The organism is Cyanobium sp. PCC 7001 (genome assembly GCF_000155635.1).
In the GTDB taxonomy this organism is placed as follows: domain Bacteria; phylum Cyanobacteriota; class Cyanobacteriia; order PCC-6307; family Cyanobiaceae; genus NIES-981.
In genome coordinates this window covers 216986-273776 of record NZ_DS990556.1, presented here as the reverse complement: position 1 = coordinate 273776, position 56791 = coordinate 216986, and the positions used below count along the sequence as shown (strand labels likewise).

At 65.8% G+C, this 56791-nt stretch carries 53 protein-coding genes, 1 pseudogene and 1 riboswitch (2 of these 55 cut by a window edge); of the genes and pseudogenes, 36 read left to right on the top strand and 18 right to left on the bottom strand.

Going from position 1 to position 56791, the window contains the following annotated elements; translation table 11 throughout:
- Window positions 1–533: the end of a diguanylate cyclase gene (locus CPCC7001_RS01375; RefSeq protein WP_006910221.1), read on the top strand. It extends 1441 nt beyond the left edge of the window; 533 of the gene's 1974 nt are visible here — the last part of the coding sequence; its start codon lies off the left edge, out of view; its stop codon occupies window positions 531–533.
- Window positions 534–674: 141 nt separating this feature from the next.
- Window positions 675–1070, top strand: coding sequence for a gamma-glutamylcyclotransferase (locus CPCC7001_RS01370; RefSeq protein WP_006909827.1), 396 nt, complete (start codon window positions 675–677; stop codon window positions 1068–1070).
- Window positions 1071–1078: 8 nt separating this feature from the next.
- On the opposite strand, the gene CPCC7001_RS01365 is transcribed toward CPCC7001_RS01370, so the two are convergent.
- Window positions 1079–3223 (bottom strand): 4Fe-4S binding protein, encoded by a 2145-nt coding sequence (locus tag CPCC7001_RS01365; protein ID WP_043368453.1) that lies wholly within the window; start codon window positions 3221–3223, stop codon window positions 1079–1081.
- Between the two features lie 261 nt (window positions 3224–3484).
- On the opposite strand from CPCC7001_RS01365, the gene pdeM reads away from it, so the two are divergent.
- Window positions 3485–4132 (top strand): ligase-associated DNA damage response endonuclease PdeM, encoded by a 648-nt coding sequence (pdeM, locus tag CPCC7001_RS01360; RefSeq protein WP_006909423.1) that lies wholly within the window; start codon window positions 3485–3487, stop codon window positions 4130–4132.
- Window positions 4133–4164: 32 nt separating this feature from the next.
- Here pdeM and CPCC7001_RS01355 read toward each other — a convergent pair whose 3' ends face one another.
- Window positions 4165–4602: a CBS domain-containing protein gene (locus CPCC7001_RS01355; protein ID WP_006910400.1), complete on the bottom strand. Its 438-nt coding sequence runs from the start codon at window positions 4600–4602 to the stop codon at window positions 4165–4167.
- A 91-nt stretch (window positions 4603–4693) separates the two neighbouring features.
- Here CPCC7001_RS01355 and CPCC7001_RS01350 point away from each other — a divergent pair, with 91 nt between their 5' ends.
- On the top strand, window positions 4694–5194 hold the full coding sequence (locus CPCC7001_RS01350; protein WP_006910435.1) for a CDP-alcohol phosphatidyltransferase family protein: 501 nt from the start codon (window positions 4694–4696) through the stop codon (window positions 5192–5194).
- A 17-nt stretch (window positions 5195–5211) separates the two neighbouring features.
- Here the strand turns inward: CPCC7001_RS01350 and CPCC7001_RS01345 are convergent, their stop codons facing one another.
- From CPCC7001_RS01345 to CPCC7001_RS01335, 3 genes are all read right to left on the bottom strand, one after another.
- A complete protein-coding gene (locus tag CPCC7001_RS01345) occupies window positions 5212–6138 on the bottom strand; it encodes an NAD-dependent epimerase/dehydratase family protein (RefSeq protein ID WP_006910886.1) in 927 nt (308 codons plus the stop codon).
- 77 nt (window positions 6139–6215) lie between these two features.
- A complete protein-coding gene (locus tag CPCC7001_RS01340; protein WP_198006436.1) occupies window positions 6216–7088 on the bottom strand; it encodes an EAL domain-containing protein in 873 nt (290 codons plus the stop codon).
- A gap of 147 nt (window positions 7089–7235) precedes the next feature.
- Window positions 7236–8144 (bottom strand): AEC family transporter, encoded by a 909-nt coding sequence (locus CPCC7001_RS01335; RefSeq protein ID WP_006911626.1) that lies wholly within the window; start codon window positions 8142–8144, stop codon window positions 7236–7238.
- Here CPCC7001_RS01335 and CPCC7001_RS15670 point away from each other — a divergent pair.
- The 15 genes and pseudogenes from CPCC7001_RS15670 to CPCC7001_RS01265 all read left to right on the top strand — a co-directional run.
- Window positions 8143–8394, top strand: a pseudogene (locus CPCC7001_RS15670) (TIGR02450 family Trp-rich protein); the annotation flags it as partial. The gene CPCC7001_RS01335 and the pseudogene CPCC7001_RS15670 overlap by 2 nt on opposite strands.
- A gap of 27 nt (window positions 8395–8421) precedes the next feature.
- Entirely contained in the window at window positions 8422–9195 is a 774-nt protein-coding gene (hisA, locus tag CPCC7001_RS01330) for a 1-(5-phosphoribosyl)-5-[(5-phosphoribosylamino)methylideneamino]imidazole-4-carboxamide isomerase (RefSeq protein ID WP_043369288.1), read from the top strand.
- Window positions 9196–9387: 192 nt separating this feature from the next.
- Window positions 9388–9771 carry a Fur family transcriptional regulator gene (locus CPCC7001_RS01325; RefSeq protein WP_156796812.1) on the top strand — a complete coding sequence of 128 codons (384 nt, stop codon included), beginning with the start codon at window positions 9388–9390 and terminating at the stop codon, window positions 9769–9771.
- A 36-nt stretch (window positions 9772–9807) separates the two neighbouring features.
- On the top strand, window positions 9808–11448 hold the full coding sequence (locus CPCC7001_RS01320) for a DUF3685 domain-containing protein (RefSeq protein ID WP_006910923.1): 1641 nt from the start codon (window positions 9808–9810) through the stop codon (window positions 11446–11448).
- A 118-nt stretch (window positions 11449–11566) separates the two neighbouring features.
- Entirely contained in the window at window positions 11567–12109 is a 543-nt protein-coding gene (locus CPCC7001_RS01315; protein ID WP_043369286.1) for a thylakoid membrane photosystem I accumulation factor, read from the top strand.
- Complete coding sequence (gene fumC, locus CPCC7001_RS01310) at window positions 12106–13515, top strand: class II fumarate hydratase (RefSeq protein ID WP_006909173.1); 1410 nt, start codon at window positions 12106–12108, stop codon at window positions 13513–13515. The genes CPCC7001_RS01315 and fumC overlap by 4 nt, the downstream gene beginning before the upstream one ends.
- Before the next feature lie 128 nt (window positions 13516–13643).
- A complete protein-coding gene (locus tag CPCC7001_RS14910) occupies window positions 13644–13829 on the top strand; it encodes a hypothetical protein (protein ID WP_043368451.1) in 186 nt (61 codons plus the stop codon).
- Window positions 13830–14008: 179 nt separating this feature from the next.
- Window positions 14009–14130: riboswitch (guanidine-I (ykkC/yxkD leader) on the top strand.
- A gap of 27 nt (window positions 14131–14157) precedes the next feature.
- Complete coding sequence (gene speB / locus CPCC7001_RS01300) at window positions 14158–15348, top strand: agmatinase (RefSeq protein WP_006911756.1); 1191 nt, start codon at window positions 14158–14160, stop codon at window positions 15346–15348.
- 4 nt (window positions 15349–15352) lie between these two features.
- Entirely contained in the window at window positions 15353–15751 is a 399-nt protein-coding gene (locus tag CPCC7001_RS01295; RefSeq protein WP_006909462.1) for a hydrogenase maturation nickel metallochaperone HypA, read from the top strand.
- Between the two features lie 5 nt (window positions 15752–15756).
- Window positions 15757–16470 (top strand): hydrogenase nickel incorporation protein HypB, encoded by a 714-nt coding sequence (gene hypB, locus CPCC7001_RS01290; RefSeq protein ID WP_050757022.1) that lies wholly within the window; start codon window positions 15757–15759, stop codon window positions 16468–16470.
- Complete coding sequence (gene glnT, locus CPCC7001_RS01285) at window positions 16467–17852, top strand: type III glutamate--ammonia ligase (RefSeq protein ID WP_006911610.1); 1386 nt, start codon at window positions 16467–16469, stop codon at window positions 17850–17852. The genes hypB and glnT (CPCC7001_RS01285) overlap by 4 nt, the downstream gene beginning before the upstream one ends.
- A gap of 112 nt (window positions 17853–17964) precedes the next feature.
- Window positions 17965–18984 carry an ABC transporter substrate-binding protein gene (locus CPCC7001_RS01280; RefSeq protein WP_006911723.1) on the top strand — a complete coding sequence of 340 codons (1020 nt, stop codon included), beginning with the start codon at window positions 17965–17967 and terminating at the stop codon, window positions 18982–18984.
- Window positions 18985–19004: 20 nt separating this feature from the next.
- Window positions 19005–19832 carry an ABC transporter permease gene (locus tag CPCC7001_RS01275; RefSeq protein WP_006910530.1) on the top strand — a complete coding sequence of 276 codons (828 nt, stop codon included), beginning with the start codon at window positions 19005–19007 and terminating at the stop codon, window positions 19830–19832.
- A 12-nt stretch (window positions 19833–19844) separates the two neighbouring features.
- On the top strand, window positions 19845–20615 hold the full coding sequence (locus tag CPCC7001_RS01270) for an ABC transporter ATP-binding protein (protein ID WP_006911140.1): 771 nt from the start codon (window positions 19845–19847) through the stop codon (window positions 20613–20615).
- Entirely contained in the window at window positions 20612–21700 is a 1089-nt protein-coding gene (locus CPCC7001_RS01265) for an aromatic ring-hydroxylating dioxygenase subunit alpha (RefSeq protein ID WP_006911500.1), read from the top strand. Before CPCC7001_RS01270 ends, CPCC7001_RS01265 begins: the two co-directional genes overlap by 4 nt.
- Here the strand turns inward: CPCC7001_RS01265 and CPCC7001_RS01260 are convergent.
- Window positions 21633–22481 (bottom strand): sugar phosphate isomerase/epimerase, encoded by an 849-nt coding sequence (locus CPCC7001_RS01260; RefSeq protein ID WP_043368450.1) that lies wholly within the window; start codon window positions 22479–22481, stop codon window positions 21633–21635. The genes CPCC7001_RS01265 and CPCC7001_RS01260 overlap by 68 nt on opposite strands.
- Window positions 22482–22578: 97 nt before the next feature.
- Complete coding sequence (locus CPCC7001_RS01255) at window positions 22579–22779, bottom strand: hypothetical protein (protein ID WP_006910531.1); 201 nt, start codon at window positions 22777–22779, stop codon at window positions 22579–22581.
- Between the two features lie 123 nt (window positions 22780–22902).
- Here CPCC7001_RS01255 and CPCC7001_RS01250 point away from each other — a divergent pair, with 123 nt between their 5' ends.
- From CPCC7001_RS01250 to CPCC7001_RS14905, 6 genes are all read left to right on the top strand, one after another.
- Window positions 22903–23820, top strand: coding sequence for a fatty acid desaturase (locus tag CPCC7001_RS01250; protein ID WP_006909652.1), 918 nt, complete (start codon window positions 22903–22905; stop codon window positions 23818–23820).
- Window positions 23817–24806, top strand: coding sequence for an alpha/beta fold hydrolase (locus CPCC7001_RS01245; protein WP_006909900.1), 990 nt, complete (start codon window positions 23817–23819; stop codon window positions 24804–24806). Before CPCC7001_RS01250 ends, CPCC7001_RS01245 begins: the two co-directional genes overlap by 4 nt.
- A 35-nt stretch (window positions 24807–24841) precedes the next feature.
- Window positions 24842–26158 carry a type III glutamate--ammonia ligase gene (gene glnT, locus CPCC7001_RS01240; RefSeq protein WP_006911483.1) on the top strand — a complete coding sequence of 439 codons (1317 nt, stop codon included), beginning with the start codon at window positions 24842–24844 and terminating at the stop codon, window positions 26156–26158.
- Between the two features lie 68 nt (window positions 26159–26226).
- Window positions 26227–27198, top strand: coding sequence for an integron integrase (locus tag CPCC7001_RS01235; RefSeq protein WP_006909952.1), 972 nt, complete (start codon window positions 26227–26229; stop codon window positions 27196–27198).
- Window positions 27199–27541: 343 nt separating this feature from the next.
- The gene (locus tag CPCC7001_RS14220) at window positions 27542–28285 is read left to right on the top strand and encodes an SDR family NAD(P)-dependent oxidoreductase (RefSeq protein WP_071778243.1); all 744 of its coding nucleotides are present in this window, start codon (window positions 27542–27544) and stop codon (window positions 28283–28285) included.
- A gap of 297 nt (window positions 28286–28582) precedes the next feature.
- Window positions 28583–29449 (top strand): hypothetical protein, encoded by an 867-nt coding sequence (locus tag CPCC7001_RS14905; RefSeq protein WP_156796632.1) that lies wholly within the window; start codon window positions 28583–28585, stop codon window positions 29447–29449.
- Between the two features lie 549 nt (window positions 29450–29998).
- Here the strand turns inward: CPCC7001_RS14905 and CPCC7001_RS01230 are convergent.
- The 7 genes from CPCC7001_RS01230 to CPCC7001_RS15665 form a co-directional block, all read right to left on the bottom strand.
- Window positions 29999–31567 carry an arylsulfatase gene (locus tag CPCC7001_RS01230; RefSeq protein WP_006910720.1) on the bottom strand — a complete coding sequence of 523 codons (1569 nt, stop codon included), beginning with the start codon at window positions 31565–31567 and terminating at the stop codon, window positions 29999–30001.
- Between the two features lie 557 nt (window positions 31568–32124).
- On the bottom strand, window positions 32125–32856 hold the full coding sequence (locus tag CPCC7001_RS01225) for an AraC family transcriptional regulator (RefSeq protein WP_225867134.1): 732 nt from the start codon (window positions 32854–32856) through the stop codon (window positions 32125–32127).
- Between the two features lie 379 nt (window positions 32857–33235).
- Complete coding sequence (locus tag CPCC7001_RS01220; RefSeq protein ID WP_225867133.1) at window positions 33236–34306, bottom strand: HAD family phosphatase; 1071 nt, start codon at window positions 34304–34306, stop codon at window positions 33236–33238.
- Window positions 34307–34352: 46 nt separating this feature from the next.
- Window positions 34353–34928, bottom strand: coding sequence for an HdeD family acid-resistance protein (locus CPCC7001_RS01215; RefSeq protein ID WP_006910575.1), 576 nt, complete (start codon window positions 34926–34928; stop codon window positions 34353–34355).
- A 16-nt stretch (window positions 34929–34944) separates the two neighbouring features.
- A complete protein-coding gene (locus CPCC7001_RS01210) occupies window positions 34945–36750 on the bottom strand; it encodes an arylsulfatase (RefSeq protein ID WP_006909431.1) in 1806 nt (601 codons plus the stop codon).
- Between the two features lie 141 nt (window positions 36751–36891).
- Window positions 36892–37893 (bottom strand): formylglycine-generating enzyme family protein, encoded by a 1002-nt coding sequence (locus tag CPCC7001_RS01205; RefSeq protein ID WP_043369274.1) that lies wholly within the window; start codon window positions 37891–37893, stop codon window positions 36892–36894.
- 712 nt (window positions 37894–38605) lie between these two features.
- Entirely contained in the window at window positions 38606–38872 is a 267-nt protein-coding gene (locus tag CPCC7001_RS15665) for a hypothetical protein (protein WP_006911261.1), read from the bottom strand.
- A gap of 337 nt (window positions 38873–39209) precedes the next feature.
- On the opposite strand from CPCC7001_RS15665, the gene CPCC7001_RS15660 reads away from it, so the two are divergent.
- The 5 genes from CPCC7001_RS15660 (at window position 39210) to CPCC7001_RS01190 (ending at window position 43637) form a co-directional block, all read left to right on the top strand.
- Window positions 39210–39461: an integrase core domain-containing protein gene (locus tag CPCC7001_RS15660; RefSeq protein WP_369699352.1), complete on the top strand. Its 252-nt coding sequence runs from the start codon at window positions 39210–39212 to the stop codon at window positions 39459–39461.
- 758 nt (window positions 39462–40219) lie between these two features.
- Window positions 40220–40510: a type II toxin-antitoxin system RelE/ParE family toxin gene (locus CPCC7001_RS14210; protein WP_071778242.1), complete on the top strand. Its 291-nt coding sequence runs from the start codon at window positions 40220–40222 to the stop codon at window positions 40508–40510.
- Between the two features lie 9 nt (window positions 40511–40519).
- A complete protein-coding gene (locus tag CPCC7001_RS14205; protein ID WP_071778241.1) occupies window positions 40520–40828 on the top strand; it encodes an addiction module antidote protein in 309 nt (102 codons plus the stop codon).
- A gap of 197 nt (window positions 40829–41025) precedes the next feature.
- The gene (locus tag CPCC7001_RS14200; protein ID WP_043368447.1) at window positions 41026–41805 is read left to right on the top strand and encodes an alpha/beta hydrolase; all 780 of its coding nucleotides are present in this window, start codon (window positions 41026–41028) and stop codon (window positions 41803–41805) included.
- 263 nt (window positions 41806–42068) lie between these two features.
- On the top strand, window positions 42069–43637 hold the full coding sequence (locus tag CPCC7001_RS01190) for an amidase (RefSeq protein ID WP_198006435.1): 1569 nt from the start codon (window positions 42069–42071) through the stop codon (window positions 43635–43637).
- On the opposite strand, the gene CPCC7001_RS01185 is transcribed toward CPCC7001_RS01190, so the two are convergent.
- A complete protein-coding gene (locus CPCC7001_RS01185) occupies window positions 43619–44650 on the bottom strand; it encodes a methyltransferase (RefSeq protein WP_043369271.1) in 1032 nt (343 codons plus the stop codon). The two genes, CPCC7001_RS01190 and CPCC7001_RS01185, sit on opposite strands and share 19 nt — an antisense overlap.
- A 248-nt stretch (window positions 44651–44898) precedes the next feature.
- Between CPCC7001_RS01185 and CPCC7001_RS01180 the strand changes: the two genes are divergently transcribed.
- Entirely contained in the window at window positions 44899–46179 is a 1281-nt protein-coding gene (locus CPCC7001_RS01180; RefSeq protein WP_156796631.1) for an MFS transporter, read from the top strand.
- Between the two features lie 679 nt (window positions 46180–46858).
- On the top strand, window positions 46859–47251 hold the full coding sequence (locus CPCC7001_RS14195; RefSeq protein WP_071778240.1) for a VOC family protein: 393 nt from the start codon (window positions 46859–46861) through the stop codon (window positions 47249–47251).
- 376 nt (window positions 47252–47627) lie between these two features.
- Here CPCC7001_RS14195 and CPCC7001_RS01175 read toward each other — a convergent pair whose 3' ends face one another.
- A complete protein-coding gene (locus CPCC7001_RS01175) occupies window positions 47628–48698 on the bottom strand; it encodes a carbohydrate porin (RefSeq protein ID WP_071778239.1) in 1071 nt (356 codons plus the stop codon).
- 936 nt (window positions 48699–49634) lie between these two features.
- Between CPCC7001_RS01175 and CPCC7001_RS01170 the strand changes: the two genes are divergently transcribed.
- Both CPCC7001_RS01170 and CPCC7001_RS01165 read left to right on the top strand, forming a co-directional pair.
- Entirely contained in the window at window positions 49635–51470 is a 1836-nt protein-coding gene (locus tag CPCC7001_RS01170; protein WP_006910470.1) for an amidohydrolase, read from the top strand.
- A gap of 53 nt (window positions 51471–51523) precedes the next feature.
- Window positions 51524–52651 carry a serine hydrolase gene (locus CPCC7001_RS01165; RefSeq protein WP_083782533.1) on the top strand — a complete coding sequence of 376 codons (1128 nt, stop codon included), beginning with the start codon at window positions 51524–51526 and terminating at the stop codon, window positions 52649–52651.
- Window positions 52652–52721: 70 nt separating this feature from the next.
- Here the strand turns inward: CPCC7001_RS01165 and CPCC7001_RS01160 are convergent, their stop codons facing one another.
- Complete coding sequence (locus tag CPCC7001_RS01160; protein WP_006909312.1) at window positions 52722–52943, bottom strand: hypothetical protein; 222 nt, start codon at window positions 52941–52943, stop codon at window positions 52722–52724.
- 14 nt (window positions 52944–52957) lie between these two features.
- Window positions 52958–54364: a PhoH family protein gene (locus CPCC7001_RS01155; RefSeq protein WP_006911011.1), complete on the bottom strand. Its 1407-nt coding sequence runs from the start codon at window positions 54362–54364 to the stop codon at window positions 52958–52960.
- 66 nt (window positions 54365–54430) lie between these two features.
- Here CPCC7001_RS01155 and CPCC7001_RS01150 point away from each other — a divergent pair, with 66 nt between their 5' ends.
- Window positions 54431–55654: a hypothetical protein gene (locus CPCC7001_RS01150; protein ID WP_006909296.1), complete on the top strand. Its 1224-nt coding sequence runs from the start codon at window positions 54431–54433 to the stop codon at window positions 55652–55654.
- A 111-nt stretch (window positions 55655–55765) separates the two neighbouring features.
- Window positions 55766–56791, top strand: partial view of a hypothetical protein gene (locus CPCC7001_RS01145; protein ID WP_006911233.1) — the 5' portion only. Its footprint extends 189 nt past the window's final position; 1026 of the gene's 1215 nt are visible here — the first part of the coding sequence; it begins with the start codon at window positions 55766–55768; the stop codon falls past the right edge of the window.

Below are 56791 nucleotides of genomic sequence, written 5' to 3'. Positions count from 1 at the left end.
AGGAGATGGTGCGGCACCAGGCGCTGCATGACCCCCTAACCGGCCTGGCCAACCGGGCCCAGTTGATGCAGCAGCTGGAGCGGGATCTGGCGCTGGCCAAACGCTACGGACGCGCCATCGGCCTGCTCTACCTCGATCTCGATGGGTTCAAGGAGGTGAACGACCGCTACGGCCATGCCGTGGGCGACCGGGTGCTGCAGCTGGTGGGGCAGCGGCTGCAGGAGGTGTTGCGCCAGAGCGACCTGCTCTGCCGCCAGGGGGGCGATGAGTTCGTGGTGCTGGTGCCCGATGCCGGCAGCCTGAATGAACTGGTCACCCTCGCCACCAAGCTGGCGGAGGTGTGCGGCAGCTCCCTCGGGGATCTGGGCTCGGGGATCGCGCTCTCGGCGAGTGTGGGCATCGCCCGTTTCCCCGATCACGGTCACACCATCGATGCCCTGCTGGTGGCCGCCGACAACGCCATGTACGTGGCCAAACGCACCCCCGGTGAGCAGGTGCACCTGGCGGAGCCCAGCCCACGCAGCTCCAGCTGAGCGGGTCCTCGGCGCCGCTCAGGCCTTCTCCAGCCTCCGCACGATGTAGGCCATCAGCCCGAGCGATCCGGCCAGCGCCAGCAACAGGGCCAGGGTCATCACAGCGCAAGCACACTGGAGCCATTATCGAGGCAGGGTGGCGTGAACGGGCAGCCGGTGTTCGTCTACGGCACCCTCAAGCGGGGCATGGCCAACCACAGCTGGCTGCGGGAGGAGCGCTACCTGGCCGATACGGCGCTGCCCGGGGCCTGCCTCTACGACCTGGGCCCCTTCCCCATGGCGGTGCTGGCGCCCCTCCCCACAGACCCATCGCTCGTCCACGGCGAGCTGTTCACGGTGCGGGCCGCCACGCTGGAAGCTCTGGACCGCCTGGAGGGCGCCCCCCGGCTGTTCGAACGTCACTGGCTGCCCCTCCGCTGCGGCGGTCGGGCCTGGGTGTACCTCGGCAGGCCCCATCAGGTGCGCCACTCGCCCCGCATTGCCAGCGGCCGCTGGCAGCGACCGGGCAGGGCCGAGCCAAAGCGGGCCAACGCCTGACACCGGGCCTACGCCGCCACCAGCCAACGGCCCAGGCCGGCCAGCGCCAGCACCAGGCCGGTTCCGAGCAGCAGGCGCGGCCCGCGATCGAGCAGAACGCGCAGCAGCAGCACCAGCGATCCCAGAGCGCCCAGGCCCACCGCCGCGCTCTGGCAGAACGCCACCACATGGCCGTCGGCGCTCCAGCTGGGCAGCGGCAGGGCGAAGGTCCCGTCCACGCCGCCCAGGCTCACGGGCAGCAGCAGGCCCGCTTCCTCCATGCCCACGGGGAGATGACGGGCCAGCAGCACCCCCCAGAGCAGGGGCAGCAGGGCGTAGAGCAGCAGCCGCGCCTGGTGCCGCGGCAGCCAGGGCCGCAGGCCGAGGAAGAGCAGGGATGGCACGGCCAGGGCCAGGCCGCCGAAGGCCAGCCGGGGCAGCAGGGGGCCGGCCTGCAGCGACGCCGGCGCCAGGCTCCACCAGCCCAGCAGCCGCTGCCAGTTGTGCAGGCACACGCCGCCGGCCAGCACGAGGATCAGGCCGGTCTCGCCCCAGGGCGGGGCCATGTCGCGCTGGAGATCGGCGGCGGGGGGCCGCAGCCGCAGCTGCACCGAGCGGTGGGGACAGGCCTGGGCGCAGGTGAGGCAGAGCACGCAGTTGCGGTTGTCCTCCAGATGGGCGGGGTGGGTGCCGAGCGGGCAGCCCGCCGTGGCCAGGCCTTCCCCCTCGGCAGGGCCTCCCTTGAAGCAGGCGTAGCTGCTGCAGCTGCCGCTGCAGGTGCCCCCCTGGGCCCGCAGTTCGAGGATCGAGAGCTTGGCGAACAGGCCGTTCATGCCGCCCACCGGACAGAGGTAGCGGCACCAGAACCGCTTCTCGAAGGCCAGTGACCCAACCACGGCGCCCGCGGTAATCAGCAACAGCAGACAGCTGCTGAGCCAGGCCGTGTTCTCCAGATCGGCCAGTTCCTCCCAGAGCAGGATCGCCGCGAATCCAGCGGCCAGGGCGGGCGCCCCCCAGCGGTCGGTGTCGCCGCGGGGCCAGGGCCGCGGCCGCCAGCCCAGGGTGCGGGCCAGGCGCTGGACGATCTCCCCCCACACCATGAAGGGACAGAACGAACACCACAGGCGGCCCACCAGGGGATAGCCCAGCAGGATCAGGGGCCACCACCAGGCCCAGAACAGGTTGAGGCCCCCGTTGTGGGCCCGGTCCTGGGGGCCCTGCCAGAGCCACAGGTTCACCAGCACGAACAGCCAGCTCACCAGGCCGAACAGCAGGGTGTTCCACAGCTCCGGCGCGCGCATCCGGTACCGGAGCCCCGGTTTCCAGCGCCAGAGATCGAACCGCAACCGGGCCGGTCGCGATGGGGTCCAGAACACGTCGTCGGGCAGCACCTGGGAAGCGCCATGCCCCTGCATGGCCTGCTCGGTGCCCTCGCGGCGGCACTGCTGCAGGGCACGGTTCACCAGTTCATCGAGTTCCCGCAGGTTGTTGGGGAAGTCGTAGTTCTGCAGGCGCTTCACGGCCGCCTCGCTCACCGTCGGAGCCGGCGACCAGCCCAGTTTGCGGGCCCGCAGGCGCACCACGTACCGCAGCCATTCCCCCAGGTCCTGGCGCCGCACCCGCAGCGGCGGCACCCGGATCAGGGTGCAGACACGGTCGAACCGGGGCAGGGCCCGCTCGGCCGTGAAGAACACCCGGCCCGGGAAGCGGCGCTCGCTGCTGTCGGGTCCAGGGGCGCGCCATTGGCCGGTGGCGGCCAGCTCCAGCAGCGCCGGCAGCAACACCTCGGGCGCCTGATCCACCTTGTCGATCAACAGAGACCCCGAACCGAGGCAATCCAGCAGCGAGTCGACACCATCGGATCCGCTGCTGCCGAACAGGGTCGAGCCGTCGGCCTTGAGGGTGGCACCGTCCAGCCTCAGCATCAGCTCACGCCGCTGGCGGGAGCCGAAATGGATCAGGGCGGCGATGTTGTCCTTCTCGAGGCCGGGCTCGCCGCTGATCAACAGGGGGCTCTGCTCCGGATCAGCCGCCGCCGTGCGGATCCTGTCCCGTAGGCGGCGGGCATAGCGGCTGCTGCCGACGACACCTCTGCGGGAGCGCCCCACCAGGTGGGGCGCCAGACGCAGGAGACGGTCGTTGGGTTCAGACGACACTGCGTTGGGGCCAGCCATGGCCAGTCAGTCTGGGAGACAGCCACCGGAGCGGTCCCGGGACAGGACCGGTGACGGCAGATCCGCGATGACGGCAGAGCCGACTGACGGACTGGATGCCCCCTCGGCAGGAAGACGTCCCTGCCGCGTCAGCCCCGCCGTTCCGTTTCCTCCTCCGATCTGGCCCTGGATCGGCCGCACGGGCACACAGCTCCGCGGTTCCGCGGCGGAGGGCCTCCAGGGCTCAGGATCGGGGCTTCCTCCCCATGTCCTCGCCAGCCCTTGGCCACCGGTGCCGCATCCGCCACCTTCCTGTGGCGCGACCATCCCCTCACCCTGCTGGCTGATCGTGCCATCTGGGATCCCGTGCACGGCGCCCTGCTGGTGGCCGACCTGCACCTGGGCAAGGCCGAAACGTTCCAGAGCCATGGGATTCCCCTGCCCAGCGACGGCGATGCCGCCACCCTCAATGCCCTTCTGGACCTGGCCCATCGCCTGCAGCCCCGACAGGTGGTGGTGCTGGGCGACCTGATCCACAGCCGCCTGGGTCTCACCCAGGAGCTGCGGAGCAAGCTGGCGGCCCTGCCGGGGCTGCTGGGCTGTCCCCTGCGCCTGATCGGTGGCAACCACGAGCGGGGCAGCTGGATCGCGGCCCTGCCCCAGGAACCGTCCCACGCCCTCGGGCCCTGGTGGCTGAGCCATGAACCGGAGCCCCGGCAGGGCCTGCTCAACCTCTGCGGCCATCTCCATCCGGTGGCCCTGGTGGGGCGGGGACATGACCGGCTGCGGCTGCCCTGCTTCAGCTACAGCCCGCAGCAGCAACGGCTGGCCCTGCCGGCGTTCGGAGCCCTCACCGGCGGCCATCCGCTTGGGAGTGGAGAACGGCAGTGGCTGGTGGTGGAAGGAACCGTGCAGGCCTGGGGGGACTGAAATCCCAGCGAGGCCACTCAGCCCAGGTGCGCTCAGCTCTCGCTGGCCAGGGCCCGCACCACATCCCCCCGGGTCAGCACCCCGACAGGACGCCCGTCGCCATCCACCACGAACAGGCGCTGGGTGGCGCTCTCGTGCAGCTGGCGGGCCGCCGCCGGCAGGGGCAGGTCAGCGCTGCAGGTGTGGGACCCCTTGCGCATCACCTCACCCACGGTGCTGCCCAGCACCTGGTGCACCTGCCTGTCCCACTGCAGGGGGTTGCGCAGGTAGATCACCGCATCGAGCAGCATCACGTAGGGGCCGGCGTCGAAGCCGCTCTCGCGCACCATCAGGTCCTGCTCGGTGAGTTCACCCACCAGGGAGCCCGCTTGGTCCAGCACTGGCATGCCGCCGATGTGGTGCTCGCTCATCAGCTTCACCGCCTCCTGCAGGGGGGTGTCCACGCCCACGCTCAGCACCGGGCTGGTCATCACGGCAGAGACGGACTGGGCAACCACGGCATCGGGAACGGCTTGCAGGCATTCTGAGCCCGTGGGTGGAAGGTCGATGGGGGGCCACACGATGCGACGCCTGGCCGACGGGCTCACCGTGCTGCGGGCCCTTCTGGGGCTGCCCCTGCTGCTGGCCCTGGTCACCGATCAGCGGGGGCTGGCCTGGGTGCTGCTCCTGGTCGGTGGCCTCAGCGACTGGGCCGATGGGGTGCTGGCCCGGCGCGCCGGCGGGGGCACGAGCTGGGGCGCCCGGCTGGATCCCCTCACCGACAAGATCCTGATCAGCGCGCCGCTGCTCTGGCTGGGGGCCCGGGGGATCCTGCCGCTGCTGGCGGTGTGGCTGCTGCTGGCCCGGGAGCTGCTGATCTCCGGCTGGCGGGCCGGCCAGGGCAGCGGTGGACCGGCCTCTCCGGCAGGAAAGCTCAAGACGGTGCTGCAGTTCGTCAGCCTGCTGCTGCTGCTCTGGCCCTGGGGGGGAGCAGGGCTGCTAGCGAGCGTGGGCTGGTGGCTGTTCTGGCCCTCCCTGCTGCTGGCCCTCAGTTCCGCCTGGGGCTACCTGCGCTCCACCTGAGCGTTGCCAGGGCGCCGTCAGGCTCCTGCGGCCAGCAGAGCGTCATCGGTGGAGAAGTCCGGCGTCACCGGGGCGCGCAGGGCGTAGTCATGCACGTAGCTGTCCCGCAGGATGGCATCGAGATCGAAGGCCGGCTCCCACGCCAGCTCCCGCCGCACCCGCGTGGTGTCGGTGAGGAAGTGGGCCAGCCGCAGCGGGAAGGCCTTGCGGGCCTTCTTGTCGAGGCCGCCCGGGTCGAAGCTGCGCACCTCCACCGCCGCCGGATCCTGGCCACAGGCCCGGGCAGCCGCCTCCACCAGGCCACGGAAGGTGACGCCCTTGGTTCCAGTACAGTTGTAGATGCGGTTCGCGGAGGCCTCCACCTCGATGCAGCGGGCCATGGCGGTGGCCAGGTCCCTCACATGCCCCAGCTGGGTGATGGTGCTGCCGTCGCCGGGAAGCGGCACGGGGCGGCCATGCAGGATCCGGTCGAAGAACCAGCGTTCCACCGGGTTGTAGTTGCCGGGCCCCACGATGTAGGTAGGCCGGAAACTGGTGAAGGGGATGCCCTGCTGGCGCAGCCAGGTTTCGGTTTCGGCCTTGCCCGCATGGCGGCTGGCCGGATCGGTGGGGCTGTCCTCGTCGAGGGGCCACAGCTCCGAATCGGCGTACACCCCGGCGGAGCTCACGTAGACGAACCGGTGCTCCGGCGCGCCGGTGCGCTCCAGCACGGCCCGCGAGTCCGCCAGGGTGCGCCCGGAGCTGTCCACGATCACGGCGAAGCGGCGACCGGCGAGCGGCGCCAGATCCTCTGGGGCGGAGCGATCGCCCACCAGGTGCTCCACACCGGCGGGCACGGGGTTGCGGCCGCGGGTGAACAGCGTCAGCCCATGCCCCGCCGCCAGCAGCTGCTCCACCAGGGGCTTGCCCACGAAGCGGGTTCCACCCATCACGAGGATCTGCATGGCTCGGCGGCGCAGGGGCGCGGCCATTCTCCCGGTTGACCCGTCGCCCGGATGCCACCGGGCGGCTCCGGCGGAACTCAGAGGGCCAGCGGCGCGGTCAGGAGCAGCTCGACGTCAGCCGCCGGGCTGGGACGGCCGAAGAGATAGCCCTGGAGCCGCGAGAAGCCCATCGCCTGGAGCAGGGCGAGCTGCTCGGCCGTCTCCACCCCCTCGGCAGTCACGGTGAGGCCGCAGGCTTCACCCATCTGCAGCATCACCTGGCAGAGGGCTCTGGAGCGGGAGGAGTGGGGCAGATCCGCCACGAAGGAGCGATCCACCTTCACATGGGAGAAGGGAAAGCTGCGGAGCACCGCCAGGGAGGCGTAGCCGGTGCCGAAGTCATCGAGGGCCAGATTGAAACCACAGGCAGCCAGGCGGTCCAGCCGCTGAAGCAGCTCCGGATCGTCGCCCAGCTGGTGGCTCTCGGTGAGTTCCAGGCAGATGGCCGCGCAGTCGACAGCGGAGGCCTCGGCCAGACCACGCAGCTGATCCAGCAGCTGGGGGGAGCGCAGCTGCAGCACCGAGAGATTCACATTCACCCCGATGGGGCAGCGGCGCAGGGCGGGTTGCGCCAGCAGCTCGCAGCCGGCCCGAAACATCGCCAGACCGATGGACTCGATGCAGCCCTCCTCCTCCGCCAGGGCGATCCAGTGCTCGGGGGGAAGGTCCGGCAGGCCAGCCCCGCCGCGAACCCGCAGCAGCACCTCCAGGGCCGCGATCTCCCCGGTGTGGAGATCCACGATGGGCTGCACATGGGGTTCGAGCAGGCCCTCGGGCACCAGCCGGTGCAGACAACGCAGGGCATGGAGCCGCCGCAGCGAGGCCGGCACCGAGGCCAGGGCGACAACCCCGGCCTGAGCGAAAGGGCGCCGATCCCGCGGTGTTGCTCCGGACGACGTGGAGAGGCTCAAGGCACGCAAGTCAAGGCAGACAGGGCGACGTGGGGTTCATGCACCACCTGCCCAAGGAAACCCCAGGAAACGGCACCTCGCCAGCCACCCTTCGCCAGCGGACCGACTGCCCCACCAGCCACGGCCGGAATCCGGCCTGTACGGCCCTCAGGCCATCAGCAGCCTGGCCCAGACGGGCACCGTGGCCAGCCCCAGCAGGGTGCTCCACAGCACCAGGGACGCCGCCTGCTCGCCATCGGCATGCCCCACCCCGGCCTCGGGAACGGCCGCCTGCAAGGGCCGCACCTCCGCCAGCAGCAGCACCGACACGGCGGTGGGCGTGGCCGCCTGGAGCACCAGGGCGGCCCGCACCAGGGCCGGCAGGGCCAGCAGGCTCGTGAGCAGCAGCATGCCGGCGGGGAAGATCAGCAGCTTGATCCCCAGCGGCCACCACAGCCGCCGGGGCAGAGGTTCCCCCAGGGCCCCGCCCATGCGCATGCCCACCACCAGCAACGACAACAGCAGCACCAGCCGGGCCGGCCACCACAGCGCCCCGGCCAGCGTCTCCCGCCAGGGCGTCAGTTGAACCAGCAGGGCCGCCCCCACGCCGCGCAGAGCCGGACTGCCCGCCAGGCCCAGCAGCAGGGCCCGGGGCGCGGCCCGCTGGCCCGTGAACAGCAGGGGCCCCAGGCTCCAGGTGAAGAGGGTGGCGGCGAGGTCGTAACTCACGCTGTAGGCCACCGCCTCCGGCGGCAGCAGGGCCAGGGCGGCGGGGATGCCGAAGTAGGCCGTGTTCCCCACCACGGCCCCCCACTGCTCCACGGGCCCGGGCAGCCGTCGCCGCAGCGCCGGCAGCCCGCGCACCAGCAGCAGGGTCGAGGCCACCGCCACCAGGGTGATCAGCAGCACGTCCAGGAAGCGGGCGTCCACGCCGGTGCGCAGCAGCAGCCCCATCACGCTGAACGGCACGCCCCAGTGCACCAGCAAGGGCGCCAGGCGGGTGGAGAGATGGGGCCAGCGGCGCGCCAGCCCCAGGCCGACCAGCAGCGCAGGCACCAGCTCCAGCAGAAACGCCATGCCGGCTCCGCGCCACCGGCCCACGATGACGCTTCAGGATGACGCCAGTCAGTCCGGCCCCATGCGTCTGAGTCCGGCCTACACGGCCCAGGCCGGCGTGCTGGAACGCACCCGGGGGCATCGCCACTTCACGCTCGTGGGGGAGCGCGGGGGGCGGCGCGACCGGGCCGCCGAACTGGCCGCCGTGCTGGATCCGAGCCTGCGGCTGCTGGTGCCCCTGCCCGAGCTGCGGGACAGGAGGCTCTGGCAGCCTGGCTGGCAGCCACTGCGCCGCTCCATGCAGATCATCCCCGCCATCGACCTGCTGGAGGGGCAGTGCGTGCGACTGCATCAGGGCGACTACGGCCAGGTGACCCGCTTCTCCGAGGATCCCGTGGCCCAGGCCCTGGCCTGGCAGGCCCAGGGGGCCACCCGCTTGCACCTGGTGGACCTCGATGGCGCCCGCACCGGACTGCCGGTGAACGATGCCGTGGTGAAGGCGATCACGGCGGCGCTCTCCATTCCGGTGCAGCTGGGCGGCGGCGTGCGCAGTGAGGAGCGGGCCGAGGAGCTGCTGGCCTGCGGGCTCGATCGGGTGATCCTCGGCACCGTGGCGGTGGAGCAACCGGAGCTGGTGGACACCCTGGCCGCCCGCCACCCCGGCCGCATCGTGGTGGGCATCGACGCCCGCGACGGCATGGTGGCCACCCGGGGCTGGGTGAGCGCCAGCAGCACCGAAGCCACAGCCCTGGCCGGCCGTTTCAGCCGCAGCGGCGTGGCCGCCATCATCAGCACCGACATCGCCACCGACGGCACCCTCGCCGGCCCCAACCTCGAAGCACTGCGGGCGATGGCCACGGCCAGCGCGGTGCCGGTGATCGCCTCCGGGGGCGTGGGCTGCCTCGAACACCTGCTCTCGCTGCTGAGCCTCGCGCCCCTCGGGGTGGAAGGGGTGATCGTGGGACGGGCCCTCTACGACGGCTCCGTGGACCTGGCCGAAGCCATCGAAGCCGTGGGTGAGGGGCGGCTGCAGGACTGCGGCGACCCGCCGGGGAGCGCCGCCATCGCCTGAAGAGCCGGGCCCAAGCTGCCCGCCCCAGGAGCCGGCCTCGGCGACCGGTCCTGGCAACCCGTACACGGAACGCTTGTGGCCTGCTCTATAACAGAAAAAGTCCTGCTGTGATGATCCGGATTGACCACGTCGGCCCCCGCGACCCTCCCCACCAGTGTGGAAGCGGTCTACCGACGCTGCCGTGATCTCGGCATGCGCCTGAGCCGTCAGCGGCGCATGGTGCTCGATCTGCTCTGGGCCGAGAAAAGCCACCTCAGCGCTCGCGACATCTTCGAGAAGCTGAACGACCTGGGCCGCAACATCGGCCACACCTCCGTGTACCAGAACCTGGAGGCGCTCCAGTCCGCCGGGGTGATCGAATGCCTCGACCGGGCCAACGGCAGGCTCTACGGCTACCGCAGCGATCCCCACAGCCACATCACCTGCCTCGAATCCGGAGCGATCGAGGATCTCGATGTGGAACTCCCGCCCGACCTGCTGCGCCAGATCGAGGAGCGCACGGGCTTCCGCATCGAGTCGTACACCCTCAACCTCACCGGCAGGCGCTGCCGGCGGCCGCTGGAGAAACAGCCCTGAGCTCGTTACCTTGGGCCATCAACTCGGCCCTGGTGCGTGAGTCCGCAGCTCCTGCTGTTCGCTGAACCCCTGGTGGCATCGGGGCTGCTGCGGCTGCTGGCCGAGCACTTCGACGATCTGGAGACGGTCGACGACCCCTCCCTGCTGAAGGGGGCTCCGACCCTGGTGCTATGGCGGCCCGCCGCCGGCACCACGGGCGAAAGTCTGCGGCGCGAAACCCTGCTGCTGCGGGAGCGCTGGCGCCCGGCGCCCCTGCTGGTGCTGCTGCCGCCGGGCCACGGCGTGGCGGCCTCCACCCTGCTGGAGCTCTCCGCCCATGGCCTGCTGGAAGCGCCAAGCCCGGAGGAGCTGCTGGAGGCCATCCGCACCCTGCGGGCCGGCGGGCGGGTGCTGCAGCTCCAGACCGGCGCAGCGCTGCGGCCGGAGGGGGAGGCCCCCCAGCCGCTTGGGCTGGGCCAGCATCTGCTGGTGAGCGGGCTGGAGCAGATCGAGGCCACCCGTGCCCTCTGCCAGCGGCTGCTGGATCCCCCGCCCAGCCAGCCCCTGCAGCGCTGGGCCCTGGAGGGCCGCCTGCGGGAGCTGGCCTGCGCCAGGCAGCTGCTGCTGCTGCTGTGGGGCCCCCTGAGCCTGGCCTGGGAGCTGCCGGAGTCCGGGGCTCCCGCTTCGGCTTCAGCTTCGGTGACCCCCGGACCCGGGGCCGAGAGCCGTGGCGGCATCCTCACCCTCCAGCAGCGCAATGCGGCCGGCATCTGGCAGGCCGTGCGTCAGCGGCTGGAGGCGGCCATCGCCACCGGGCTCGAGAACCGGAGCGGGCAGCTGCTCGCCATCGAGGGCCTCCATCCGGAGCGCTGCCGCGACCTGCTGCTGGCGCTGCTGGACCAGCTGGAGAGCCTGCGGGGCCAGCTGGCCGCCGACGCGGAAGGAGCCGATGCGCTGCTGGAACGGTGGCTGGCCTGCCAGCCCCAGCTGCGTGAACAGGCGCTGCGGGCCATGGCCAGCCCTTACGTGCAGCTGCCGCGCCAGGGGATGCTGGAGCCGGTGTCTCGCACCCTGATCGCCTCCAGCGACCTCACGGTGATCGACCCGGAACTGCCCGATCTGCAGCCGATGCTGGCGACGCTGGTGCTGGCCCAGCCGCTGCTGGTGGATGGCCAGCTGGTGCCCGCCGATGAACTGCGGGCCGTACTGCACCTGGAGCGCCTGGTGGCCAACTGGCTGGTGCGCACCGCCGAACTGCTCGCGGCCGATGTGCTGGCCTGCTGCGGCAGCTGGCCCGAGCTGCGGCGCTACCTGCTGCGCTCCGACCTGCTGGCCACCCGCAATCTCGAGCGGCTGCGGAACCAGCTCAACGCGCAGCAGCGCTGGGGCGACCTGTTCGAGCGGCCGATCGCCATCTACGAAAGCCGGCGCCAGCTGCTGTGCGTGGACAGCGGACGCATCGGCGCCGTGAACCTGCTGGAGCCCAGGGACGGTGAGCTGCAGCGCCTGGGCCCGCTCCAGCAGCTGGTGACCCTGGCCCTGGAAACCCGCGATGCGGTGGCGCCCCAGCTGCGGCAGCTGGTGCAGAGTCTCGGCAACCTGGTGGTGGTGCTGCTCACCGAGGTGGTGGGCCGGGCGATCGGTCTGGTGGGACGGGGCATCGTGCAGGGCATGGGCCGGCGCACCGGCCGCCCCTAGGGGGAGGGCCAACCCTCCACAATGGCCCCATTCCATGGGGACCAGGGCGTTGCGGAAGCCGGAGCACGACACGAGGCCGTGGAGTCAGGGCCTGCTGGAGAACGGGCTGGCGGCCGTGATGGGGGCGGTGCTGGCGCCGCTGCTGACCCTGGCCGTGATCCTCTGCGGGGTCAACCCTGCCCTCGCTTCCCTCACCAACAACACCTACGACGGCAACATCTACGCCCTCTACGCCGGCAACGGTTCCCTGGTGCCGCCGCGCAGCAGCCTGGCCCAGACCCTGCAGGAGCACCGGCCGGCGGTGCTGGTCTTCTATCTCGACGATGATGCCGCCAGCAAGCAGTTCTCGCCGGTGGTATCGGAGCTGCAACGGCTCTGGGGCAACAGCATCGAGCTGATTCCCCTGGTGACCGATCCCCTCCAGAACCGGCCCGAGACCGGCGCCGGCGACCCGGCCCACTACTGGCACGGCCACATCCCCCAGGTGGTGGTGCTCGATGGCGAAGGCCGGGTGCTGCTCGATGCCGAGGGCCCCGTGTCGGTGGATCGCATCAACCCCGCCGTGAGTCAGGCCACCGGCATCCCCCTGCCGGACTCCTTCCAGAGCAGCGGCAGCATGAGCTTCAACGAGCTGAACACCGAGGTGATCGGCAGCCGATGACCGCCGCCAGCCCCCCGACCCGGATCGAGACCGACAGCATGGGCCCGATCGCGGTGCCCGCCAACCGCTACTGGGGCGCCCAGACCCAGCGCTCGCTGCGGTTCTTCCCGTTCGGTCAGCCGATGCCGCTGCCCGTGGTGCGGGCCTTCGGCCAGCTCAAGGCGGCCTGCGCCGAGGTGAACCGGGACAAGGGCAGGCTCGATCCCCAGCTGGCGGAGCTGGTCGTGGCGGCGGCCGAGGAGGTGGCCAGAGGGGAGCTGGACGCGGAATTCCCCCTGAAGGTGTGGCAGACGGGCTCCGGCACCCAGACCAACATGAACGTGAACGAGGTGATCGCCAACCGCGCCATCGAGGCGGCGGGAGGGGTGCTGGGCTCGAAGCAGCCGGTGCACCCCAACGACCACGTCAACCTCAGCCAGTCGAGCAACGACACCTTTCCAGCCGCCCTGCATGTCGCGGTGGCCCTGGAGCTGCACCACCAGCTGGTTCCATCCGTGGAAGCGCTCAAGGCGGCCCTGGAGGTCAAGGCCACGGCCTACAGCCGTGTGGTGAAGATCGGCCGCACCCACCTGCAGGACGCGGTGCCCCTCAGCCTGGGGCAGGAATTTAGCGGCTACGGGGCTCAGCTCCAGCTGGGGCTGGACACCCTGAGGGCCGCCCTGCCCCAGCTGCACCAGCTGGCGATCGGCGGCACCGCCGTGGGCACGGGCCTGAATGCACCCCAGGGGTTCGGCGAGGCCGTGGCCACGCGGCTGTCGGAGCGCCTGGGCCTGCCGTTCACCAGCGCCCCCAACAAGTTCCAGGCCCTGGCCGGCCATGAACCCCTGGCGGCGGTGCACGGGGCGCTCACGGTGCTGGCGGGCTCGCTGATGAAGATCGGCAACGACATCCGCTGGCTGGCCAGCGGCCCCCGCTGCGGCCTGGGCGAACTGGTGCTGCCGGAGAACGAACCGGGCTCCTCGATCATGCCCGGCAAGGTGAATCCCACCCAGTGCGAGAGCCTCACCATGGTGGCCGTGCAGGTGATGGGCAACAACGCGGCGGTGCAGATGGCCGCCAGCCAGGGCAACTTCGAACTCAACGTGTTCAAGCCCCTGCTCGCCCACAACGTGCTGGAGAGCATCGCGCTGCTGGCCGGGGCCTGTGAGGGCTTCCGCGCCCACTGCATCGAGGGTCTGGTGGCCGACGAGGCCCGGATCGCCACCCTGCTCGACCAGAGCCTGATGCTGGTCACGGCCCTCACGCCGGCCATCGGCTACGACCGGGCCTGCGCCATCGCCAAGCACGCCCACCAGCACAAGCTCAGCCTGCGGGAAGCGGCGCTGGTGCTGGGCGAACTGAGTGCCGAGGAGTTCGACCAGTGGGTACAGCCGGAGCAGATGCTGGCGGCCGGGGGCCGGCCCTGAGCCCCCGCCAGGGCTCCTGCACCGGGTCTCCCGCGATGCAGGTCCCTGGGGCGGGATTGGTGTCGTCCGTTACCGGCCTGCGCCCTGCCGCTGGATACGGTCCGCCCATCTCCTTCTGCAGCTTCTCGATGACGCGGTTCTCCCTGATGCCCCTGGCCCAGCGGGGAGCCCGTGTTCTGGCGGCGGGATCGCTGCTGCTGCTCGGCCTGCCTTCCCTGGCCCACCCGGACCACCACCAGCCCACCCAGCAGGGCAGCAACGCCGGCGGACAGCAGCATGGGCAGCCTCACCACCAACACGACCACAGCCACTGAACACACCTGCAGAACACAGCCGCAGAGCACAGCCGCAGAACACAGCCACGGCCCCCAGCGACCGAACAACCCTCACCGGGATCCGCCCCGCGGGATCGGAGCAACGGGATCAGCCCATGATCAGCCCATTGGTAGTGATCGGTACTGAGCCGACCCTGCGCTTCCCCCAGACTCCACTGGCGGACAGGTTCTAGGGTTCCGGCTGCGTTGGTTCCTGATCTTCAGGGCCCCTCAGCAGCGTCTGGTCCGAGAGAACTACACCGGCGGCGCCGGTGCACGGAGGGACAAAAGCCCGGGAGACCGCCCCATTCCCCTCTCCCGTCCCCCCATGGTTTCACCGTCAGGCGCTGAAGGCGCCTTTGACCGGCAGCATCCCGGCGAAGGCTTCCGCGCCCTCGAGAAGGAACGCCAGCTTCCCCTCACCGGCTGGCAGCAGGAGGTGGACCAGGCCCATCGCTTCGGCCTGGAGGCCGCCGAAAGCATCATCGATCGGCGCATCTCCACCTTCTCCCGCGGTGAACTGCCCCACTACGCGGGCATCAACACCTTCATGAAGGCCCCGTACATCGAGGATGTGAACCGCGTCGGTGAGTTCGACGTGGCCGTCCTCGGCGTGCCCCACGATTCCGGCACCACCTACCGGCCCGGCACCCGCTTCGGCCCCCAGGGCATCCGCCGCATCTCGGCGCTCTACACCCCCTACAACTACGAGATGGGGGTGGATCTGCGCGAACAGATCAAGCTCTGCGATGTGGGGGACATCTTCACCATTCCCGCCAACAACGAAAAGAGCTTCGACCAGATCTCCAAGGGTGTGGCTCATGTGTTCAGCAGCGGAGCCTTCCCGATCATCCTGGGCGGCGATCACTCGATCGGCTTCCCCACCGTGCGCGGCGTCTGCCGCCATCTGGGTGACAAGAAGGTGGGGATCATCCACTTCGATCGCCATGTGGACACCCAGGAGATCGATCTGGACGAGCGGATGCACACCTGCCCGTGGTTCCATGCCACGAACATGGCCAATGCACCAGCGCAGAACCTGGTGCAGCTCGGCATCGGCGGCTGGCAGGTGCCGCGCGAGGGGGTGAAGGTGTGCCGGGAGCGGGGCACCAACGTGCTCACCGTCACCGACATCTGCGAGATGGGCCTGGAGGCGGCGGCGAAGTTCGCGATCGAACGCGCCACCGACGGCACCGACTGCGTGTACATCTCCTTCGACATCGACTGCATCGACGCCGGCTTCGTGCCCGGCACCGGCTGGCCCGAGCCGGGCGGCCTGCTGCCGCGGGAGGCCCTCAAGCTGCTGGAACTGATCGTGCGCAATGTGCCGGTCTGCGGCCTCGAGGTGGTGGAGGTGTCCCCTCCCTACGACATCAGTGACATGACCTCCCTGATGGCCACCCGGGTGATCTGCGACACGATGGCCCACCTGGTGGTGAGCGGCCAGCTGCCGAGGAAGGCGAAGCCGGGCTGGATCAGCGACATCTGCAACATGCACGTCGATCAGGCCTGGAGGTGAGCGGATGCATGAAGTCGACATGACCAAGTGCCTGCTGCTGGCCATGCAGGAGTGGAAGCAGCAGCACGCTCCCGCCGAACCCCGGGTGTCCACGGTGCATCTGCTGGTGGGGGACTTCACCTGCGTGGAACCGGATCAGCTGGTGTTCACCTGGAACGCCGCCGTGACCGGCAGCTGGCTCGAGGGCACCGCGCTGGCGATCGAAACCGTGCCCCTCCAGGGCCGCTGCGTTCGCTGCAACGGCACCTACACCCCCTCACCAGAGGAGGGCTACCGGTCCCCCTGCTGCCAGCACCCGATGGAGGAGATCGTGAGCGGCCGCGAACTCAAGATCCGCTCGGTGGATTACACCTTCCAGCCGCCTGTGGCCAGCGCTTCGCCATCCCTGCTCACCACCGCCTGATCGCCATGCACATGCCTCTGGAAGACACCCTCGGTCTCAATCTGCTGGCGGCCAACCAGCACCAGGCCGAGCACAACCGCGAGCACTTCGATGGCTGGAACCTGCTCTGTCTGAACGTGATGAGCAGCCCGGGAGCGGGCAAGACCTCCCTGCTCGAGCGGTCCCTCGCCCAGCTCGCCGGCCGCCATGCCATGGCGGTGCTGGAAGGGGACATGACCACCCACCTCGATGCCCAGCGGCTGGAAGCCGTGGGCGTGCCCGTGGTGCCGATCACCACCGGCCGCGCCTGTCATCTCGATGCGGCCATGGTGGCGGGGGGCCTGAAGCTGCTGCGTCAGCGGCTGGATCCCTCCAGCCTCGACATTCTCTGGGTGGAGAACGTGGGCAACCTGGTGTGCCCCGCCGAATTCGAGGTGGGCGAACACCGCAAGGTGGCCCTGCTGAGTGTCACCGAAGGCGACGACAAGCCGCTCAAGTACCCGGTGATGTTCCGTGAAGCCGACTGCGTGCTGATCACCAAGACGGATCTGCTGCCCCACCTGGCGGTGGATGTGGAGCGCATCGAAGCCCACATCCGCCAGGTGAATCCCCGTTGTGCCGTGATCCGGGTGTCCGCCAGCAGCGGCGAGGGTCTGGATGCCTGGCACGCTTGGGTGAGTCAGCAACGGGCCCTGCAGCATCAGGCCGTGGCAGCCACTCCTGCCCTGGTGAGCCCATGAGCGCCAGCGGCTTGACCGCCGGCGGTGTGAGCGCCAGCGGAGTGACTGCTGAGGACGCCCGCACCGGGCTGGAAGAGCAGGGCGTGCATTACGCCCTGGCCAGCTTCGTGGACCTGCATGGGGTGTGCAAGGCCAAGGCCGTGCCCCTGCACCACCTGCCGGCGATGCTGGCGGGATCGGAGCTGTTCACCGGCGCCGCCCTCGACGGCGTGCCCCAGGACGTGAGCGACGACGAGGTGGCCGCCGTGCCGGACCTGAGCTCCGCCACCGTGCTGCCCTGGCGGCCCGACACGGTGTGGATGGCCAGCACCCTGCACCTCCATGGCCAGCCCTTCGAGGCCTGTAGCCGCGCCATCCTCTGCCGCGTGCGGGAGCAGGCGGCCCGGATGGGTCTGCGCTTCAACCTCGGCGTGGAAACCGAGTTCTTCGTGCTGCGGCGCGGCGCCGACGGTTCCCTCGGTCCGGCCAGCAGCGCCGACACCCTGGGCAAGCCCTGCTACGACCTGCGCGGGCTGCTGGACAACCTCGACTGGCTCGATGAGCTGGTGCAGGCCATGAACGCCCTGGGCTGGGGCGTGTACTCCTTCGACCACGAGGACGGCAACGGCCAGTTCGAAACTGACTTCGGCTACGCCGATGCCCTGATCACGGCGGACCGGGTCACGTTCTTCCGGCTGATGGCCCGGGAGATCACCCGCAAGCACGGGCTGATCGCCAGCTTCATGCCCAAGCCATTCGCCGATCGCACCGGGAGCGGCGCCCACTTCAACATGTCGCTGGCCGATCTGGAGAGCGGCACCAATCTGTTCACCCCGCCGGATGGCACCGGCAGCTGGGTGAGCCCGCTGGGGCGCCAGTTCATCGCCGGCATCCTGCGCCATGCCCCGGCGATCTGCGCCGTGATCGCCCCCACTGTGAACAGCTACAAGCGGCTGGTGGTGCAGGGAAGCATGAGCGGCTTCACCTGGGCGCCGGTGTTCATCTGCTACGGCAACAACAACCGCACCAACATGCTGCGCATCCCCGGTGCCGGCAGCCGGGTGGAGTGCCGCGCCACGGACAGTGCCTGCAACCCCTACCTGGCCGCGGCGCTGTTGCTCGCCGCCGGTCTCGAGGGGATCCGCGAGGGCCTCGACCCCGGCGAGCCCAACCTGGTGAATGCCTACCGGCTCAGCCCCGAGGAGCGGGCCCGGCGCGGGCTCACCACCCTGCCGCGCACCCTCGGCGAAGCGATCGAGGCCTTCGCGGCCGATCCCCTCGGCCGGGAGGTGTTCGGCGAGGCCATGGCCGACGCCTTCATCAGCTTCAAGCGGGAGGAGTGGGCCAGCTACCACAGCGCCATCTCCAGCTGGGAGACCGAGCGCTACCTGGAGCTGTTCTGAACCATGGACCACCCCATCCGGCGCTCCATCCCCCCCTGAGCCCCCTGCGGCTGCGCCGGCCCCCCCGGCGTGGCCGGATCGCCATCCACCTCTTCACCCACCGAACCCTTCCATGACCACACCCCGAACCACTCCCCGAAAGCCCCGTCAACGCCAGCGCCTGCTGGCCAGCCTGCTGCTGCTGGGCCTGGGCGCCGGCATCCTCTCCGCCTGCGGCCAGCAGGGTGGCGGAGGCTCCGACACGCCCGTGCGCGTCGGCTACAGCGCCTGGCCGGGCTGGATCCCCTGGAAGGTCACCGAGGAGAAGGGCCTGTTCGGCATCCCGGTGACCCTGCAGTGGTTCGACGGCTATCTCGATTCGATCAACGCCCTCAACGCCGGCCAGCTGGACTGCAACAGCCAGACCCTCAACGACACCATCAGCTCGATCGCCGGTGGCGCCGATCTGCAGGTGGTGCTCACCAACGACAACTCCACCGGCAATGACCAGATCATCGCCGCTGAAGGCATCACCAGCATTGCCGATCTGAAGGGCAAGAAGGTGGCCGCCGAGGAGGGCACGGTGGATCACTACCTGCTGCTGCTGGGCCTGAGGCAGGCCGGCCTCACCGCCGATGACATCACCTTCGTGCCCCTGGAAACCGGCGCCGCAGCGGCGGCTTTCGTGGCCGGTCAGGTGGATGCGGTGGGTGTGTTCGCCCCCTTCACCACCCAGGCCCTCAAGCGCCCCGGCAGCGCCACCCTCTTCTCCTCGAAGGAATTCCCGGGCGCCATCAGCGACCACCTGGTGTGCCGCACCGACTTCGTGGCCGAGAACCCCGAGAAGGTGCAGAAACTCGTGGATGCCTGGTTCGCCACCCTGGGCGAGATCGAGGCGAATCCAGGCCCCTCGCTGGCGATCATGAGCCAGCGGGCCGGAGTGAGCGAGGAGGAGTACAAGGAGTACAACGCCGGCACCACGATCTTCAGCCTCGAGGACAACATCAAGGCGCTGGAGCCGGGCACCACGATGTCCTCACTGCCCTACGCGGCCGGCGAGATCAGCGCCTTCCTGCAGAACGTGGGTCTCGCCAAGACGCCACCAAAGCTGGACGGGCTGTTCGTGGACACCTTCGTCAAAGCGGCGAAGTGAGCTGAGGGACACCCACCACCATGACCTCTCCCGCCAGCAAGGCTCCACCGATCGAGCCCCAGCCCGCCGCCGCCCCGGCAACGGAGCGGCTGAAGCGCCTGGGCCAGCACCCCTGGGTGCTGGGGCTGGCGGGAGTTCTCGCCGTGGTGGTGTTCTGGACAGCGGTCACCAGCGCCGGCCTGGTGGATCCGCTCTTCCTGCCCAGCCCCTCCGGGGTGATCGCCGCCGGCCAGAGCCAGGCGGCCCAGGGGGTGCTCTGGGCTGACCTGGTGGCCAGCGTGGGCCGGGTGTTCGCGGGCTTTGCCCTCTCGGCCGCCGTGGCCCTGCCTCTGGGCATCGCCATGGGCACCAGCACGGTGATCTGCCGGCTGCTGGAGCCATTGATGGCCCTGATCCGCTACATGCCGGCGCCGGCCTTCATTCCGCTGCTGATCATCTACTTCGGCCTGGGCGAACTGCCGAAGATCCTGCTGATCTTCATCGGCACCCTGTTCTTCAACACCCTGATGATCATGGATGCCGTGAAGTTCGTGCCGAACGAACTGGTAGAGACGGCCCTCACCCTGGGGGGCCGCACCTCCCAGGTGCTGCTGCGGGTCATCACCCCGTGCATCACCCCCCAGGTGATCGACACCTACCGGATCAACATGGCCTCCGCCTGGAATCTGGTGATCGTGGCCGAACTGGTGGCGGCCAATGAAGGCCTCGGCAAGCGCATCAGCCTGGCCCAGCGCTTCCTGCGCACCGATGAGATCTTCCTCGGCCTGATCGTGATCGGGCTGATCGGCCTGCTGATCGATCTGGGCTTCCGCCTGCTGATGCGGCGCACCTGCCGCTGGGCCAACTGACTCCTCACTCCCATGCATCTCAGCGTCGACAACGTCACCAAGGTCTTCGGGGTGGGCCGCAACGCCAAGTGCGTGCTCGAGGGCATCAGCTTCGAGGTGAACACCGGTGAATTCGTGGCCCTGGTGGGCAGCTCAGGCTCGGGGAAATCCACGGTGATGCGGCTGGTGGCCGGCCTGGAGCGGCCCACGCTGGGCTCCATCAGCGTGGACGGCCATAGCGTGAAGGGCCCGGGCTCCGATCGGGGCATGGTGTTCCAGAAGTACAGCCTCTACCCGTGGCTCACCGCCGCCCAGAACGTGGCCTTCGGCATGGAGCTGCAGGGGCTGGCCAAGCGGGAGATCCGCGAGCGCACCAGCTATTTCCTCGATGTGGTGGGCCTGGGCGACGCGGCCCGGCGCCTGCCGCGGGAGCTCTCGGGCGGCATGCAGCAGCGGGTGGCCATCGCCCGGGCCCTGGCGGCCCAGCCCAAGGTGCTGCTGCTGGATGAACCCTTCGGCGCCCTCGACCTCCAGATCCGTGAATCGATGCAGGAATTCCTGCACAAGCTCTGGCAACGCACCGGCCTCTCGGCCCTGCTGATCACCCACGATCTGGAGGAGGCGCTGCTGCTGGCCCAGAGGGTGCACATCATGGCGCCGCGTCCGGGGCGGATCGTGCGCAGCGTTCAGGTGGATCTGGACCACTCCAACATGGGCCACCTGCGGGTGTCTCCCGAATTCCTGACCCTGCGCGAGGAGCTGGCCCAGTGCCTGCGCAGCCTCGAGCCGTCCCTGGCGGCATGAGCCCCATCCCGGCGGCCGCCGCGGCCAGCTTCCTGCCGGCCCACCTCTACACGTGCGCTGCCACCGCCCGGCAGGAGCGGGAGCGCTACGCCCCACGGTTCTGGCATCCGGTGGCGCCGCTGGCGGCCCTGCCGGAGGGCCACAGCCTGGCGCTGGAGCTGCTGGACCTGCCGGTGCTGCTCACCCATGCGCCCGGTGAAGGGGTGAGGGCCTTCCTCAACCGCTGCCCGCACCGCGGCGTGGCCCTGCAGGATCCCGCCGGGTCGGCCCAGCCCAGCCGGCGCCTGGTGTGCCCGTATCACGGCTGGACCTACGGCCTCGACGGCCAGCTGCGGGCGGCGGCCCGGGAAGGGGAGTTCCTCGAGCCCTTCTGCCGCGCCGACTGGCCGCTCCAACCGCTGGCCTGCCACGCGAGCGGGCCGCTGATCTGGGTGGCGATCGGCGCCGATCCCCTGCCCCTGGAGCAGCAGCTGGATCTGGTGCTCCAGGAGGCGGGGGAAGCCCTGGCCCGGCCTCTGCAGCTGCTGGGCCAGACCAGCCGCGAACTGGCCTGCAACTGGAAGATCGCCCACGACAACACCCTCGACGACTACCACGTGGCCATCGCCCATCCCCGCACGCTCCACCGCGAGCAGGGACCGGTGCGGCACTACCGCCATGCCCTCAGCCGCCACGGCTCCCTGCTGGCCACCCCGATGGAGGGCGGCGACTTCCTCACCTTCGGGCTCGCCCCCTGGACCCATCTGCTGGTGTGGCCCGATGGCCGGCTGGCAGTAATCAGCTTCCCGCCCCTCACCCTCGAGCGCTGCGCCATGCAGCTGTGGCTGCTGGGCACGGCCGCGCAGGCACCGCTGGCCGCCGAGTGGCTGGAGAGCATGCTCCTGTTCCTGGAGGAGGATCGCCGGCTGGTGGAGTCGGCCCAGCGGGGCTACCGCAGCGGCCTGGTGCCGGGCCCGCCGCACCGGTTGGAGCAGCGCCTGCTGCAGCACCAGCGCCTCTACGCCGCGGTGATGGGCCTCACGGCTGATCCCCATCCTCTGCATCGAGAGCACCCGCCTGGATCCAACGGGCCATGGCCGTGTTGATCTCCAGCAGATCGGCCACCGGCTCGCGGCTGAAGGGGCGTTCGGGCAGGTAGCCATCCGGCCCGAATTCGGGCGTGATCGTGAAAGGCAGGACGCCGTTGGTGCGGCTGGAACGGAACAGCCGCCAGCAGCGGCGATGGGCCTCCAGGGCTTCGGCCCACTCCGGCGCGAAGGGATGGCCCACCGAGGGGCCCTGGGGATGGCCCACCCGGGCATGGATGTGGTCCACCCGGCCGGCCATGGCCGCCACGGGCGCCAGATCGGGCGTCATCAGCCGCTCGGCCACCACGCACCAGTGGCTCAGGTCCGCCGTGAGCCGCAGGCCGGGGAAGGCATCCAGGAAGCGCTGGATGGTCCAGGGGTTGTGGAGGCTGCGGGAACGGTGGGTTTCGAAGCTCACCGCCAGCCCGGAGGCCTCGGCCAGGGGGACGGCCCTGCTCCAGAACCACTCCTGCTGCGGCCAGCTCCAGGCATCGCAGCCCGTGATCACGGTCACCTTGAGCGGGGCGAAGGCCGGGCATGCAGCCAGCAGCCGCTCCAGCTCGTGGAGGTGATCCTCCGGCCCCAGCGCAAGCCGGGGCACGTAGTCGCCACCGGTGACCAGCTCGAGCACCAGGGGCATGGCCGAAGCGGCCAGGGCTGCGGCCACGGCCGGGGGCTCCAGGCCCGCCAGGGCGGGATGCCGGAGGTTGGCCTCAAGCCCGTGGAAGCCAGCGGTGGACGCCCGCTGGATCGCCTGCTGCAGGTCGCCAGGAAACCCCCAGAGGCTGTGCAGCAGCACGGCAGCGGAAGGCTGGGATGGCAGGACGCTCAGGGGAGGTGGAACCGTTGGGGCAGCCAGGGCCGGAGCCGGCTTTGGAACCGGGATCTGAGCCGGTTCAGTTGGCGTCCACGAACTGCTCGGGAGGAACGTTCAGGTACACGCCTTCCTGGAAGAGGGCCTGCTTGGCGGCGGCATCGCCGCGGCCCACGGCATCGGCATAGCGGCGGCGCAGGGACTCCACCAGCACCTGACGGCGCACATCGGCACCGCCCTGGGCGGCCCGGGAGTCGAGCGCAACCTGTTCGGCGCAGACCATGGGGATTGTGTTCACTGTGGACACTCTGATTGTAGGGAGGGCGGTGCGCCTGCACAGCCCCTCGCCATGGGGTGGTTTCAACCCCTACCGCAGGGCGGCCCTCCGGACTGCTGGACTCTTGCCATGGCCACCTCCAGCACCGGGCTGATCGACCGCCCAGCCCTCGCCGAACTCAACACCCTCAGCACCGCCCCCGCCGTGGTGCGGCTCCTCAGCCATCTGCTCACGCTCGTGCTGGCGGGGCTGATCTGGCGCCAGCCCGGGCTGCCTTGGGCGGCGCGTCTCACCGGTCTGCTGATCAGCGGCATCGCCCTGGCCACCTGCTTCGCTCCGCTGCACGAGTGCTGCCACCGCACGGCGTTTCGCAGCAAGGCGCTCAACGATGCGGTGGCCTGGCTGGCGGGGCTGCTGAGCTTCTACAACGCCACCTTCTACCGGCGCTACCACCAGTGGCACCACCGCTTCACCCACCAGCCCGGACGCGATCCTGAGCTGGAGGATCCGGTGCCCACCTCCCTCGGGGGCTACCTGCTCGAACTCAGCGGCTGGAACTGGTGGAGCGGCAAGCTGCGGGGCTACGCACGGTTGCTCTGGGGAGACCTCAGCGACCTGCCCTACCTCAGTCCCGAGGTGATTCCCCAGGTGCGCCGCTCGGTGCGGCTGCAATTCCTGGTGTACGGGGTGGTGCTGCTCCTCTCCTGCATCCACGCCAACGGCTTTCTGTTCTGGAGCTGGCTGCTGCCCCTGGCGGTGGGCCAGCCCTTCCTGCGCTTCGTGCTGCTGGCGGAGCACAGCGGCTGCAGCTTCAGCAGCGACGGCACGGCCAACACCCGCACGACCCTCACGGTGGCCCCAGTGCGCTGGCTGATGTGGAACATGCCCTTCCACGCCGAGCACCATCTCTATCCGTCGCTGCCCTTCCACGCCCTGCCGGCGGCGCACGGCCGGATCGCCCCCCACCTGCGCCACCTGGCCCCGGGCTACCTCGCCGTGCATCGCGTGCTGCTGCGCGACCTGCCGGCCCTGGCCCTGCCGGCATGACCAGCACGGCCTCCAGGGTCGAGGCGGACTTGGCCCTGGGATCCTTTCCCCTGGCCTGCGGCCAGGTGATTCCCGAGGCACGGCTGCGCTATGCCGCCGTCGGCCGGCTCAACGTTGAGCGCTCCAACCTGATCCTTGTGCCCACCTCCTACGGGGCCCGGCCGGCCGATCTGGCCTGGATGGTGGGTCCGATCTTCGATCCCGACCGATGGCTGGTAGTTATCGCCGGCATGTTCGGCAACGGCGCCTCCTCCAGCCCCAGCCACGGCGCCATGGGCCTGGCCGAACAGGGCTGGGTGGTGCAGCACCACGACAACGTGATCGCCCAGCAGCGGCTGCTGGCGGAGGTGTTCGGCGTGGAGCGGCCGGCCCTGATCCACGGCTGGTCGATGGGGGCCCAGCAGGCCTACCAGTGGGCGGTGCAGAGCCCCGAACGGGTGGAGCGGATCTGCTGCGTGTGCGGCACTACCCGCACCTCGCCCCACAACCGCCTGTTCCTGATCAGCCTGCGCCAGGCCCTCACGGCCGATCGCCACTGGAACGGCGCGGGCTTCGACGCGCCGCCGGAGCAGGGGCTGCGCACCTATGCCCTGATCTACGCGAGCTGGGCCGCCAGCCAGCCCTTCTTTCGAAGCCTGGATGTGCCGGTGGAGCAGCACGTGGAGGAGCAGTGGCTGCCCCACTACCGCCGCCACGATCCGCGCGATCTGATCGCCATGCTCGACACCTGGCTGGCCCACGACGTGGCGGCGGGCGGCGATCTGGACGCCACCCTGGCCGGAATCCAGGCGCGCACGGCCGTGGTGGCGGCCGACCACGACCTCTACTTCACGCCGGAGGACATGGCCGCCGACGCCGAGCGGATCCCGGGCGCTGACTTCCACCTGATCCGCTCCCTGCTCGGCCACCGGGCAGGCAACCCCCACAGCAGCGCGCCCGAGCAACGGGAGCTGCGCCGCATCGTGGATGGCCTGCTGGCCTCCTGAACCCTCCAGCCCCGATCCCCTCGATACCCGTCTCCATGTCCGATCTCACCAGCCAGGCCCGTGACCTGCAGCTCAAGTTCCTGCTGATCTCGTTCACGGATCTGTTCGGCATCCAGCGGGCCAAGCTCGTGCCCGCCGCGGCGATCCCGACCATGGCCCGCGACGGGGCGGGATTCGCCGGCTTCGCGGCCTGGCTGGATCTCTCCCCGGCCGATGGGGACGTGATGGCGATTCCCGATCCCGCCAGCCTCACCCCCCTGCCCTGGCAACCGGAGGTGGGCTGGGTGGCGGCCGAGCTGGTGCTGGAGGGGGCGCCGATGGCCCAGTGCCCGCGCCGCCTGCTGCGCCGGCAGCTGGAGCGGGCCGCAGGGCTGGGCTACGAGCTGCGCAGCGGGGTGGAGGCCGAGTTTTTCCTGCTGGACGCCGATGGCGGCGGCATCGCCGATCCGGCCGACCACCAGGAGAAACCCTGCTACGACCAGCTGGCCCTGATGCGCCGCTACGGACTGATCGGTCTGTTGCTGGAGGCGATGGAGGGGCTGGGATGGGGGCCCTACCAGGCCGACCACGAGGACGCCAACGGCCAGTTCGAGGTCAACTGGACGTTCGCGGATGCCCTCACCACCGCGGACCGGCACGCCTTCTTCAAGGTGATGGTGAAGACCCTGGCGGAGCAGCAGGGGCTCAAGGCCAGCTTCATGGCCAAGCCCTTCGCCGAACGCACCGGCAACGGCTGCCACACCCATCTGTCGCTGTGGGGAGCGCCGGGCACCGCCAGCGCCGGCATCAACCTGTTCCACGACCCCGCCGGTGAGCTGGGCCTCTCCGCCCTGGCCTATCAGTTCCTGGCGGGGCTGCTGGAGCACGCCCCGGCCCTCTGCGCCCTCACCAACCCCACGGTGAACAGCTACCGGCGGCTGGCGGCGCCACCCACCACCTCCGGGGCCACCTGGAGCCCGGCGGGCATCAGCTACAGCGGCAACAACCGCACCCACATGCTGCGCATCCCGGACGACCAGCGGCTGGAGCTGCGGCTACCGGACGGCTCGACCCACCCCTACCTGCTGCAGGCGGCCATCCTGGCGGCGGGGCTGGACGGCATCGAGCGGCAGCTGCCGCCCGGGCTCCGCCATGACAACGACAACTACGCGTCCCCGCTGGGACCGGAGATCTGCCCACGGCTGCCGGCCGATCTGGGCGAGGCGCTCGATGCCTTCGATGCCGACACCCGTCTGCGCCAGGCCTTGGGCGAGGAGTTCTGCCAGGCCTACGGCAGGCTGCGCCGGCGCCAGTGGCAACGCGAGCGGGGCGACATCAGCGAAGCCGAACGTCGCACGTCGCTGGATTGCTGAGGGCTGGGCTGCTGAGGGCGGCGCACCATCGGTGGCAACGCTGAAGCATTGCCACAGTGCAATCCGCGATGCCCGAGCATGCCAAGCCCCCGGGGCTGATCCAGCGTTACCGGGAGGAGCTGCAGACCCGCCACTACGCCAGGCGCACGGTGACGACCTACGAGCAGTGGCTCCGAAGGTATCTGCGCTTCCACAGCCTGCGGCACCCGAGGGAGATGGGCAGCGCCGAGGTGAACGCCTTTCTCACCCATCTGGCGGTGGATCTTCAGGTGAGCGCCTCCACGCAGAACCAGGCGCTCTCTGCCCTGCTGTTTCTCTACCGGGAGCTGCTGGAGCGCGACCTGGAGCTGGCGGGCGTGGTGCGAGCCAGAACGCCGCGGCGTCTACCGGTGGTGCTGACGGTGGAGGAGGTTCGCTCCGTGCTGCAACGCCTGGACGGCACCGAGGCGCTGGTGGCGGGGCTGCTCTACGGCAGCGGCCTGCGGCTGATGGAAGCCCTGAGGCTGAGGGTGCACGACCTCGACTTTGGCCGGCAGGAGCTGACCGTGCGCAACGGCAAGGGCGGCAAGGACCGCCGCACCCTGCTGCCTCGACGCCTGGCGGAGCAGCTGCGACCGCATCTGCAGGAGGTGAAGAGCATCCACCAGCAGGATCTGGCCGAAGGCTGGGGGAGGGTGCAATTACCCCATGCTCTCGGCCGGAAATACCCCCATGCTCCGGTGGAATGGGGGTGGCAATGGGTATTCCCGCAACAGACCCGCTGGTGCAATCCAGCCAGCGGAGAACAGGGCCGTCACCACATGGATCCCAGCCTGATTCAGAAAGCGGTGCGCCGGGCGGTGCTGGCTGCAGGAATCAGCAAACCGGCCACCTGCCAAAGCCTGCGCCACTCTTTCGCCACCCACCTGCTCGAGCGGGGCCAGGACATCCGCACGATTCAGGAGTTACTGGGCCACAGCGATCTCAAGACAACAATGATCTACACCCATGTGCTGAATCGGGGGCCACTGGGAGTCTCCAGCCCCGCCGACCTGCTCTGACGGTGGCTCAGCCTGAACATGTGGATACCGGATCCGCATAAAATCGCGATCGCAATGAGGAGTTGCCTCAGCAACCCAGGCCCAAGAAGCGAAGTGGAGCACCTAGCCACTGACGGCGAAGGTGGATAGGCTGAACAGGACGACTGGTCTGAGATGGTTACCGGACCCGTCTATTCAGCGTTGCTTCGACCGTGTTTTTACGATTGTTCTACTTGCTTAGGATACTTGCACGGCCAAGCAACAGCAAGCTCGAGCCGACACCGCCTGCTAGCCGAACGACGTTCGTCAAGAACGGCGGTGCGGCTCAGCTAGTTATTAGGCTTACGAATCAGATGGATGCACAATGAAGAATAGTGGAAGGGTCGCGCTAGTAACAGGGTCTACATCAGGTATAGGTAAAGCTATCGCATTACAGTTATCTGACGACGGATTTAACGTGGTATTTCATTCAAGGAAATCTGTTAGTGAAGGCGAACGGCTTGCTTGTAGTGTCCCACGAGCGACCTATATTCAAGCTGACCTATCTGATCAGGCGCAGGCAAGAAAGTTAATATCAGATGTATTATCTCGCTGCTGTCGGCTAGATGTTCTTATTAACAATGCAGGAATCAATGCAATGATACCTCATGGCTCCCTTAAGGAAGCATCACCAGGGGTATGGCGAGAGCTTTACGAAGTTAATGTCATTGCTCCTTGGACATTGATCTCTGAAGCGGAGCAAGCCTTAAGGGAGTCATCTTGTCCGGACTATACGAGTAGTATTATCAATATAAGTTCGCATGCCGGTGTACGCCCTAAGGGCGCGTCAATTCCATATGCTGCAAGCAAGGCATCTTTGAACCATATGACAAGACTATTGGCACTAACCTTGTCACCTGAAATTCGCGTAAATGCAATTGCTCCAGGGCTAGTGGATACTCCCATGACAGAGAGCTGGGTTGATGCGCATAAGTTATGGAGTGAAAGGTCACCGATGAAGCGAGGGGCTCAGCCAACTGAGATCGCCCATACTGCTTCAATGCTTGTTTCAAGCAGTTATTTGACAGGCGAAATCATACTCTCTGATGGCGGGCTCAATTTAACATGATCAAGCAAAAGCCTAACAGTAACATGCACAGGTAGCCAACTACGCACCACCATTGGAGGCGCGTAGTTGTCTCCTGTGATGTAGGCGTTAGGCAGTTCCACCGCTGACTAGTATCTTGCCAGTACTTAAGGATTTGTGGGCACTTCAAGACAGCTGGCCTATGAGTGCTGCCCATGCGGCAGCGGAAAGAAGGCTAAGTTCTGCTGCCTAAAGTCAGGTCGATGGGCAAAGCCGCCTGCGAAGATACATGTGTCAAAATCTAATCAGATCACCAATTCAAGATGCTATGCGAACTGCTTGAGATCCTGCTCCAAGAAGCTATCACGTGAACACATACTCAGTCAATCCATACAGAAGCAACTTGGAGGAGGAAATGAGGTCGATGTCTTTGGATTTCCGTTTCAGGAGCAGCATCCCAAGACCTTTTCATTTTCAAGTCTCGCTTCAAAGGTGCTGTGTTCCAACCACAATGCCGCACTTAGCCCTCTCGATGCCGAAGCGGGACGATTGTTTGAGAAGTCTCTAGCGATCGTTCAGGATTTTAGCCTGGCAGAGAAGATGTGCTTGTTTGCTGGCGAGGACATCGAACTCTGGATGCTGAAAACAATGCTGGGCATGATTCGAGCAAAGCAAACGAGCTCATTGAATTTAAAAGGAATCTCTAAGCAAGAGTACGGCTTCAAACAGGACTGGGTTGAAATCTTGTTCCAGAAGAAGGCATGGCCTATTGGCTGGGGCCTCAATGTGGCCAGTGGGATATACCCCTCAAATGGGCACCTACTAATCTGTCCCAACATTGAGGACAAGGTGGTGACTGGATGTCATTTCCGCTTTTGCGGGAAGCAGTTTTTTCTAGGCCTTGGTGCAAAAGAAATCCACGACCCATTGTTTGACTTTCTAAGAGTAGGCCAGTCTCCAAAAATGGCCTATAGGCCAACTTTCCTAAATCATCATCGCGACAAAGACTGTAGGCAAATAATCTTATCGTGGCAGGCCAGAACGATAGCAAGCTCTCAAGCCAAGCCATTGTCTCTGGATTTCGTTTGGCTTCCTGAATCTGAAGAGCTTCCTGCTCAGGATCTCTCCCCTTCCTTTGAACTCCTAAATAACCCACCTGCAACAATTGAAAAGCACCTAAGAGGAAGGCATGACAAGTCGCGCTAGACCACTATTGTATCATCGGGGGATTGCACGATTCTGATTCGGTTTTCCAATTCTCCTTCATAGTCTTGGACTGCCAAACATTGCCATGCACCTGAGCCGCCACCACGGGATGTCAAGTAACTCCCTAAGTGAATTACGGCCAGGTGATGGCAAGCGTTCTGCAGCACAGTGAGGCCGCGTTGCTAGTCGCGTGGGACCAAACTGAGCATGGCAGGCCTGGGCTATCTCCTGGATTGTTTTAAAGGCCTCTGATCACCTCATTGCCAACCCTGGCCTTGAACCCGAGGCTGTGGGTGCCGTGGAGGCGCAACTCTTTGGGGGAAGGATTCGCCAACGATGGGATACTCATTCTGGGGCGGTGCCCCACTTAAGAGGTAAACGAAGGGGTCTGCCAAAAAGCCAGTCAACCTTGGCGCCAAGATCTTCCAATCTGCCTGGAGTGTGAATCAATAAATGGAATACATGCCTGCCAGGAAGCCAGTTTTGCAGGCATGTTATTCAAGCGTGGCTTATCGCTCAAGCGGACTGTCGGCTTCTGCAAGCTTCAGACTAGTTACCGGTGGGCAGCGGTATTTTTATGCCTTCCTTGGAGAGCATTTCCCTGACATGCTGGAAGCGCTCATACTGGGTGAGCGTAATCGGGCCAGAATAACCCTCGCTCTGCATCTTGCGCGGTGGATACTGCACATAGGTTTTCATCAGCTCTTTGACCGCTTCCCCAATGGTGACCAGCATCCAGGTCCGTTCCGTATAGTTATTCATGAAGATGTCGTAGCGCTCCTGTGGGTCTTGCCATAGGTCAAACAATTGCGGCACCACCGCGACATAACTCTCTGCTCCTTTCCAGCCGAGGTTAGAGTCTACTGCCAGACCTCCAGTGGTTGCACCATCGTCACCCCGTAGATTAAAAACAGCCTTGTAATTGTTCACCCGTACTGCGCCTGGTGTTAGTTCGTTCTCGGTGAAGTAGAACCAGGTCTTGCGCTCACACTTACCGGTGCCAAGCAACACCGGAGACATGTCATAGCTGTCAAACGTGGTCGGTTGTCCCTCGCGATCATTGGTGGGCAGGGATACCCCTGCAAGGGCCGCAAATGTGGCCATAAGATCGAGTCCACCGAGAATATCGTGGTTCTTGGCGCCAGCCGGAATTTTCCCTGGCCACCAGGCAATGGCGGGGACGCGGTTGCCTCCCTCCCGGACAGTACCCTTCGTGCCCCGGAACGGTGTGTAGCCGGCGTCGGGATACACATCCTGCCAGGCGCCGTTGTCCGTGGTCCAGAAAACCAACGTATCTTCTTCCAGGCCAAGCTCCCGGACCTTGTCCATAATCGCCCCGACCCTGGCATCCAGCTCGACGATTGAGTCCGCATACTTGCTCTTTGAAGGTGATTGGTGGATGAAGTCGGGGTGCGGCAGGTTGGGCTGGTGCACCTTCATGAAGTTCACACTGAGAAAGAAGGGCTGGTCACCTTTGGCCGCCTCATCAAGAAACTCAGTTGCTGCTTTTTCGACATAGCCATCGAAGAAGGGAATCCCGACAACACCTTGCTCAGGTGTATCGACGTACTGACCATTGATCTTGAAGTCTTCCTTGGCCTGTTCGCCGGCCTTACCAGACAGGGAACCTTTTGTCACCTCTTGGAACATGGTGCGTAGTTCTGGATCCATATCCGGGAACCAGGTGGGGTCGGCATAGGTGTAGGCATTCAAGTGATAGAGACCGACATACTTCATCTCGTCATAGCCCTGGGCATTGGGCAGCGCGTAATCGGCCTCACCCAGGTGCCATTTGCCCGTGAAAAAAGTGCGGTAGTCGGCCTGTTTCAGCACGGAGGCCAGGGTCCATTCTGCTGCTGGCAAGCCGCCGCCTTGCCCCTGAAAGGCCACAGTGGTCATGCCGCTGCGGTTGGGGATACGACCCGTGACCATGGCGGCCCGACCCGGGGTGCAACTCGGTTGGGCATAAAAGGAGAAGAAGGTCATGCCTTCAGCGGAAAGCCGATCGAAGTTTGGGGTTGGCATCCCGCGCCCTTCGCCGCCGCCGTATGGCCCAAGATCGCCATAGCCTGTGTCATCCGTCACAAGCAGAATGATATTTGGCTTTTTATTTGACATTGGTTGTGGCTTTCAGCAATTCAGATCCTAGCTACTTCTTGTCATTTACGGTGAGTTTTTTTGTATTTCTTTTGCTTTCGGGACATCCTACGAAGAATTGATTTCTCTGTCCTCATGTGACAGCTTTACTGGATCAGGCTATGCCCCTGATATCGGTAGTCTTGTGCAGGTTGAATAGGGCTTTCGCTTTCGATGCAGGTCTTGTGGGAATAAACAGGGCAGTACCTTTGCGCGAACTGGGCCGGGGTGGTTGAAGACTTCCAGTCATCGCTGTAGATACGGACGTACACCTCTACTCGGCTTCGCGAGAGGCGTCCCACTAGGCCCCTTGGCTGAGCGTCACAGCCTCCTCAGCACGATGAGGTCGTTGCAGCGTTTCCGCCCAGACCAGTTGATCCTGATCTTCTCGTCTAGCAGCTTGGCCACGAAGTCCTCGGAGGTAACTGGCATCTCTGGGCAGAGTGAAGGATCTCTGGTCTGCAGCCATCCAACGCCTTCTCCAGGGTGTCTTAAGGGCACAGCAGCGCGCGCGGCTGGCATACCCACAGTGCATCAGGTCAGCATCGAGGACGGCGGAGGGTGTCGGAAGGCCGCTCACCGAAGAGCTCGGCGTACTGCCTGGAGAAGTGGCCAGGGTTGAGGAAGCCCCATTCCGCGGCGAGGGCGCGGATCGTCATCTGGCTTGGATCGGCCCCCAGCAGTTCCTGCCGGATGCCGTGCAGGCGATGAAGCCGCAGATAGCTCATCGGACCCATCCCCAGGTGCTCCCGGAATCCCTGAATCAGGCTCCGCCGGCTGGTGTGCACCTCTCGGCAGAGGCCCTCCAGGTGAATGGGGTGTCTGGGATGGGCTTCCATCCACCGCTGGGCCGCCTTCACCAGCTCGATCCGCGAAGGGGCCCGGGGCAGGCTGTTGCTGGCATGCCCGCCATGGATCAGGGCTTCCAGCACCAGAGGGAGCAGATCGTTGCTCACCAGCTCGTCGAAACCAGCCACCTGTTGCAAGCTGGGATCGGTCTCGAGCGTCGCGAAGAGCTGGCGCAGGTAGCGCCGCAACCGCGCAAACCGGCCTGGATCCAAGGTGAGCCAGTTGCGGGGCAGCACCTGCTCCAGCACGGAGCAGCCGAGCCGGTCGGCCCGATGGAGGAACTCCTCCCGATGGATCAGCAGCAGGGCCATGTCGCACGGGCCAAAAGTGCTCAGATGGACCTCGCCGGCGCCGGAGAGCCCGAACAGGGCCCTGGGCGACAGCGGCTGGCCATGGCTGAGGATCTGGGCTGGCGAAGTCACACCGCCGTCCGGATCCCTCCCCAGATCCATCGCCACGATTTGGCTGCCACGCGGCTTGGGGCCGGCACAGTGAACCGACCTGTCGACCCGGATGCGAAGCAGCCTCAGCGGACCCAGCAGCAGGGGCAGCAGAGTTCCTCTCAGCTCACCCCCGGCGAGCTGAGTGACCTTCAGGGACAGTCCGAGTGCCTCCAGCCTGGACTGCAGGCACTCGACGCTGTCAATGGTCAGCAGGGGTGGCACCTGAACATCGTCGCATCGCCTGCGGGTTTGTCTCTGACCATTGTGGCCTCAGCTGTGGGCGCCCCATGGGCGTTGATGCCAGCATCACCGCCGGAAAAGGCCGTCACAGCTATTCGTTGAGCGTGTTCACTCGGGGCTAACGCGCAAACGAGAAGATCTGTTTCCAGTCGTTCTTCATGCTGATCACCACCCATCCCTGCTGCTTGGCTTCGTCGTAGAGCTCCTGGGTGAAGGTGCCCACCTTGGTGTCCGGCAGCCCCTGGGCTGGGCCGTAGGCATACTCCCTGCTGGCATCATCGTGCAGCACGATCATCGCCAGGTTGGCTTCTCCCCCTGCCTTCGCGTATTCGAGCATCTGCCGATCGCCGGTGGAATTCCCGAATGCCGCCGTGGGCCGGCGACCGATCATCAGATGGATGCCTTCTGGCTTGCCAGCGTTGTTGTTGTCGAGGAGAAGCTTGGGTTCCTTGGTGAGAAAGGGCTTGCCCGTGCTGGTGTAGCCGTAGCGGGTGCTGCCGGCCGTGCCGATCACCTGTTCAGGGGGGATTCCATAGACCTCCTGCGCGTAGACACGCACAAAATCCTGGCCACCACCCGTGGCGATGTAGGTGCGATAGCCCTTCGCGCGCAGCAGCATGAGCAGCTCCTGCATCGGCTGGTAGGTGAGCTCGGTGTAGGGGCGTTTCCAGCGTGGATGTTTCGCCGTGGCGAGCCAACGTTTCACCTCTTGATTGAAGGTGTCAAGCGGCATACCGGTGAGGGTGGCGGCTGCCAGTGTCTCAAGATCCGGCAGCGTCAGGCTCTCCAGACTCGTTCTGTCACCTGCTAGCCCAGAGAGCACGGTGGCGTAGGGCTTCTCCCGGGCAAGCTCAGGCTTGGCGTTCACCAGCTCAGGCACCCGTTCGAGGATGTACATCACCTGGGTGTACATCGGGTGTTCCACCCAGAGCGTGCCGTCCTGGTCGAAGGTGGCGATGCGTTCCTCTGCAGGAACGAAGTCAGGACTGCTGGGATCGGTGGTCTGGGCGACAAAGGTGAGGATGCTGTCTTTGGCAGCCCCAGGGTTCCAGGAAGGTAAAGGATCCAGCGATTGGGCAGAAACTCCTGGCAGGCCGAAGGCAACGGCCAGGAGCGTGGCGCAGAGCAGTGTGCCCAGCGATTGAATGATGGTTCTGCGCCTCAGGGGCATTGTCGACGAATCGCTCATGAGCCTGAACGCGATTGCAGATCCGAGGCACTGGCACTCATCGAAGTCAGGTGGATTCTGAGCCAGCCGAGGGGATGAGCTGATCCGCCCGGAAGGTCTTCAGGATGCTGACGCCGGAGAGGATCAGGTTGATTCCCACCAGCAGCCCCAGCAGGCTGAGGGAATCAAAGGGCCAGTTGCTCCAGATCAGGATGCCGAGAATAATGCCGGCAATACCAGTGGCGAGAAGCAACTTGCGATGCTCCTCTCGGCCATCAAAGGCGTTGATCACCTGGATGGCTCCCTGGATGAAGAACAGAATTCCAATCACCATGGTGAGATCCAGGATCGAGAAGACTGGATGGCGCAGGATCCAGAAGCCAACGATCAAATAGAAGATGCCGAGCAGGATGGCCAGCAAGTGTTGACCAGCCTTTGCCTTGCTGAGCTGTAAGCCATGAAACAGCTGCAGAAAGCCGAACAACAGCAGCACGAAGCCGATCACATTGAAGGTGAAGATCGTTGCAAAGAGAGGGTAAAGAATGGCCAGGGCACCCAGCACGATCATCAGGATCCCCATGGACCTTGACGTCTTCAAGCGCTGAGCCCAGGCGTGATCAGAGTCGCTCATGATGTTGCTCATGGTGTGGGTGCTCCAGTTATTCGCTGGGATGGCCGGCTTCTTTGACTTTCGCCAAGATTGCGTCGAGGTTGTAGGTGGCAGGGGATTGAAGCGGTGGGTACGTCTTGTAGGACATCAACTGTTCTTCCCACAACTGCTGGCCGATGGGCAACATGTTCCAGTCGTATTGGTAGGCCGTGACTGGACCGGCCAAGGCACCGCCAATGCTCATCGCGGTTTCCTGGGCGACGCCGACGGCCTGCTCAAAGGGATCGCGCTTGATGTTCTGAACGAGTGTCCAATGGAAGGGGATCAGGGGCATGATCCAGCCGTCTGCTCCTGGCTCAGACATGGTGTAGTACATCTTCCAGTTCTTGTACCTTACGGCTGATGGTGTAGCCCCGGAGTAGTAGAAGAAATAATCTCTTGCCGACTTGTCAGACTTGGCTTCGAGATAGTCGCGCTGATTGACGCCATCCAGTGTGGTCTTGACGATGCCGGGATAGTTTCCGGCTTCGATCTGCTTCTTCAGGGCGTCTCCCTTGGCTCCCCCGCCGATATCCACCAGGGTCGGCACCCAGTCCAGGGCGGCGAACAGCTGGTCTTTCACGGTGCCCGGCTCGATATGGCCGGGCCAGCGCACCACCATCGGGGCCCGATATCCACCTTCGTAGGCTTCGCCCTTCTGGCCCTTGAAGGGGGTAACACCGCCGTCGGGGAAGGAGATCTTCTCGGCGCCGTTGTCGGTGGTGAAGACGATCAGCGTGTTGTCGAGTTGGCCCATGTCATCGAGCTTCTTAAGCACGTAGCCGATGTTGTCATCCATCTGCTTCATGCCCGCCTCGTTGACCCCCCAATCCTTGCCGCCCTTTGTCGACACCATGTCCATGTATTTGTCCGAGAGCACGGTGGTGACGTGCATGCGGGCCGGGTTGTACCACACGAAGAACGGCTTGTTGGTTTTCTTGGGATCGTTGCGGTCGAGGAAGTCGATCACCTTGGCTGAGATCTCCTCGTCCACGGTCTTGGATCGCTCCAGGGTCAGCGGTCCCTCGTCCTTGCAGCTCTGGTTCTTTTCTGTGCCGTCGGACGACGTGCACCAGATCACCGGGCGGGGCGGGGTGAGGCAGGTTGTGGTCTTGGGATCAACAGCACCGGCCACGGCAGGCAGCCCAGGGACGGGGGTGTTCTGGCAAGGGGGCGCAATCGCCTGTTGCGTGGGCGAGCTGTTGATGTCGGGGAAGCTCACCTGCTGCATGGCATCGAGGTGATACAGGTAGCCCCAGTACTCCTCGAAACCGTGCGCCGTGGGCAGTGAGGCGGTGTGGTCACCCAGGTGATTCTTGCCGAATTCTCCCGTGGTGTAGCCCTGATCGCGAAGGAACTTGGCCAGTGCGGGCGTTCCTGGCTTGAGGTAAGTGGGGCTGCCGGGCAGCTGGGGCGGGATCATGCCCGTCCGCAGGGGGTACATGCCCGTGAAGAACGCATTGCGGCCCGAGGTGCAGCTCTGCATGGCCACGTAATCCATGAAAATCGCGCCCTCTTTGCCGATCCGGTCGATGTTGGGGGTTTCACCCACCATCAGGCCGCGGTGGTAGACCCCCGGCTGCATCCAGCCGATGTCATCGCCCATGATGAAGAGGATGTTGGGCTTGTTCGCGAATTTCTCGGTGGGCATGCCCATCGGCCGCGCCACTGGCTGACCGGTGGGCATCGCCGTGGGGTTCGCGGAGGCCTGATTGACGTCTGGGCCTTTCGCGCCGCACGCCACCAGGGCAACACTCAAGAACAGCGCCAGCAGCAGGCTGGTCAGCCGACGGATCGTTGGTGCGAGTGGGGCCATGCGCCGCGCTGGGGACCTGAAGAGAACAGCGACCCCTGATGGGAGCGCAGATAGCAACTATCCCAGGCAATGGCGGGGAGCAGGCCGAGGCGCTGAAGGTTTGCCCGAATTGAGCAGGCGTGCCCAGCTGAGTCGCAACGACTACCCCTCAGTGGGGCCGGAGACCAGCCGAAAGCCGATATGGGACGTGCCTGTATCCGGTTCGAGGGCCTCCCGGGCCGCCGGGCGGTAACGGCTGCAATAGTTCTTCGCACAGAGGAAGGAACCACCCTTGATCACGTGCTTGGCGATGCCAGGCTCGCGGGGATCGAAACTCAGCTCCTGCTCGCTCACAGCTGGATTCACATGATCGGCCATGCCCTGGTGGCCGGGTCGGTACCAGTCCTGCGTCCACTCCCAGACGTTGCCGGTCATGTCCTGGAGCCCGTAGCCGTTGGGCGGAAAGCTCCCCACCGGGGCTGTGCCGAAGTAGCCATCCTTTTCCTGGTTGTGGATGGGGAACTCCCCTTGCCAGGTGTTGGCCTGCTTCGCTGAATAGGTTTTCCCCCAGCTGAAGACCTGATCCTTGAGGCCGCCCCTGGCGGCGAATTCCCACTGGGCCTCGGTGGGAAGGGCCTTGCCGGCCCAGGCGGCATAGGCCTCGGCATCCCTGAAGGCGACCTGCACGACGGGATGGTTGGCCAGGCCTTCCAGGTCGCTGTCGGGGCCCTGCGGATGCCGCCAGTTCGCCCCGGGAGTCCAGTGCCACCAGCTCAGGTAGGCGACTTCACTTCCAGGAGCTGGGCTTTCGAAGACCAGGGCACCGGGAGCCCGTTGATCGTCAGCCAGATCGGGGTACTGATCCTTGGGGATCGGCCGTTCCGCCACGGTGACATAGCCCGTGGCCTTCACAAACGCATCGAACTCGGCATTGGTGACTTCATGGCGGTCGATGCAGAAACCCTCCACCGTCACCGCATCAACCGAGAGCTCATCGGGGTAGTGGTCATCCGACCCCATGCGGAACGTGCCGCCGGGGATCCATTCCATGCCGGCCGGACAGGTGGGAAATGCCTGACCGGCAGCCACTGGCTGAGGTTGGATCAGCAAGCACAGGATGAGAAAGGCCGTGGCCAGCAGGCGCATGGGAAGCAGCAGGGGCATGAAGGGTTCGCTTGGCGTGTGCATCGAGAGCTTGTCATTGTGATCAATAGCTTCCGGCCCTGGCTCCCTCTCTGCCCCCCCTTGCCTTCGAGGTCTGCCACAGGCCGTGGGGGTAGCTGGTAAGCCCACTCCTTTTGGCGGCTCAGATTCTGAACCTCACCAGCTCATGCTCCGACCTCCAACGGACCTGGTGGAGGCCGCCTGGGGGCGAGCTGGACTTGGCAAAAGGTGCAGCCATCTCGGCCAGGCCCCCTGGCTCCGACCCGGTTTCAGCTTGAGTGCATCTGGTGGTGGCGATCGTGCTGGTGGTGATCGGATCGAGATCCTCCAGCCGCCCGAACCTCAGCAGGTTGCCACCAGCGCGACCGTTGCAGATCCTCAAAGAGTTTGCGGAAGAACTCCCTCGCCGGGTGTTTGTCCCATCACTGAGCTTATGATATGGAGCGGCGATCACGCTGGATTTCGGAGATTCATTCGCTCTGAAGACCTATTAGTCTGACAGCCAAGTAAATCTTGGCTTGCTCTGTTTGACCTTGTTGCCGGAGGCTGCTTGGTTATATCTCTGGGCCACCGAGTTCTCATGCTACGAAAACGGCGGGCTTGAGAAGGCTTCCCCGAGCAAACCTGGCATTGGGCGATAGAAACTTACAACAACGCTAAATCCATGGGTCTTTGCGAAACGACTTGCTGAGTTGATACCAGCGCTCGGACATCATTCCCCATGCATAGCCATCCCTTGGACCGCCTGACGCCGCTCGGATGGGAGCAACTGATTGACGGTCACCTCGAAGAGGGTGTTCCCTTCGAAACCCTCGCTGCCGCCGCTGCAATCCGCCTGCGCACCGACGAATAGTGGCTGGGCCGGTTCCGTGAAGGCGCTCCAGCGGCACTGGCAGATCGACGGAACGTTCGCCACAGCCAGCGGCGGACCCGCGATCCGCAGCGACTGCAGCATGGGGTTGATCTCCAGCACCAGCACTGCACCTTGCGCCGAATCGTCCGGTCGCTGCAGGCGCCTCTCTCCATGGTGGGCAGGGTACTCAAGGCGCTCGGTCTGGCTCGTCTACGGAATCTTGAGCCCTAGCGCTTGCGCTAATGCGCAGTAGTAGCCGCCGGGTGCGCCATTACCAGTGGGAGCAGCCGGGCTACCTGATTGACACGGGACAGACACCAGACAGCTGGCAAGATGCCGCAGGGTGGGACATTGAGTCACCGGCGATCGCCGTCTGGGCTGCTCGCGGGGAGCAGGCTACGAGAAGGCCCACGTCGCCGTGGACTTTTGGGCCCGGGCAGTGGGCTGATTCTCCGAGCAGGGGATCACCTGCGAGCGGATCCTCTCGGACAACGGTTCGGCCTACCGATCCGGAGAGTGGCGAAAAGCCTGCAAGGCCCTGAATCTCAGGCCGATCCGCACCAAGCCGTACACACCCACCACCAATGGCAAGGCGGAGCGATTCATCCGCACCCTGCTGAAGGAATGGGCCTACGGCATAGCCTTCCAGACGTCCGAGGAGCGCAACCAGTGGCTGAGCCGGTATGTCGGGATCGATAGCGGTCGCAGATACTAAATGGCCCTTGGTGGTTTCACGCCCCGTCAGAGACCCCAGCAGCGATGGATCACTGAATGACCTGATGAGAAAGCACACCTAAGGCAGCCCGGCGCTGAACGAGGGCGTTCTGAGACAGAGAGACCCTGCGTGGCTTGTCGCGTGGGGCTTGTCGGCGTATGGCCAGCCTGAGTAGGGTTGATTGAATAACTCAGGTCAACTGCAAACGGAACAGGATTCCACAACAAAGATCAAGCACGTTCATTGACAGGAGGGTGATTCCTGGCTTGCTTAACCTGGAATTATCCTGCTTTCTGGACGTAATGCGAGACCCTGGCTGATTGAGTTGAGCATCTGAAAGGTCTCTACCTTGTCCTCTCAGGCGATCGTACTCCGGGTATTCACAAGGCCGGCGAAGTAGTCATGCTATGAGGCGGGCCGAGTTGATTCGGTCGATCGGGCGGAGTGGATGGTTCCTGGTACACCACGGTGGTAAACGCGACTGGTGCCGAACTTCAGCTTCAGGCGTCTCGCAGCCAGTGCCCAGGTATCAAGAAATCAAGGAGCCGCTCGCACGCCACATTGTCCGTCTACTGCTGGATAGCGCGATAAAATCTCCCTCCGGCAATTACTGGCTGTCCGCAGAACATGGCCATACACCAGACCCGCCTCCAATATGATCTAGTCTCACTGTTGCCACTTTGCGGATTGGTGATGGCAAGCGTTAGACAGACCAAGCAGCCGGTTGCGCTGGCGTATCTTCTGGGATACAGTGAAGCATGGTCGAGATCCGGGAGACGTCTGCCTATGCCGCGTGGTTTGCTGCCCTGCGTGACCGGACGGCCAAGGCTCGCATCAACATACGGATCAGGCGCCTCTCCTTGGGCAACTTCGGAGATATTCGCCCTGTAGGCGAGGGTGTATCAGAGCTACGCATTCACTACGGCCCCGGCTACCGGATATATCTCAAAGAGCAAGGTGGTGCTCTTGTAGTCCTGCTCGCCGGCGGCGACAAGAACTCACAAGACCAGGATATTCGACTCGCCAAGGATCTTGCACGCAACCTCTAGGAGGCTTTAATGACAAGGACAACCACAACAATTTGGGATCCTGCCTCGCATCTTTCCACTGCGGAGGATATCGCGGCTTATTTGGAAGCAGCTCTACAGGAAGGCGATCCTCATATTGTCGCTGCTGCTTTGGGGGATATTGCCAGGGCCAAAGGTATGAGCCAAATCGCACGTGATGCAGGTCTTGGTAGGGAGAGTCTGTATAAGTCCTTATCATCTTCGGGTAACCCTGAGCTAGCAACAGTATTGCGTGTGATTTCGGCGTTGGGTTTGCAATTGCATGTCAGCGCTACCGACAAGGCGAAGATGGCTGTCTAACCAGCCCCTCGAGTGGACAGGCCACCACCAACTCTGTTCTGTGCCACCCCAAGCCTCGGCATGCCACTCAGGGACAGCGTTATGCAATTCAGGAGCGCGCCCTATCGGTGTGTCAGGGACAAGGTGGGTTTGAACTGGCTCGACAAACATTCTGTTGCGATTCATGCCCCAAAACGCTTTATTGAGTTAGGAGCACTATGAAAGAAAATCATGTTGTTCTGATTCACGGTACGAATGCTGGGCCTTGGACTATGACGAATTTCTCGGACTATTTCGAGCAAAGGGGATTTCGTTGTCACAGCCCGGCTTACCGCCATCACGACAAGCCGTTTTCGGAGGATACCTCGGCGTTTCTCGTCGGAACGAGCATCACGGATTACGTCAACGACATCGCTGGCTTCGTCAACTGCTTGGACGAGACTCCGGTCCTTGTCGGGCATTCACTAGGTGGAGTGATCGCACAACAGTTGGCGGCCATGGGCTTGGCTAGAGCGGTAGTGCTGCTGAATGGCAGTATCAATTGGGGTGTCCTTCCAACAACCACCCAGGAGCGCCAGCTTGGCAAGGCGTTGATGAGGGCTGGCTCATTCTGGGAAGGCGTTTTGCTGCCCGATTTCGACACGATGGTCACTTTTGGGCTCAATAAGCTGGACCCGAGAGAGCAACTCGCTGTTTTCGATCGCTTAATACCGGAATCGGGCCGCGTGATGTTCGAATTGTTCTTCTGGATCTTTGATGAGAATCAGACTACGAAGATTGACTATGATGGTATTACTTGCCCTGTCTTGATAGTGTCTGGTTCGGATGACTTGGCGATTCCTCCCTCAACAGCTAAACACATTGCCGAACGACATGGTTCTCGGGCAACTTTCCATGAGGCTAAGGGTTTTGGCCATTATCTGACGCTGGAGCCCGAATGGGAGAAGATCGCGGAGATTTGCGCAAACTGGATACTTGAGCAGCAGGTTGCAGGTTGAGCATCTGGATGAAGTATAACAACCAGACACAGAAGACTGGTGCAGAAGTTGCCTGTCGAGCAAGCTTAATATATATGTTCGCTTCTGATCTGGAACATTCGAAGGTTTGACGCTTCGCTTCAAAAAGGCATGCGTTCCCGCAGCGAAAAAGGCTGGACAATCAGGATCCAATGCGGCTGACGATTCCTATGGATCCTTCACCCCGGACCATTGGGATGGGAGCAAACAGCTGCCTGTGCAACGGCCCCATAGGCTTGTGATCCATGGCACCGGAGCACGAAGCAGACATGGAGGGAGCCATGGGGAACATTGACCTGGATGCCTCGATCGCTGAACTCGAGCAAGCCATGGCGCGGCAGGAATGCTGCGCCACAAGCCTCTGTGAGGCAGCGTTGCAACGCATCGCCAGCCTCGATGGGGCCGGACCCACATTGCGCTCGGTGATCGAAATCAACCCCGACGCGCCGGCGATCGCCGAGGCGCTCGACCTGGAGCGGCGGCAGAGCGGCCCCCGCAGCGCCCTGCACGGGATCCCGGTGCTGGTGAAAGACAGCTTCGACACCGGCGACCGGATGATGACCACCGCCGGATCTCTAGCGCTGGTGGGCAACATCGCCAGCCGCGATGCCTTTGTTGTGGAGCGGCTGCGGCAGGCAGGAGCCGTGCTGCTCGGCAAGACGAACATGAGCGAGTGGGGCTACATGCGCTCCACCCGGGCGTGCAGCGGCTGGAGCAGCCGAGGCGGCCAGGTGCGCAACCCCTATGTGCTCGACCGCAGTCCACTCGGCTCCAGTTCGGGTTCGGCGGTGGCGGTGGCGGCGGGTCTCTGCGTGGCGGCCATCGGCGCCGAGGTGGATGGCTCGATCGTGCGGCCAGCCTCCAGCAACAGCATCGTGGGCCTCAAGCCCACCGTGGGCCTGATCAGCCGCTCCGGCGTGATCGGTGTGGCCGATCCCCAGGACACCGCCGGCCCCATGGCGCGCAGCGTGGCCGATGTGGCCGCGCTGCTCAATGTGCTCACCGGCCATGATCCCGACGATCCGATCACCGCCGAGGGAGTTCGCCGGGCGGCGCCCGATTACCGCGCCTTCCTGAATCCGGCGGCCCTGCAGGGTGCCCGGCTCGGCGTGGCGCGCGAATGCTTCGGGCAGCACGAGGGCACCGATGGGCTGATCGAGCAGGCGATCGCCCAGCTCAGGCAGCTGGGCGCGGTGATCGTGGATCCGGTGCGCGCCAGTGCACTGCCCTTCTTCGGGGGCCTGGAACTGGAACTGTTCCGCTACGGCCTCAAGCACAGCCTCGACCGCTACCTGCACAGCCATCCGCTGGCGCCCGTGCGCTCGCTGGAGGAACTGATCCGCTTCAACCGCGACCATGCCGCCGCGGTGATGCCGTATTTCCAGCAGGAGTTCCTGGAGCAGGCGCAGACCAGGGGCGATCTGGAGGAGCCCGCCTGCCAACAGGTGATGGCGGAGCTGCGGCGCCTGAGCCGCTCAGGCGGCATCGACCGGGCCCTGCGCGAGCACCAGCTCGACGCGATCATCGCCCCCACCGAGGGCTCGCCTCCCTTCGTGATCGACCCGCTGGTGGGCGACCACATCCTTCCCGGCGGTTGCTCCACCCCTCCCGCGGTGGCGGGCTATCCCCACATCTCGGTGCCCGCCGGCTTTGTGCACGGCCTGCCGGTGGGCCTGTCGTTCTTCGCCGGCGCCTGGCAGGAAGGGAAGCTTCTGGGCTACGCCCATGCCTTCGAGCAGGCCACGCGGCACCGGCGGCCGCCGAGCTTCCTCCCCACCCTGGGGGCAAGCACGCCTCAGCGGGGATCCTTGTAGGCCACCACGGCGCTGGAGGGGCCATCCAGCGGGATGGTCTCGAAGCGGCTGAAGCCGGCGGCGGCGCACCACTGGCGGAACTCGGCCGCCGTGAAGTCGAAGGCGTCGCCGAACTCGATCAGCATCATCAGCGACATGAACAGCCCGAAGGTGTTGTGGCGGCGGGCATCGTCGATGAACGCCTCGATCGCGATCAGCGCCCCCCCTTCCGGCAATGCGTCGTAGGCCTTGCGGATCAGGGTCTGTTTCCGCTCCAGGTTCCAGTCGTGCAGGATCATCCCCATCGTGATCAGCTGCGCCGGCGGCCAGGGATCCACGAAGAAATCACCGGACACGGCGTGGATCCGCTCCCCCAGGCCGGCCGCGGCGATCCGTCGATCGGCGATCGGCGTAACCGGCGGCAGATCGAAGCTCACGCAGTGGATGCCGGAGTGCACGGCGGCCACCTCGCGGCACAGCAGCGCATCGGCACCGCCGATGTCGGTGAGCGTGGCATAGGAGCCGAAGGGGAACGCCCTGGCCAGGGCCTGGAAGTTGCGGAGCGAAGAGCCGTTCATGGCGTTCATGAAGGCCTCCAGCCGCTCCGGATCGCCATACATCGCCTCGAAGAACGGAGTGCCGGCATGCTTCGCCTCGTTCTGAGGCCGGCCGCTGCGCAGGGCTTCGGTGAGGTCGGCCCAGAAGCGGTAGTCGCGCAGCTCCCAGATTTCCGGCAGCCCGCCGATGTACTCAGGCTGGCTGCGATCCAAAAAGCGCGCGGTGGCCGGCGTGTTGCCGTACAGCGCCTCCGGGGCGTCGCCCTCCCGAGCCAGCATGTCCACCGACACCAGCAGATCGAGGAAGTCGCGGGTTGGCCGGCCCTGCAGTCCGAAGGCGGCCGCAATCTGCTCGCACGTCATCGGCCCGGCCGCCAGCTGTGTATGCAGCCCGAGCCCCACGGCCGACAGCAACGCCTTGGACACGCCATAACCGCTGGCGATGGCGAGGATGGCCGAAGGATCAGGTTCGCTCACGGGCAGCTTGGGGGAGAAAAGGGCGTGGGCGCCGGAGCGTGGGCCACTGCTGCGCACACCACGGCACCGCCGGACAGCGGCGGCTCGGGGATGGCTCCCCCAGGAGACGTCAGGCCCGATGGTGACCGATCTCCTTCACCCTATCCACGTGGGCGCGGCGCGGCCCATGGGTTGCATCGCCTCTTCAGGCCCATGCCGTTGGCCGAGGCCGTGAGCACGATGGAAACGATCCACCTCCCCACCTCCCCATGAGCGGAGCTGCCATCCCCGGCCCGTCCAGTCGCGCTCCCAGGCTCGCCCTGCTTGCCCTGATGGTGGTGTGCTTCGTGGATGTGATGGGGCAGGGGCTGGCCTTCCCGATCTTCGACACGCTGCTGCTGAAGGCCGGCCAAGGTTTCCTGCCGGAGGCCACCTCCCGTTCCCGGGCGGAGCTCCTCTACAGCGTGGCCATCGGCACCTTCTTCCTCACCTGGCTGTTCGGCTCGATCTATGTGGCCCGCCTCTCCGACAGCATTGGTCGCAAGCGGGGCATCCTGATCTGCCTTCTGGGCGCCTTCGCCGGCTACGCCCTGGCCGCCGCCGCGATTCCCCTGCGGAGCTATCCGTTGCTGGTGGCCTCCCGCGCCATCACCGGCTTCACGGCCGGCACCCAGCCGATCGCGGCGGCGGCGATGATCGATCTGGCCCGCAGCGAGGCGGAGAGCACCCGCAACCTCGGACTGGCCAACGTGGGCGTGAGCGGCGGTCTGGTGATCGGCCCGATCATCGGCGGCGTGTTCTCCGATCCGGCACTCCTCGGGCCCTGGGCCTCCCCCACCCTCTCCTTCGTGGTGGGCGGCCTGCTCTGTCTGCTGGCCCTGGTGTTCATCGCCTGCAGCTTCCGCGACGCCCGCCAGGCGCTGGCACCGCTGAGGCTCAGCCCGCTGGAGGTGTGGCGGCTGCTGGCCCGCGGCCTGGAGCGGCGCGCGGTGCTGCGGGTCACCGCCGTGTACTTCCCCTACATGCTCTGCTTCATGGGGTTCTATGTGTTCGCCGCTGCCAGCCTCACGGCACGCTTCGGCTACGGCACCCAGGCGGCCAGCCTGGCCATGTTCCTGCTCGGCACCGGCCTCGCCCTGGCCAGCGGCCTACTGGTGGAACCCCTCAACGCTCGTCTGGCGCCTCGCGCCCTGATGGGCTGGGTGGCGCTGCTGCTCTGCGCCGTGATCGCCGCCTTCGTGGCGGTGCCGTCAGGCCCGCTGGCCCTGGCGCTGCTTCTGCCTGCCGGCGCGTTGCACGGCATTGGCTATCCCACCCTGCTGGCGGCCTACTCCCGCTCCGCCTCGGCCGAGGAGCAGGGCTGGGTGATGGGCTTCTCCACGGCGATGTTCACCCTGGCCGCAGCGATCGTGTCGTTCCTCGGCGGCGAGCTCACAGTCACCGGGCCTGCGGGGCCGTTCCTGTTCGCCCTGGCCTGCGGCGGCGCGGCGGTGCTGGCAGCCCTCACGATCTGGCGGCCCCAGCGCTTGCCCGGAGCAGCCAGCCCATGACCCCGATCCCATGGCGATCGTCCTGCGCGGCTGCGCCGACGTGGCGCCTGACCCAAGCCGGTCAGCCGGCCTGTCTCAGACACCCTCGTTGTTGGTTACCACCACGGCGATCGGGCCTCCAGCGGAATCATCGCGAAGCGGTGCAAACCGGCTGCAGAGCAGCATGGGAGGAACGCGGCAACAGTGAAGTCGAAGCCGGAACCAGGCCCCCGTTCCAACGCCATGCCCGGCTTGGATCTCAAACCGGGTGTTGAAATGAAGGCTGGGTCCAAAGGAGCAAGAACAGGATCCCACCTCAGAGTGTTACCGCTACCTCGAAGCACCATTCATGGTGACCTTAGATCCAGCGCTGATCAGGGGGTGTGCTGCCACAATCCAGTGCGACAGGAGTGTATAGGAGGCGCAATCTTGATCGTGTGCATGCCTAGCCATTCCAATTTGCATGGCATCAGTGCCTATGAGTCTCCCTATCGCAGAGGCCAATCTGTGCCAAGGTTTCGGCGCACAAGCCTCGAACAAGCCCCTCGAGTGGACAGGCCACCTTCAACTCTCTGATTCACCACCCCAAGTTTTCGGCCTGCCACCCAGGTGTAGCGTTAGTTGTATGCAATGAACGCGGCCATTGCGTCCACGCGCCACTTGGGATAGCCTTAGGCAGGGTTATTCTTGTAAGTAAGACATGAAGCTTGGGTATACGATTCTATATGTCGCCGATGTCGCTTCATCCCTGAGTTTCTTCGAGCGTGCGTTTGGACTGAAACAACGCTTCCTCCACGAATCAGGGACATATGGGGAACTTGAGACTGGAGAAACAACTCTTTCATTTGCCGCACACGAGCTTGGCGATGTGAATTTTTCTGGTGGCCATGTCCGCGCAGATGAGTCGTCACTTCCGTTGGGCATGGAAATCGGTTTCGTGACACGAGATGTCTCTACTGCTCATGCGCATGCTTTGAGGGAAGGCGCCATTGAGCTGAGTTCACCAACTAAAAAGCCTTGGGGCCAGATCGTCTCGTATCTTCGAGCGCCGGATGGTTGTCTCATTGAACTCTGTAGCCCTGTTGGCGAATGAACGCAACGCCTAACTTCAAGATCCTGCGGGCGGGGCCAAACATGTCAGATGACCGCATTGGGCTTCTACCCGCCGCTGATCTTGAGCGTTCAACAGATCTAACGCGGCTCCGAGAGTCGAAAGGCTACAACCAAGACGCTTACATGATTGTGTTGAAACTAAGCCCATCCTTCCAACCGTCCGCCGGAATCGCGGTCATCGGCTCCATGGCAGCAGATTCAGCAGCAAGAAGATTGTTGCGACAAAGTAACGAGCTCGAGAAGCCAGGTTTAAACCTGAACTTCTTGAAATCTGCAAACGCGTGCGCGGGATCTGCTGGCTCCTGGCCTGATCTTCAAACAAAGTGGGAGGCTTTGCTCGTCAAGGCTCCATCTCCTCAAAAGGTGAACTTTGCCCGGAGCGCCGCCACGGTTTCCGTCGCGAAGTTGGTTCGACCCGGGTTAATCACCTGCAGGTCTGCCGTCAGGATGAACCACGGGGTGACAGCGAAGTTGTAGTAGATCTCCAGCCCTTTTTCGGCATCGAGTGGGATGAAGGGATCCAGGGCAGCATCAAGCGCTCCGCTCCAGCTGTAGTAATAGAAACCCACTCCGAAACTGTCATAGGGGCGGTTTTCGAACATTCCCTCACCTGTGATCCCCCCGATGAACGACCAGCCAATCGGGTTGGGATTGCCTCGCGTGGCAGCCACCTTCCCATAGAAGCCGATTCCCTTGCCAGGCCTTACCTTGCTGGGGAAGAACACATGTCCGAACTGAAGACTCAGATTATCGGGATAGGATGTGGCAATGATCTTGGAATCGGATGGCAGCAGAATGCTGCGGAGATCGACGGAATCCTTGGTGCTGAAGGTATAGCTCAGGCCGAGATTCGTCGCACGTCCCCAGGCCGTGCCGCTCCACTGGGCAGCGAGAGACACATTCACCCCATCCTCAAACAACCCATCCACCCAGTAGTTGCTGGTCTGGTCGGCGGGGTCGAACACCAAGGCCGACAGGTTCACCTCACCGATCTGCTGGGCCAACAGTCCGCCCATCAACACGGCTGGAACGACGCCGCTGGGTGGAGCCACAAAGGCCAGGTTCATGAAGCGGTCGGTGCCCCAACCACCGAAAAAGGGATCGTTCGCCAGCAGATCGACGGCATTGATCTTCCCAACCAGCAGACTGGTGCCGCCCCAGCGCTGGCTGTAATACAAGGAGGTGGCCTGCAGCTCATCCTGGCTGCCGAGAGGCAGGATCGCGGCTGCATTGACCGGCCACAGCGCTCCACCCCGGAACGCCGGAATCCTTCCCCCCTCCAGCTCCAGGTGTGCGTGGAAACCGCCCCCCGCCAGAGCCCGAGCTTCGTGGTGTCGAGATCGATCAGCGCATCGAGGCGTCCACCCGTGAGGAATTTCTTTCCGCGGCCATCCTGCGAGGTGAAGGTGCCCACATCCCCCGACCACTGCCCCTGGTAGAAGCCGGTGGCCCAGAAGCGCAGGTTCACCCCACGCTCGGCGAGCTGGGTTCGAGCCCCACCCAAATCCCCCAGGGCATTGGCGCGCGTCCAGAAATTGGTGGGCTTGGGAGGTGCAGCGGGTGTGGGGGCCGCCTGCTCGGCGGCTTCCGGCTCAGAACCTGACTCGCCGTTCTCGGCTTCAGTGGTCTCAGCCTGAGCGGTCTCAGCTTCAGTGGTCTCGGCCTCGGCGTTGGCTTCTCCAGCAGGCGCAGGCGCGGGTTGGGGATGCAGGGGCAAGCCCGGTTGCGGCACCACATCCGGGTCCGCCGTCTCTGGCTCAGCCGCGTGTGGCTCAGCCACCTCTGGCTTGGCGGTGTCCGCCTTGGCCACGGGGATCGCAACGCCAAGGGTGAGTCCCAGGACCCCTCCAAGGGCCGTTGAGGTTCCCAGGCGCCTCAGACAGGCAACAGAGCGGAGCACCATGGCAGCGTCAGCCAACCCCAGTCGATACACGGATCAGAGTCCACCCCAGGCCGTGCCGGAGTTCAGAAGCGTCCTCATCAGGAAAGACCTGCCCGACAACCTGCCTGAAGGGGATCTGATCGACCAAGAACCAATCAGAAAAACGTGCCGATGATACTCGAAGTTGGGCGAGTGTCACTCCCGGGATGGAACGTCAACTTCCTCAACACCTGCTTGACGCAGCAGAAGCTGGGCAGACACCATCAAAATAACAGGCTGATCCCCTAACTAGTCCACACTAATCCACTGAGACTAATCCACCGAGACTAATCCACTGATGTGATGGGCCAGTGATAGGCCATTGGGGGGATTGAAGGGGATAGGACTCGTCACGATCCACCCTGCACCCTCCCAGCATCCAGTCCATGCAGCCAGTCAAGACAGCGGAGATCGCACCATGCATGGCCGAATGAATTGCCGAATGAATTGCCGAATTGCGGGAGCCCTCGCGGTCTCGCTGCTGCTCACGGCGATGGCCAGGGCCGAAGATGGCGGTCGCGCCGATGTGATTTTTCGGGGTGGGGAGATCGTCACGGTGAATGATCGTCAGCCCCAGGCCGAGGCCGTGGCGATCAGCAACGGCATCATCCAGGCCGTCGGCGACGACGCAACCGTACTCAAGTGGAAGGGGGCTAACACCAAGGTGATCGATCTGGGTGGCAACACCCTGGTGCCGGGCTTCATCGACGCCCATGGTCATCTCTTCAACGCGGGCGTGCAGGCCCTGGCGGCCAACCTGCTGGCGGCTCCGGATGGGGCCGTGCAGGACATTGGCGCGCTGCAGGCCACCCTGAAGGCATGGGGTGAGGGCAAGACATCCCGAAAGCTCGGCTGGATCATCGGTTTCGGCTACGACGATGCCCAGCTCACCGAGCAGCGGCACCCCACCCGTGACGAGCTGGATGCGGTGTCGGCAGAGATTCCCGTGATCGCGATCCACCAGTCCGGCCATCTGGCGACGGTGAACAGCAAGGTGCTCGAACTGGCAGGCATCACGGCCAGCAGCAAGGATCCCAAGGGTGGGGTGATCCGGCGCCGACCCGGCAGCCAGGAGCCCGACGGCGTGCTGGAGGAAACGGCCTTCTTCAGCCTGCTGGGCACCTTGCCGAAGTTGTCGGTGTCCGACCAGGAGGCCATCGCCAAGGCTGGCGAGGATCTCTACCTGAGCTTTGGCTTCACCACCGCCCAGGAGGGCCGCTCCACGCTGGGGATCAACAACACCTGGGAGGAACTGGCCAAGAAGGATGCCCTCACCATCGACGTGGTGGCCTATCCCGACATCGTCGGTGCCGACAGGTCGATGGCCTCACCCTTCGTGGGGCGAACCTACAAGCAACACTTCCGCATCGGCGGGGTGAAGCTGAACCTGGATGGTTCCCCCCAGGGCAAGACAGCGTGGCTCACCAAGCCCTACTTCAAGGCGCCGCCAGGACAGAAACCCGATTATCTGGGCTATCCCACCTTCAGCGACACCGAGGCCGCCGCCTATGTGGAGAAGGCGTTTGCCAACAACTGGCAGATCATGGCGCATGTCAATGGCGATGCCGCCGTTGACCAGTTCATTCAGGCCGTTCGCCAGGCCGAAGCCACCCACGGCAAGACCGACCGCAGGCCCGTGGCCATTCACGCCCAGACGGCGCGGAAGGATCAGGTGGCCGCGTTTCAGGAGCTCGGCATCATCCCCTCCTTCTTCCCGATGCACACCTACTACTGGGGCGACTGGCATCGCAGCTCGGTGCTGGGGCCCGAGCGGGGCAACAACATTTCCCCCACCGGCTGGGCACTGGAGCAGGGCATGATCTTCACCTCCCACCACGACGCGCCGGTGGCCTTGCCCGACTCCATGCGGGTGCTGTCGTCCACCGTGACCCGCGTGGCCCGGGGCAGTGGCGAGGTGGTCGGTCCGCAGCATCGCGTTCCGCCGATCGTGGGGCTCAAGGCCATGACCCTGTGGGCCGCCTACCAGCATTTCGAAGACAAGACGAAGGGCTCCATCGAGCCGGGCAAAGTGGCCGACTTCGTGGTGCTCTCGGAGAATCCGATCCGCATCGATCCCCTCAGGATCGCCGACATCCAGGTGCTGGAAACGATCAAAGGCGGCCGCAGCGTCTACCGCCGCAACCCGAAGACGGCCAGCAACACTGTGGCCAGCAACACAGTCGGCCCCGCCAGCTCCTGTGCCGCCTCAGCGAAGTGTTTCACCATGATGGCGCCCGTGGGGGCCAGCCTGATCGGGCAGGACCTGCACCGCCACTGAGAACTCGCCGACCGGGGTGAGGCCTTCATGGGTGCGAGCATCGGCGAACACCCATGGCGTCACCCGTGATCAGCCAACGCACCCGGTCGGCCATGGTTGCCCTGGCCGCCGCGCTGAACCTGGTGGCGCCGGCCCACGCCGGTGAGGCCCTGGCATCGAGGCTGCAGGCCGTTGCCGATGCCTACATCGCCGACACCGCCGCCGGCGAGAAGGCCACCGCGATCTCGATCAGCGTGAGCCTGCCTGAAGATGGCGGCACAGTGAACATCACCGCCGGCAGGGTGTCGAACACGGCTGGCGCCGCCGCCATCACGCCCGACACGCTGTTCCAGATCGGCAGCATCACCAAGTCGTTCACGGCGGTCACCCTGCTGCAACTGCAGGCGGAGGGCGTGCTCGACCTTGACGACCCCCTGGAGACGTGGCTGCCCCAGTACCCCGCCTGGAGGCAGGTGACGCTGCGCCAGCTGCTGACCATGACCAGCGGCATCCCGAGCTACGACAACGTGGCCGCGATGATCGCCGACATCGGGCAGCAAGGGTTGTCGCGCCACTTCACGCCCGCCGTGCTCGTGGGTTTCGTCGACCCTGCCTATCCCGGCGCGCCGCAGCCCACATCGGGCTATGCCTACTCGAACACGAACTACATCCTTGCCGGGATGGTGATCGAGAAAGCCAGCGGCCGCACGGTTCAGGACAACTTCGAGCGCCGTCTGTTCGGTCCGCGCTACGGCCTCACCAGCACCTTCTATCGAGCCGGCCCCTATCCCCCCGAGATCAGCCGCCTCATGGCGTCGGGTTACTTCGTGGCCGAGGGATTTCCAGGCATGAAGAATCTCGATGGTGCCGATGTCAAGGCGGAGGACATGTCCTGGGGTGGCGCCGCAGGGGCGGCCGTGTCGCGTCCGGAAGAGGTGAACCGCTGGGTGCGGGCCCTCTTCAGCTCGAACGAGCTGAAGAGGGCCCGGCCCGCAGGGAACTCACCCAGGTCGTGTCGATGCGAACCGGTGAAACCCTCGCGCAACTCACCCCGGACGACCCGCGCGGGTTCGGGCTCGGCGTCTCGGGTTTCGTCTCGTCCACGCTCGGGACCGGCTGGCAGTACGAGGGCGAATCGATGGGCTACCGCACCCTTTACCTCTACCTGCCCGGCCAGGATCTCGTTGTCACCGTGGCACTGAACAGTGGCGTCGAAGGCGAGGCCGACCATGCGGGCCGGGTGGCGCTGGCGGTGGTGGAGGCGGTTCTGGCTCAGCCGCGCCCAGCTGTCCCCACGTCATAGGAATCCACGGTGCCGCCACCGGCACGCTCCACGATCGACAGCCTGCGGATGCCGCCGTCGGTGCGGAACCAACGGTCGGCGCAGAGGGTTCGGAACAGCTGCCGCGCCTCCTCGAGGCTCTCGAACTCGCCCACGCTGGTGTTGCCCCAGCCGTCATGGCAGATCACGCTGTAGGCCCCGGAAGTTTCCATCCTCAAATCCATTCTCAGAGCAGATTCGCCGCCAGCTCCGCCAGGGGCGAGCGCTCACCACGCATCAGGGTCACGTGGCCGGCCAGCTGCTGGCCCTTGAACCGCTCCACCAGCCAGGTGAGGCCATTGCTCTCGGCATCCACATAGGGATTGTCGATCTGGTATGGATCGCCGGTGAGCACGATCTTGGTGCCCTCGCCCACCCGGGTCACGATCGTCTTCACCTCATGGGGGGTGAGGTTCTGGGCTTCATCCACCACCATGTACTGGCGGGGAATCGAGCGGCCGCGGATGTAGCTGATCGCCTCCACTTCCAGCAGCCCCATCCCCTTGAGATCACTCCAGTTGCTCCGCTGGCTGCGCTGGCCATGGGCCCGGCCTGAACCGGGCCCGCCGCCGGAGGAGCCGCCGCGGCCCTGATCCTCCGGGCTGTTGCCCAGCAGGAAATCGAGGTTGTCGATGATCGGTTGCATCCAGGGGCCCATCTTCTCCTCGATGTCGCCGGGCAGGTAACCCAGATCCTTGCCCAGGGAAATCACGGGCCGGGTGACCAGCAGCCGCTCATAGAGCCGTTCATCGGCCACGAGGTGCAGCCCGGCCGCCAGGGCCAGCAGGGTCTTGCCCGTGCCGGCCTTGCCCACCAGGGTCACCAGCTGGATGTCGGGATCAAGCAGCAGGTCGAGCGCGAAGGTCTGCTCCCGGTTGCGGGGCTGGATCCGGCCCAGCCGCGCCTTCGGCGCCCGCTGCAGGGGCTGGAGCGTGGCGGTGGGGGCCACATAGCGGGTGAGAAAAGTGTGCCCTGGCTGGGCCCGGTCCACCAGCATCACCCCCTCATTGGCCTGCAGCACCCCCGGCACCTCCAGACCTTCCACCGGCAACCCCGGCGATTGCTTCACGGCATCCATCTGGGCCGCGTCGGCCCACACCTCACACAGCCCCGGGTAGAGGTCGTCGAGGGCCACCTTGTCGGTGGTGTAGTCCTGGGCGATCAGGCCCACGGCGTCGGCCTTGATCCGCAGGTTGGTGTCCTTGGTCACCAGCACCACGGGCGGCTGGCTGCCCATCACGGCCTCCAGCCGCTGCTCCTCGAGAGCCACGGCCAGGATGTTGTTGTCGCCGTTGCCGGCCTTGAGCTCCGGTGGCAGTTGTGTGAGGGTCTCGGCCCTGCAGAACACCACCTTCAAGGTGCCGCCCTGATCGCCGTTGGGCACGCCGTCGGCCAGGTTGCCCAGGGCCCGCAGGTCGTCGAGCAGCCGCGACACCTGGCGGGCATTGCGTCCTTTCTCGGCCGGATCCCGCTTGAAGCGGTCGATCTCCTCCACCACCTCAATGGGGATCACGATGTTGTTGTCCTCGAACCGCGTGATGGCCGCCGGGTCGTGCAGCAGCACGTTGGTATCGAGCACAAACGTCTTGCGCATGGGCGGCGGCCAGGCCAGAAGCGGTGACGCTAGAGCGCACGGTGCACCTACGCTCCGGCGAACCGCATGCCCCTGCCGTTGCTGCTCGTCGTGCTTCTCAAGGCCCTGCTGGTGGCCGCCCTGCTGCTGGGGATCACCCTGTTGTGGCTCGAACTGCGGCACCGCCTGCGGCCGGCCTCCCCCCTGCGGCTCCGGCCCGAACCCTTCCGCGTCGAGCACTCCCCTGCCGAGCTCCCGGGGGGCCTGCGGGTGAGCGGAATCGTCACAATCCAGAACCCCCACCCCCGCATGGAGGTGTTCGTTCCCCAGATCGAACTGCGGCCCACCCTGCTGGGCCGCGGCGATCTGGCGGCGGTTCAGGTGCGCACCGCGGTGGAGGCCCTGCACCCCGATGAGGAGGCGCGTCCGGACGGCTACTGGGCCGCCTACATCGTGAAGGGCCACAAGAGCACCCGCGCCCGGCTCAGCGTCGACATCACCAGCCCGGCAGGTGCCGATCTGGAGGCCCTGCTCGACACCCTCTGGCTGGAGGTGCTGTGGGTGAACTACGGGCCCTTCGGCCGGCTCTGGCGGCGGGACGGCATCCTGGTGCCCCTGCGGCGCCCCCAGACGCTGGATCCGGGCACGGCCCCCTGGCGGGAGGGCGATCACTGCCGCGTGCTGCCGGTGCGCACCCACCTGCTCGGCAGCCTCGACGACCCCGAGAGCGTGCTGCGCCACTACGCCGGGGCCCTGCTCCAGCCCGGCGACGTGCTCACCATCGGGGAAACCCCCCTGGCGGTGATGCAGGGGCGCTACCACCACCCCGAGACCGTGACCCCCTCGGGCCTGGCCCGGCTGCTCTGCCGCGTGTTCCACCCCACCAGCTCCCTGGCCACCGCCTGCGGCCTGCAGAGCCTGATCGATGTGGTGGGGCCGGCTCGGGTGCTCGGCGCCTGGCTGGTGGGCACCGCCATGAAGCTGGTGGGCTCCAAGGGCTGGTTCTACCGGCTGGCCGGCGAGCAGGCACGCCTCATCGACGACGTGACCGGCACCACCCCTCCCTACGACCAGACGATCGTGCTGGGCCCGCACGAGCCCGGAGCCTTCTGCGCCCGCATGGCGGCGGCCCTGGGGGTGGGCGTGGCCGTGGTGGACGTGAACGACCTCGGCCGGGTGAAGGTGCTCGCCGCCAGCCAGGGCTGCGACGAGGCGCTGCTGCAGCGAGCCCTGCGGCCCAACCCCGCCGGCAACGCCAACGAACGCACCCCCCTGGTGCTGGTGCGCCCGGCCGCTTCCAGCCGGGGCTGAAGGCGCCCGCATCGCCCTTGGCGCGGCGGTAGGATTAAGGGAGCTGACGGTAGTACTGGCCCGAACGCGCCAGCCCCTCCCTGTCCAGGTCAACCCTGAGGTCTTGCCGGGATGACGGTGCTCCCTCCATCCACCACCCGGAACCGCAGCGGTCGCCTCGACCCTGACGCGAGGAAACTTCACTCCCAAGCCCCCCTGCAGTGCGCCGCGCTCCAGGACTGCGGGGATGGCGGCAGCGAGCCGGCCGAGCGGTCCGAGGCCACCCCACCGCCCGGCGACGCCAACGACGCCGGTCTGCGGATCGAGAGTCTGGCCGGCTGGCACATCCCATTGCTGGGGGATCCGGCCTACCTGCCCCTGCACCCTCTGCTGCAGCAGGCCGTTCTGCTCAGCCTGCCGGAGAAATTGCTGCAGCTGCTGCGCAGCCAACCCTCGCTCGGCCCCCAGGTGCTGGTGGCCTTCGAGGCGATCACCCCCGTGGGACTGATCGTCACCCGCCGGCTGAACCGCAGCGGCAGCTGCTGGCAGGTGCAGCACCTGCGGCTCTCCGGCCCCACCAGCCGCCGGCAGGTGGCCTCCGCCTTGCTGCGCGAGGCCATCGACCGGGGCCGCGGGGCCAGCAGCTGGATCGCCACCGCCTCCAGCGGCGATGCCGACCGGCTGGCCATCCTGCGGGAACAGGGCTTCCAACCCCTGCGCACCGACAGGCTCTGGCGCTGGCCCGCCGCCGACCGCGCTTCCCACAGCCCTTCCCACCGCGCCGCCGACCGTCCCGCCGGCGATGCCGGCGGCCTGCAGCTGCGCAACCTCAACCGCCGCACCGCAGCCCTGCTCTGGCACCTGGAGCAGGCCGCCTGCCCGGCCCACCTGCGGCAGCTTCTGGATCGGCGCGTGGAAGACCTGCTCGACCAGAGCCGCCGGCGGGGCTGGATGCTGGTGGACCCCAGCCGCGACCAAGCCGTGGCCGCGGTGCGCTGGGTGTCGGACCATGCCAGCGGCGGCTACGACGTGAAGCTCACCGTGCATCCGGGCTGGCAGCACCTCTTCGGCGGGCCGGTGGTCCTGCTGCTCAACCAGGCCCAGCAGGCCCTCGGCAGCCATGCTCCGCTCTGGCTCGCCTGCGACATCCGCCAGGAG

Bases quoted from the DNA above. Each gene is read 5' to 3' on its own strand.
- CPCC7001_RS01270 (WP_006911140.1), top strand. From the start codon at position 19,845: ATGCATCTCAGCGTCGACAACGTCACCAAGGTCTTCGGGGTGGGCCGC.
- CPCC7001_RS01365 (WP_043368453.1), bottom strand. From the start codon at position 3,223: ATGGCTGGCCCCAACGCAGTGTCGTCTGAACCCAACGACCGTCTCCTG.
- CPCC7001_RS01180 (WP_156796631.1), top strand. From the start codon at position 44,899: ATGAGCGGAGCTGCCATCCCCGGCCCGTCCAGTCGCGCTCCCAGGCTC.
- CPCC7001_RS01220 (WP_225867133.1), bottom strand. From the start codon at position 34,306: ATGAGCGATTCGTCGACAATGCCCCTGAGGCGCAGAACCATCATTCAA.
- CPCC7001_RS01245 (WP_006909900.1), top strand. From the start codon at position 23,817: ATGACCAGCACGGCCTCCAGGGTCGAGGCGGACTTGGCCCTGGGATCC.
- CPCC7001_RS14195 (WP_071778240.1), top strand. From the start codon at position 46,859: ATGAAGCTTGGGTATACGATTCTATATGTCGCCGATGTCGCTTCATCC.
- CPCC7001_RS01235 (WP_006909952.1), top strand. From the start codon at position 26,227: ATGCCCGAGCATGCCAAGCCCCCGGGGCTGATCCAGCGTTACCGGGAG.
- CPCC7001_RS01265 (WP_006911500.1), top strand. From the start codon at position 20,612: ATGAGCCCCATCCCGGCGGCCGCCGCGGCCAGCTTCCTGCCGGCCCAC.
- glnT (WP_006911610.1), top strand. From the start codon at position 16,467: ATGAGCGCCAGCGGCTTGACCGCCGGCGGTGTGAGCGCCAGCGGAGTG.
- CPCC7001_RS01255 (WP_006910531.1), bottom strand. From the start codon at position 22,779: ATGGTCTGCGCCGAACAGGTTGCGCTCGACTCCCGGGCCGCCCAGGGC.
- CPCC7001_RS14200 (WP_043368447.1), top strand. From the start codon at position 41,026: ATGAAAGAAAATCATGTTGTTCTGATTCACGGTACGAATGCTGGGCCT.
- CPCC7001_RS14210 (WP_071778242.1), top strand. From the start codon at position 40,220: ATGGTCGAGATCCGGGAGACGTCTGCCTATGCCGCGTGGTTTGCTGCC.
- CPCC7001_RS01295 (WP_006909462.1), top strand. From the start codon at position 15,353: ATGCATGAAGTCGACATGACCAAGTGCCTGCTGCTGGCCATGCAGGAG.
- CPCC7001_RS14910 (WP_043368451.1), top strand. From the start codon at position 13,644: ATGACGCGGTTCTCCCTGATGCCCCTGGCCCAGCGGGGAGCCCGTGTT.
- CPCC7001_RS01280 (WP_006911723.1), top strand. From the start codon at position 17,965: ATGACCACACCCCGAACCACTCCCCGAAAGCCCCGTCAACGCCAGCGC.
- CPCC7001_RS01165 (WP_083782533.1), top strand. From the start codon at position 51,524: ATGGCGTCACCCGTGATCAGCCAACGCACCCGGTCGGCCATGGTTGCC.
- CPCC7001_RS01170 (WP_006910470.1), top strand. From the start codon at position 49,635: ATGAATTGCCGAATTGCGGGAGCCCTCGCGGTCTCGCTGCTGCTCACG.
- CPCC7001_RS01335 (WP_006911626.1), bottom strand. From the start codon at position 8,144: ATGGCGTTTCTGCTGGAGCTGGTGCCTGCGCTGCTGGTCGGCCTGGGG.
- CPCC7001_RS01215 (WP_006910575.1), bottom strand. From the start codon at position 34,928: ATGAGCAACATCATGAGCGACTCTGATCACGCCTGGGCTCAGCGCTTG.
- CPCC7001_RS01345 (WP_006910886.1), bottom strand. From the start codon at position 6,138: ATGCAGATCCTCGTGATGGGTGGAACCCGCTTCGTGGGCAAGCCCCTG.
- CPCC7001_RS01155 (WP_006911011.1), bottom strand. From the start codon at position 54,364: ATGCGCAAGACGTTTGTGCTCGATACCAACGTGCTGCTGCACGACCCG.
- speB (WP_006911756.1), top strand. From the start codon at position 14,158: ATGGTTTCACCGTCAGGCGCTGAAGGCGCCTTTGACCGGCAGCATCCC.
- CPCC7001_RS01160 (WP_006909312.1), bottom strand. From the start codon at position 52,943: ATGGAAACTTCCGGGGCCTACAGCGTGATCTGCCATGACGGCTGGGGC.
- CPCC7001_RS01250 (WP_006909652.1), top strand. From the start codon at position 22,903: ATGGCCACCTCCAGCACCGGGCTGATCGACCGCCCAGCCCTCGCCGAA.
- CPCC7001_RS01230 (WP_006910720.1), bottom strand. From the start codon at position 31,567: ATGTCAAATAAAAAGCCAAATATCATTCTGCTTGTGACGGATGACACA.
- CPCC7001_RS01150 (WP_006909296.1), top strand. From the start codon at position 54,431: ATGCCCCTGCCGTTGCTGCTCGTCGTGCTTCTCAAGGCCCTGCTGGTG.
- CPCC7001_RS01190 (WP_198006435.1), top strand. From the start codon at position 42,069: ATGGCACCGGAGCACGAAGCAGACATGGAGGGAGCCATGGGGAACATT.
- CPCC7001_RS01350 (WP_006910435.1), top strand. From the start codon at position 4,694: ATGCGACGCCTGGCCGACGGGCTCACCGTGCTGCGGGCCCTTCTGGGG.
- CPCC7001_RS01325 (WP_156796812.1), top strand. From the start codon at position 9,388: ATGCGCCTGAGCCGTCAGCGGCGCATGGTGCTCGATCTGCTCTGGGCC.
- hypB (WP_050757022.1), top strand. From the start codon at position 15,757: ATGCACATGCCTCTGGAAGACACCCTCGGTCTCAATCTGCTGGCGGCC.
- CPCC7001_RS01210 (WP_006909431.1), bottom strand. From the start codon at position 36,750: ATGGCCCCACTCGCACCAACGATCCGTCGGCTGACCAGCCTGCTGCTG.
- CPCC7001_RS01275 (WP_006910530.1), top strand. From the start codon at position 19,005: ATGACCTCTCCCGCCAGCAAGGCTCCACCGATCGAGCCCCAGCCCGCC.
- hisA (WP_043369288.1), top strand. From the start codon at position 8,422: ATGCAGATCATCCCCGCCATCGACCTGCTGGAGGGGCAGTGCGTGCGA.
- CPCC7001_RS01355 (WP_006910400.1), bottom strand. From the start codon at position 4,602: ATGACCAGCCCGGTGCTGAGCGTGGGCGTGGACACCCCCCTGCAGGAG.
- glnT (WP_006911483.1), top strand. From the start codon at position 24,842: ATGTCCGATCTCACCAGCCAGGCCCGTGACCTGCAGCTCAAGTTCCTG.
- CPCC7001_RS01315 (WP_043369286.1), top strand. From the start codon at position 11,567: ATGGGGGCGGTGCTGGCGCCGCTGCTGACCCTGGCCGTGATCCTCTGC.
- CPCC7001_RS14205 (WP_071778241.1), top strand. From the start codon at position 40,520: ATGACAAGGACAACCACAACAATTTGGGATCCTGCCTCGCATCTTTCC.
- CPCC7001_RS14220 (WP_071778243.1), top strand. From the start codon at position 27,542: ATGAAGAATAGTGGAAGGGTCGCGCTAGTAACAGGGTCTACATCAGGT.
- CPCC7001_RS01205 (WP_043369274.1), bottom strand. From the start codon at position 37,893: ATGCCCCTGCTGCTTCCCATGCGCCTGCTGGCCACGGCCTTTCTCATC.
- fumC (WP_006909173.1), top strand. From the start codon at position 12,106: ATGACCGCCGCCAGCCCCCCGACCCGGATCGAGACCGACAGCATGGGC.